This is a genomic window from Pseudomonas sp. Yb2C2 (assembly GCF_052112325.1).
In the GTDB taxonomy this organism is placed as follows: Bacteria; Pseudomonadota; Gammaproteobacteria; order Pseudomonadales; family Pseudomonadaceae; genus Aquipseudomonas; species Aquipseudomonas marginalis.
This window is the reverse complement of sequence record NZ_JAVAJK010000004.1, coordinates 279,551-335,070: the sequence shown is the minus strand read 5'-3', so window position 1 is coordinate 335,070 and position 55,520 is coordinate 279,551. Positions and strand designations below refer to the sequence as shown.

The 55,520-nt window shown below is 56.9% G+C and carries 58 protein-coding genes and 2 tRNA genes (2 of these 60 running past the window's edge); 18 read left to right on the top strand and 42 right to left on the bottom strand.

The genetic code is table 11. From position 1 onward, the window contains the following. The 8 genes from Q8X51_RS07885 to Q8X51_RS07850 form a co-directional block, all read right to left on the bottom strand. Positions 1 to 603, bottom strand: the 5' portion of a protein-coding gene (locus Q8X51_RS07885; protein WP_065924012.1) for an energy-coupling factor ABC transporter permease. 75 nt of this gene lie to the left of the window's left edge; 603 of the gene's 678 nt are visible here — the first part of the coding sequence; its start codon is at positions 601 to 603; its stop codon lies beyond the left edge, outside the window. A gap of 68 nt (positions 604 to 671) precedes the next feature. After that, positions 672 to 1,112, bottom strand: coding sequence for a nitrile hydratase accessory protein (locus Q8X51_RS07880; protein ID WP_065924013.1), 441 nt, complete (start codon positions 1,110 to 1,112; stop codon positions 672 to 674). Beyond that, entirely contained in the window at positions 1,109 to 1,762 is a 654-nt protein-coding gene (gene nthB / locus Q8X51_RS07875; protein WP_407693080.1) for a nitrile hydratase subunit beta, read from the bottom strand. The genes Q8X51_RS07880 and nthB overlap by 4 nt, the downstream gene beginning before the upstream one ends. 20 nt (positions 1,763 to 1,782) lie before the next feature. Continuing rightward, positions 1,783 to 2,415, bottom strand: a complete 633-nt coding sequence (gene nthA, locus Q8X51_RS07870; RefSeq protein ID WP_027606924.1) for a nitrile hydratase subunit alpha — start codon at positions 2,413 to 2,415, stop codon at positions 1,783 to 1,785. Positions 2,416 to 2,506: 91 nt separating this feature from the next. After that, positions 2,507 to 2,995, bottom strand: coding sequence for a group I truncated hemoglobin (locus tag Q8X51_RS07865; protein ID WP_027606923.1), 489 nt, complete (start codon positions 2,993 to 2,995; stop codon positions 2,507 to 2,509). 979 nt (positions 2,996 to 3,974) lie between these two features. Continuing rightward, positions 3,975 to 5,018 (bottom strand): methyl-accepting chemotaxis protein, encoded by a 1,044-nt coding sequence (locus tag Q8X51_RS07860; RefSeq protein ID WP_407693081.1) that lies wholly within the window; start codon positions 5,016 to 5,018, stop codon positions 3,975 to 3,977. 773 nt (positions 5,019 to 5,791) lie between these two features. After that, positions 5,792 to 6,334, bottom strand: a complete 543-nt coding sequence (locus Q8X51_RS07855; RefSeq protein ID WP_407693082.1) for a hypothetical protein — start codon at positions 6,332 to 6,334, stop codon at positions 5,792 to 5,794. 596 nt (positions 6,335 to 6,930) lie between these two features. Beyond that, positions 6,931 to 10,362, bottom strand: coding sequence for an SIR2 family protein (locus Q8X51_RS07850; protein WP_407693083.1), 3,432 nt, complete (start codon positions 10,360 to 10,362; stop codon positions 6,931 to 6,933). 882 nt (positions 10,363 to 11,244) lie between these two features. Here Q8X51_RS07850 and Q8X51_RS07845 point away from each other — a divergent pair. Next, positions 11,245 to 11,760, top strand: a complete 516-nt coding sequence (locus Q8X51_RS07845; protein WP_407693084.1) for a GNAT family N-acetyltransferase — start codon at positions 11,245 to 11,247, stop codon at positions 11,758 to 11,760. A 716-nt stretch (positions 11,761 to 12,476) separates the two neighbouring features. On the opposite strand, the gene Q8X51_RS07840 is transcribed toward Q8X51_RS07845, so the two are convergent. From Q8X51_RS07840 to Q8X51_RS07790, 11 genes are all read right to left on the bottom strand, one after another. Beyond that, the gene (locus tag Q8X51_RS07840; RefSeq protein WP_407693085.1) at positions 12,477 to 13,112 is read right to left on the bottom strand and encodes a hypothetical protein; all 636 of its coding nucleotides are present in this window, start codon (positions 13,110 to 13,112) and stop codon (positions 12,477 to 12,479) included. A 71-nt stretch (positions 13,113 to 13,183) separates the two neighbouring features. Then, a complete protein-coding gene (locus Q8X51_RS07835) occupies positions 13,184 to 16,090 on the bottom strand; it encodes a DUF927 domain-containing protein (protein WP_407693086.1) in 2,907 nt (968 codons plus the stop codon). After that, a complete protein-coding gene (locus Q8X51_RS07830) occupies positions 16,087 to 16,368 on the bottom strand; it encodes a DUF3077 domain-containing protein (protein WP_407693087.1) in 282 nt (93 codons plus the stop codon). The genes Q8X51_RS07835 and Q8X51_RS07830 overlap by 4 nt, the downstream gene beginning before the upstream one ends. Continuing rightward, complete coding sequence (locus Q8X51_RS07825) at positions 16,365 to 16,646, bottom strand: hypothetical protein (protein ID WP_407693088.1); 282 nt, start codon at positions 16,644 to 16,646, stop codon at positions 16,365 to 16,367. Before Q8X51_RS07825 ends, Q8X51_RS07830 begins: the two co-directional genes overlap by 4 nt. 530 nt (positions 16,647 to 17,176) lie before the next feature. Beyond that, positions 17,177 to 17,482: a hypothetical protein gene (locus tag Q8X51_RS07820; protein WP_407693089.1), complete on the bottom strand. Its 306-nt coding sequence runs from the start codon at positions 17,480 to 17,482 to the stop codon at positions 17,177 to 17,179. Further along, positions 17,479 to 17,733 carry a helix-turn-helix transcriptional regulator gene (locus Q8X51_RS07815; protein WP_407693090.1) on the bottom strand — a complete coding sequence of 85 codons (255 nt, stop codon included), beginning with the start codon at positions 17,731 to 17,733 and terminating at the stop codon, positions 17,479 to 17,481. The genes Q8X51_RS07820 and Q8X51_RS07815 overlap by 4 nt, the downstream gene beginning before the upstream one ends. Next, positions 17,726 to 18,229, bottom strand: a complete 504-nt coding sequence (locus tag Q8X51_RS07810; RefSeq protein WP_141537447.1) for a helix-turn-helix domain-containing protein — start codon at positions 18,227 to 18,229, stop codon at positions 17,726 to 17,728. Before Q8X51_RS07810 ends, Q8X51_RS07815 begins: the two co-directional genes overlap by 8 nt. Positions 18,230 to 18,296: 67 nt before the next feature. After that, positions 18,297 to 18,803 carry a hypothetical protein gene (locus Q8X51_RS07805; protein WP_407693091.1) on the bottom strand — a complete coding sequence of 169 codons (507 nt, stop codon included), beginning with the start codon at positions 18,801 to 18,803 and terminating at the stop codon, positions 18,297 to 18,299. Positions 18,804 to 19,520: 717 nt separating this feature from the next. Beyond that, on the bottom strand, positions 19,521 to 20,762 hold the full coding sequence (locus Q8X51_RS07800; protein ID WP_407693092.1) for a tyrosine-type recombinase/integrase: 1,242 nt from the start codon (positions 20,760 to 20,762) through the stop codon (positions 19,521 to 19,523). A 168-nt stretch (positions 20,763 to 20,930) separates the two neighbouring features. After that, positions 20,931 to 21,007 (bottom strand) — tRNA-Met (locus tag Q8X51_RS07795). Between the two features lie 360 nt (positions 21,008 to 21,367). Then, positions 21,368 to 21,919, bottom strand: a complete 552-nt coding sequence (locus Q8X51_RS07790; RefSeq protein WP_065924015.1) for an RNA polymerase sigma factor — start codon at positions 21,917 to 21,919, stop codon at positions 21,368 to 21,370. A 262-nt stretch (positions 21,920 to 22,181) separates the two neighbouring features. On the opposite strand from Q8X51_RS07790, the gene sctW reads away from it, so the two are divergent. Genes sctW through sctU form a run of 11 tightly spaced genes read left to right on the top strand, consistent with a single transcriptional unit; the run spans position 22,182 to position 32,355 of the window. Next, positions 22,182 to 23,273 carry a type III secretion system gatekeeper subunit SctW gene (gene sctW, locus Q8X51_RS07785; RefSeq protein ID WP_162844253.1) on the top strand — a complete coding sequence of 364 codons (1,092 nt, stop codon included), beginning with the start codon at positions 22,182 to 22,184 and terminating at the stop codon, positions 23,271 to 23,273. Beyond that, positions 23,270 to 25,363: a type III secretion system export apparatus subunit SctV gene (sctV, locus tag Q8X51_RS07780; RefSeq protein WP_027606910.1), complete on the top strand. Its 2,094-nt coding sequence runs from the start codon at positions 23,270 to 23,272 to the stop codon at positions 25,361 to 25,363. Before sctW ends, sctV begins: the two co-directional genes overlap by 4 nt. Positions 25,364 to 25,397: 34 nt before the next feature. Then, complete coding sequence (locus Q8X51_RS07775) at positions 25,398 to 26,306, top strand: FHA domain-containing protein (protein WP_065924106.1); 909 nt, start codon at positions 25,398 to 25,400, stop codon at positions 26,304 to 26,306. Then, positions 26,303 to 27,661: a FliI/YscN family ATPase gene (locus Q8X51_RS07770; protein ID WP_027606908.1), complete on the top strand. Its 1,359-nt coding sequence runs from the start codon at positions 26,303 to 26,305 to the stop codon at positions 27,659 to 27,661. Before Q8X51_RS07775 ends, Q8X51_RS07770 begins: the two co-directional genes overlap by 4 nt. Next, the gene (sctO, locus tag Q8X51_RS07765) at positions 27,648 to 28,076 is read left to right on the top strand and encodes a type III secretion system stalk subunit SctO (RefSeq protein ID WP_065924016.1); all 429 of its coding nucleotides are present in this window, start codon (positions 27,648 to 27,650) and stop codon (positions 28,074 to 28,076) included. Before Q8X51_RS07770 ends, sctO begins: the two co-directional genes overlap by 14 nt. Next, complete coding sequence (locus Q8X51_RS07760; protein ID WP_065924017.1) at positions 28,073 to 28,534, top strand: type III secretion system HrpP C-terminal domain-containing protein; 462 nt, start codon at positions 28,073 to 28,075, stop codon at positions 28,532 to 28,534. The genes sctO and Q8X51_RS07760 overlap by 4 nt, the downstream gene beginning before the upstream one ends. Then, a complete protein-coding gene (locus tag Q8X51_RS07755) occupies positions 28,528 to 29,541 on the top strand; it encodes a FliM/FliN family flagellar motor switch protein (RefSeq protein WP_407693093.1) in 1,014 nt (337 codons plus the stop codon). The genes Q8X51_RS07760 and Q8X51_RS07755 overlap by 7 nt, the downstream gene beginning before the upstream one ends. Then, entirely contained in the window at positions 29,538 to 30,191 is a 654-nt protein-coding gene (gene sctR, locus Q8X51_RS07750) for a type III secretion system export apparatus subunit SctR (protein WP_065924019.1), read from the top strand. The genes Q8X51_RS07755 and sctR overlap by 4 nt, the downstream gene beginning before the upstream one ends. A gap of 7 nt (positions 30,192 to 30,198) precedes the next feature. Next, the gene (gene sctS / locus Q8X51_RS07745; protein ID WP_027606903.1) at positions 30,199 to 30,462 is read left to right on the top strand and encodes a type III secretion system export apparatus subunit SctS; all 264 of its coding nucleotides are present in this window, start codon (positions 30,199 to 30,201) and stop codon (positions 30,460 to 30,462) included. A gap of 10 nt (positions 30,463 to 30,472) precedes the next feature. Continuing rightward, the gene (sctT, locus tag Q8X51_RS07740) at positions 30,473 to 31,261 is read left to right on the top strand and encodes a type III secretion system export apparatus subunit SctT (RefSeq protein ID WP_074843638.1); all 789 of its coding nucleotides are present in this window, start codon (positions 30,473 to 30,475) and stop codon (positions 31,259 to 31,261) included. Then, positions 31,258 to 32,355 (top strand): type III secretion system export apparatus subunit SctU, encoded by a 1,098-nt coding sequence (sctU, locus tag Q8X51_RS07735; protein ID WP_065924021.1) that lies wholly within the window; start codon positions 31,258 to 31,260, stop codon positions 32,353 to 32,355. The genes sctT and sctU overlap by 4 nt, the downstream gene beginning before the upstream one ends. Here the strand turns inward: sctU and Q8X51_RS07730 are convergent, their stop codons facing one another. The 18 genes from Q8X51_RS07730 to Q8X51_RS07645 form a co-directional block, all read right to left on the bottom strand. After that, the gene (locus tag Q8X51_RS07730) at positions 32,356 to 32,706 is read right to left on the bottom strand and encodes a transcriptional regulator (RefSeq protein WP_074845112.1); all 351 of its coding nucleotides are present in this window, start codon (positions 32,704 to 32,706) and stop codon (positions 32,356 to 32,358) included. It abuts the gene before it with no gap. Between the two features lie 11 nt (positions 32,707 to 32,717). Then, entirely contained in the window at positions 32,718 to 32,921 is a 204-nt protein-coding gene (hrpT, locus tag Q8X51_RS07725) for an HrpT family type III secretion system protein (RefSeq protein WP_065924022.1), read from the bottom strand. Beyond that, on the bottom strand, positions 32,918 to 35,041 hold the full coding sequence (gene sctC / locus Q8X51_RS07720) for a type III secretion system outer membrane ring subunit SctC (protein WP_407693095.1): 2,124 nt from the start codon (positions 35,039 to 35,041) through the stop codon (positions 32,918 to 32,920). The genes hrpT and sctC overlap by 4 nt, the downstream gene beginning before the upstream one ends. Positions 35,042 to 35,055: 14 nt before the next feature. Then, a complete protein-coding gene (locus Q8X51_RS07715) occupies positions 35,056 to 35,448 on the bottom strand; it encodes a type III secretion protein (protein WP_407693096.1) in 393 nt (130 codons plus the stop codon). A 1-nt stretch (position 35,449) separates the two neighbouring features. Beyond that, a complete protein-coding gene (locus Q8X51_RS07710; RefSeq protein ID WP_065924025.1) occupies positions 35,450 to 35,668 on the bottom strand; it encodes a hypothetical protein in 219 nt (72 codons plus the stop codon). An 84-nt stretch (positions 35,669 to 35,752) separates the two neighbouring features. After that, positions 35,753 to 36,346, bottom strand: coding sequence for a type III secretion system stator protein SctL (gene sctL, locus Q8X51_RS07705; protein WP_065924026.1), 594 nt, complete (start codon positions 36,344 to 36,346; stop codon positions 35,753 to 35,755). A gap of 11 nt (positions 36,347 to 36,357) precedes the next feature. Beyond that, the gene (locus Q8X51_RS07700) at positions 36,358 to 36,906 is read right to left on the bottom strand and encodes a type III secretion protein (RefSeq protein ID WP_065948507.1); all 549 of its coding nucleotides are present in this window, start codon (positions 36,904 to 36,906) and stop codon (positions 36,358 to 36,360) included. A 13-nt stretch (positions 36,907 to 36,919) separates the two neighbouring features. Continuing rightward, positions 36,920 to 37,720: a type III secretion system inner membrane ring lipoprotein SctJ gene (sctJ, locus tag Q8X51_RS07695; RefSeq protein WP_065924027.1), complete on the bottom strand. Its 801-nt coding sequence runs from the start codon at positions 37,718 to 37,720 to the stop codon at positions 36,920 to 36,922. A 5-nt stretch (positions 37,721 to 37,725) separates the two neighbouring features. Next, positions 37,726 to 38,094 (bottom strand): EscI/YscI/HrpB family type III secretion system inner rod protein, encoded by a 369-nt coding sequence (locus Q8X51_RS07690; protein WP_323145762.1) that lies wholly within the window; start codon positions 38,092 to 38,094, stop codon positions 37,726 to 37,728. Between the two features lie 542 nt (positions 38,095 to 38,636). Beyond that, the gene (locus Q8X51_RS07685; protein ID WP_323145761.1) at positions 38,637 to 39,560 is read right to left on the bottom strand and encodes a sigma 54-interacting transcriptional regulator; all 924 of its coding nucleotides are present in this window, start codon (positions 39,558 to 39,560) and stop codon (positions 38,637 to 38,639) included. 312 nt (positions 39,561 to 39,872) lie between these two features. Then, positions 39,873 to 40,973 (bottom strand): redox-regulated ATPase YchF, encoded by a 1,101-nt coding sequence (ychF, locus tag Q8X51_RS07680; protein ID WP_065924046.1) that lies wholly within the window; start codon positions 40,971 to 40,973, stop codon positions 39,873 to 39,875. A 22-nt stretch (positions 40,974 to 40,995) separates the two neighbouring features. Beyond that, the gene (gene pth / locus Q8X51_RS07675) at positions 40,996 to 41,580 is read right to left on the bottom strand and encodes an aminoacyl-tRNA hydrolase (protein ID WP_010213318.1); all 585 of its coding nucleotides are present in this window, start codon (positions 41,578 to 41,580) and stop codon (positions 40,996 to 40,998) included. 167 nt (positions 41,581 to 41,747) lie between these two features. After that, the gene (locus Q8X51_RS07670) at positions 41,748 to 42,347 is read right to left on the bottom strand and encodes a 50S ribosomal protein L25/general stress protein Ctc (RefSeq protein WP_027606889.1); all 600 of its coding nucleotides are present in this window, start codon (positions 42,345 to 42,347) and stop codon (positions 41,748 to 41,750) included. A gap of 138 nt (positions 42,348 to 42,485) precedes the next feature. Next, entirely contained in the window at positions 42,486 to 43,427 is a 942-nt protein-coding gene (locus tag Q8X51_RS07665; protein ID WP_003171603.1) for a ribose-phosphate pyrophosphokinase, read from the bottom strand. A 46-nt stretch (positions 43,428 to 43,473) separates the two neighbouring features. Continuing rightward, positions 43,474 to 43,548: transfer RNA gene (locus Q8X51_RS07660), tRNA-Gln, on the bottom strand. Positions 43,549 to 43,585: 37 nt separating this feature from the next. Then, positions 43,586 to 44,389, bottom strand: coding sequence for a 4-(cytidine 5'-diphospho)-2-C-methyl-D-erythritol kinase (gene ispE / locus Q8X51_RS07655; RefSeq protein WP_205885421.1), 804 nt, complete (start codon positions 44,387 to 44,389; stop codon positions 43,586 to 43,588). Between the two features lie 49 nt (positions 44,390 to 44,438). Then, positions 44,439 to 45,056, bottom strand: coding sequence for a lipoprotein insertase outer membrane protein LolB (gene lolB, locus Q8X51_RS07650; RefSeq protein WP_027606887.1), 618 nt, complete (start codon positions 45,054 to 45,056; stop codon positions 44,439 to 44,441). Positions 45,057 to 45,060: 4 nt separating this feature from the next. Further along, positions 45,061 to 46,785, bottom strand: a complete 1,725-nt coding sequence (locus Q8X51_RS07645; protein WP_407693097.1) for a tetratricopeptide repeat protein — start codon at positions 46,783 to 46,785, stop codon at positions 45,061 to 45,063. 182 nt (positions 46,786 to 46,967) lie between these two features. Between Q8X51_RS07645 and hemA the strand changes: the two genes are divergently transcribed. The 6 genes from hemA to Q8X51_RS07615 all read left to right on the top strand — a co-directional run bounded on the left by hemA (position 46,968) and on the right by Q8X51_RS07615 (position 52,321). Continuing rightward, positions 46,968 to 48,254 carry a glutamyl-tRNA reductase gene (gene hemA / locus Q8X51_RS07640; RefSeq protein WP_053131843.1) on the top strand — a complete coding sequence of 429 codons (1,287 nt, stop codon included), beginning with the start codon at positions 46,968 to 46,970 and terminating at the stop codon, positions 48,252 to 48,254. Beyond that, positions 48,251 to 49,333: a peptide chain release factor 1 gene (prfA, locus tag Q8X51_RS07635; RefSeq protein ID WP_027606884.1), complete on the top strand. Its 1,083-nt coding sequence runs from the start codon at positions 48,251 to 48,253 to the stop codon at positions 49,331 to 49,333. The genes hemA and prfA overlap by 4 nt, the downstream gene beginning before the upstream one ends. Further along, a complete protein-coding gene (gene prmC / locus Q8X51_RS07630) occupies positions 49,334 to 50,164 on the top strand; it encodes a peptide chain release factor N(5)-glutamine methyltransferase (protein WP_137212623.1) in 831 nt (276 codons plus the stop codon). Beyond that, the gene (locus Q8X51_RS07625) at positions 50,158 to 50,913 is read left to right on the top strand and encodes a molybdopterin-synthase adenylyltransferase MoeB (RefSeq protein WP_407693098.1); all 756 of its coding nucleotides are present in this window, start codon (positions 50,158 to 50,160) and stop codon (positions 50,911 to 50,913) included. The genes prmC and Q8X51_RS07625 overlap by 7 nt, the downstream gene beginning before the upstream one ends. Then, positions 50,906 to 51,700 carry a glutamate racemase gene (murI, locus tag Q8X51_RS07620; protein WP_407693099.1) on the top strand — a complete coding sequence of 265 codons (795 nt, stop codon included), beginning with the start codon at positions 50,906 to 50,908 and terminating at the stop codon, positions 51,698 to 51,700. The genes Q8X51_RS07625 and murI overlap by 8 nt, the downstream gene beginning before the upstream one ends. A 102-nt stretch (positions 51,701 to 51,802) precedes the next feature. Further along, the gene (locus tag Q8X51_RS07615; protein WP_027606880.1) at positions 51,803 to 52,321 is read left to right on the top strand and encodes an acyloxyacyl hydrolase; all 519 of its coding nucleotides are present in this window, start codon (positions 51,803 to 51,805) and stop codon (positions 52,319 to 52,321) included. Positions 52,322 to 52,396: 75 nt separating this feature from the next. Here the strand turns inward: Q8X51_RS07615 and Q8X51_RS07610 are convergent, their stop codons facing one another. The 5 genes in view from Q8X51_RS07610 to Q8X51_RS07590 are tightly spaced (at most 54 nt apart) and all read right to left on the bottom strand, a layout consistent with a single transcriptional unit that may run on beyond the window. Continuing rightward, the gene (locus tag Q8X51_RS07610) at positions 52,397 to 52,702 is read right to left on the bottom strand and encodes a YkgJ family cysteine cluster protein (RefSeq protein ID WP_027606879.1); all 306 of its coding nucleotides are present in this window, start codon (positions 52,700 to 52,702) and stop codon (positions 52,397 to 52,399) included. 54 nt (positions 52,703 to 52,756) lie between these two features. After that, positions 52,757 to 53,245: a DUF2878 domain-containing protein gene (locus Q8X51_RS07605; RefSeq protein WP_065924051.1), complete on the bottom strand. Its 489-nt coding sequence runs from the start codon at positions 53,243 to 53,245 to the stop codon at positions 52,757 to 52,759. Then, the gene (locus tag Q8X51_RS07600; protein ID WP_407693100.1) at positions 53,238 to 54,509 is read right to left on the bottom strand and encodes a class I SAM-dependent methyltransferase; all 1,272 of its coding nucleotides are present in this window, start codon (positions 54,507 to 54,509) and stop codon (positions 53,238 to 53,240) included. The genes Q8X51_RS07605 and Q8X51_RS07600 overlap by 8 nt, the downstream gene beginning before the upstream one ends. After that, entirely contained in the window at positions 54,496 to 55,305 is an 810-nt protein-coding gene (locus Q8X51_RS07595; RefSeq protein WP_065924053.1) for a DUF1365 domain-containing protein, read from the bottom strand. Before Q8X51_RS07595 ends, Q8X51_RS07600 begins: the two co-directional genes overlap by 14 nt. After that, on the bottom strand, positions 55,302 to 55,520 hold the 3' end of the coding sequence (locus Q8X51_RS07590) for an NAD(P)/FAD-dependent oxidoreductase (protein WP_065948470.1). Its footprint extends 1,029 nt past the window's final position; 219 of the gene's 1,248 nt are visible here — the last part of the coding sequence; the start codon falls outside the window, past its right edge — the gene reads right to left on this strand; it ends in the stop codon at positions 55,302 to 55,304. The genes Q8X51_RS07595 and Q8X51_RS07590 overlap by 4 nt, the downstream gene beginning before the upstream one ends.

Sequence of the window (55,520 nt, the reverse complement as noted above, 5' to 3'; positions counted from 1 at the left end):
CACGGCCAGGTCCAACAGCGGTTCGAGGATGACGACGGTCATGTAGGCACTGCCGAAGGTCAGGACTGACAGTGCGTTCTCTGCCGTGAAGCCCTTCCCGTAGAAGGCCCAGAAGGCAACCCAGGCGACGATGCCTGACTGGAATGCCGTCGACAGGCCCAGTGCCTGGCGATAGCCCAGATCAACATAGGGCGTGTTTGGCGCGATGATACGCCGCGCCAGGGCAGCAACTGCCAACAGCGGTACCAAAAGGGTGGTGACGTTCATGCCGTACTGCGGCAGGTCGAATGGGGCGAAGAACAGACCCTGGATTAACAGCCCCAAAGCGAGACCTACTGCTGCAGGTGCTGCACCGAACAACAGGAACAGCGTCGAGCCGAGGATGAGATGCACCTCCGAGACGCCAACCGGATGATGCGGTAGCAGTTCAAAGAAGCCAAACACCAGCGCCGTGGCGGCGGCGGCGCGAACTACCAGCGAGACGGCACCTCGTTCGCCAATGGCGTCCGCAACGAGTTTGACGGTGTAGGTGCCGACGCTTGCGGCGGTAACATAGCTCAGCCAGAGTTTTCCGGCTTCCACGAGGCCAGGTTCGATATGCATGACGATGACTCCTTGGCCGCCTCTGCGGCTTGCTAGGTAAAAAAGGACAACAAAAAACTGCTCCGCCCTCAGTTAGAGGCTCGGCTGATCGCCACGGGCTCGCGATGCGGCAGATGCTCACCGGTGTGCCCGTGGGCCGGTGGACAACTTGCATTGAGCAAAACCACCGGTTGTCCATGGGGAGTATTCAGGTAGGCCTGCCTCCATTCCTCGCCCCGCTGGACGATGTCCTCCATCCCGGTCAGGCCAAGGGTGGTGACCATTCTTTCCATGGCCGTGATCCATTGCCGGTAATAGGCGTCATTGACGCCTTCTCCGGGTTGCGCCGGGGCGGCCTTGATCTCTTCGCTGAATACCTGCACCCAGTCCTTCCAGGGGAACACGCCGGCTTGGTGCAAGTGCACCAGCAGGGAAAAAGCCTGAGCCTGCCAAGGCTTGTCGAACACCGGGCCTTCATCGTCGAGAGGGAGGCCGACGGCCTTGTAGTCGTGGCGCATGCTCGTGTTCATACGGCCTCCAGGTAGTTGTCCCATAGGTCGATGCACACACTGTCCGGTCGCCGTACTCCCCACAATTCTTCGGCACTGAAGCGTACGGCATAGACCTGCTTCGGCTGTTCGCCCAAACCATGGGCCATCGTGTCCGGGGTAGCGAACGCGCCATGTGCAATCACGATTGTGCCGACCTTACCGCGCGCGTAGCGTGGCAGCCGGGTGTGATTGGTTGGGTTGAGGCACTTCGTTCGCACCCGGTCACCGACTCGGAATTGGCCGGGGACATCTTCTTTTGCCCGCGACGAGGCGCCGCCGAGCACTACGGCGTCGACGATGTCCGGTGTTAACACCGTGACGGGCTGTGTCGGTGGGGTTGGTTTGGCCGTACCCTGCAGTTCGGCGGCGCTGATGACGCCCTTTTCTGTCAGCAGGGTCTCGAAGGCGTGCAGCCAGTGCTCGTAGTAGCTCGACTGCAGGTATTCGGCCGGCTTCATGCGTTCGATGGCGTGGCGGAATTCGTCCACGTTGAAGTACCCGCCGACGAAGAGCGAGGCGAAGAGCGGAAAAACCCTGCGCTCCCAATCATGATGGAAGATGGGTTCGTGCTCTTCCATGAGCACTGGGCCGAAGCCATGCATGCCGCCCAGGTCGTGTATACCATTCATGGGTTTTCTCCTTCTCAGGTTCAGGCTACTTGATCCGGATTCTTAGGCAGTCCGGTGCCGATCATGGCGTCGCGAGTCACGAGTTCGACCAGTTGTTCCTCGTTCCAGCCATCAGTACCCGCCGGACGTTCCGGCAATACCAGATAGCGCAGCTCAGCGCTGCTGTCCCAGACGCGAACTTCCTTGTCATCAGGAATCGTCAGACCGAACTCCGCCAGCACGCCGCGCGGGTCAATGACTATCCTCGAGCGATAAGGTGCGGACTTGTACCAGACCGGTGGCAGGCCCAGGGTCGGCCATGGGTAGCAGGAGCACAGTGTGCATACCGTCACGTTGTGCACGGTCTGGCTGTTCTCCACGACCACCATGTCTTCACCCTGAACACCAGAAAAGCCCAACTCGGCGATGGCTGCGGTGCCATCTTCCAGCAGCCTGTGTTTGTACAGAGGGTCGAACCAGGCTTTCGCTATGACCTGGGCGCCGTTTCTCGGGCCGACCTTGTGTTGGTAGGTGTCCACCAAAGCATCCATGGCTACGGGATCGACCAGGCCCTTTTCCGTCAGCAGGGACTCGAGCGCTTTGACGCGTAGCGCTATGGCCTCCGGTGGCTCAGTGTGGTCGTGATCGTGATGATGTTCGTGCGTATGACTCATGTCTTTGCCCCCTCTGAAGTTGGTGAAATCGCTCCCTGCATTACTCGACGAATGCAGCAATACCAATATCCGGCGCCAGCTTTTTCACAGGTTACTTCCCTCGTTTCGGCCAAATTACCCCAACGCTTTTCATTCCTTTGGCGGGGTCCATTTCGGGGTGTGCGAGTACTACGTCGCGGTAGGAGGGGCTACCAATCACGGCGGGTTTAAACTTGATCAGAAAGTCATTGACCTCTTTGCGCAGATCCGGTGCCAGATCGTAGTCGTTGTAGCATTCCTCAAGACAATCGAGCACGGCTTGCCAGTGCACCTCGGTAAGACCCATTCCGCGATGCGCGGTGACCATGTCCCTACCTCGGTATTTGGCGCTGCCACCCCAATGTTCAGAAAGGAAATCGACAAAGTTGATGTGTTCCTTCTGGAATGTTGATTCGGACATGTGGGCCCAGATATGGCCGATAGCGGGATGTCCCATGGTCTTCCTCAAAACTGCCCCTGCGAACTGATAAATGACGTCGTAGCCCCCAAGACGCGCATAGAGGGAGGGCTGTTGTTCCACGGATGGTTGCTGGTCGGTCATGATGCGGTTTCTCCGTTTCGGCTGGGGACGATCTCATTCGCTCAATGTCGCGTTCCGCACGGTTGATAAAGGGTGCGAGAACTTGCGACGAATCCAAATTAGAGCTGCTGTCGAGCGCACGCTTTGCTGGCAAGGACAATCGTTTGGTCTAGACGGACAACGGCTTAGGAAAACCGTGCTTGCAGCAGACGCAAAATGCTGACATCGGAACTGGTCCTGCGGCCATGGGGGTAGATATGGTCCGTGACTGGGGTTCCTCTATTTCTGCCTTGACCGGACGGTTCGCTGTTCTAGATCGCCGTGGACGTTGGTGTTTTACGATTGGTCCCATTCCATCGGCGTTGCAGCACCAAGGTCCCGAGTTGCAGCAGGTAAGTGGCAAACTCTTCGGGTGCCATGTCCCATCTCTGTAAAAACCAGGATGAATCGGATAGTCGCTGCTGTTCTCGTAGATGCATGAGACACCTCGTCATTTGTGTTTTTAGGGACACGGCGTGGAGTAAACATTATCTAGGGGAGATGAAGTGTGCTTGGCTCGAATGGACAACCGTTTGGTTAAAAAGGACAGGTATAGATGTCCGGCATGCCAGTGGGCAGCGATGGTGCAGGGTGGGGAGGGATAGACAGGGATAAACGGCCAGACACAAGAAAGCCCGCACGAGGCGGGCTTCTTGAGGTGATTCATAGACTGCTGTAGACATCTATGGATCGGTACTTGGTGGTACACAGTCATTTGAATTGGAGTTTCAAGCATATGATTTTTATATATTATATTTTTTGTTATGAAGGAGGGGATACACGTGGGGATACACGCGGCACCTTGTTGAACCCGATACGGAAGTCTTAATGAGAAAGAGCGTGAGGTGTGCCCAACCAGTGTTGGCAATTTTCTAATGTCTGCGGAGAGTAGTGCTAAGCGAGCAAGCAGTACTCTCCCAACGTTTTCGATGTGGCTCAAACGCTATACGGTGTAGATGGGTTAAGCGTCAATTGTGGGCAATTGCTGTTCGATGACGCCTAGCCATCCCATACCGGCATAGGTTTCAAACCCAGGCGTTATCGAGTAACCCTGGATGAGGTTTTTACTCAGGATGCTGTAACCGCTCGATTGGGCCGCTTTAGTCTGCAATTCAATGCGCTCGCCCAACTGATTCTGTGTATCAGAGCTGGCAATTATCCTGTGATTGTCGTCGATGATCATCAATCGACTTCGCGAGCGTTCATCCTCGCTCAATCGCACGCCTTTGAGCACGGAGTCAGCTTGATTTTTCCAGTCGAAAAAAATTCCGATTACGCCAATCACCGGGGTCTGTTTACCTGCCTTGCTGCGCACTGCGGCACTGAATGTGCAGGTTTGCGAGTCGTTCAAAAGCGGTTCGGCTGTTACTTCTCCAGCGAAATACTGATCACCTGAAGCGTGCTGCATTGCTTTCTTGAACCAAGGCTCCTTTGCAACATTGGCTCCGATCACCCTGCCAAAGGTTCCCGGTCGGCCTGATGCCAAGATTCGCCCACTGTTGTCAGCGACCCAGATGTCCAGGTACACGGTGTAACTGTCGAGAATGATCCCAAGACGCTCGCTGGCGTGGGCGCAATCTTCCGGGGAGTGACTCGTCAGCGCGTCTACCAGGGATGCATCCGTTGCCCACCAGCGCACGTCGCATGTGCGCTCGTAAAGGTTTCGATCGATGATCTCGATCATGTTAAGCGACAGATCAGCCAATCGCTGTCCGCGCACGTCAAAGCACATGCCACGACCGAGTGCCGTCAGTTCATTGACCGAAACCTGCAAGTCCTCGGTCAGCCCGCTGGCAATTTTCGAAATACGTTCGGAGATATTTTTGACTTCTTCGGCCACAACCGAGAACCCCATCCCGGCCTTGCCTGCATGCGCGGCTTCAATGAGTGCATTGATTGCCAGCAATCGAGTTTGGCGAGTGATCGCATGTATATCACTGACACCACGATTCGCCAGAGACTCTACTTCCCGGGAAAGGGAGACGATCCGTTCGGGTTCGATCATTTTCTTTCTGCTTCTACGAGTTATTGATGGCGGCAGTGGGTTGCTGATCAATGAACGAAGAAAATACAAAACTGGGCTATAGCTGCCCTCTAACGAATGAAGGTTAGGACCCCTCTAACAATAAGATCGGCTGATTTCACTTGGCCATTAGGTGAATCCGAAAAATTAATTCAAATGTCCGAGGCCCGGACCCCTCTTGGCTTGGGTCGTAAGGAATGGGACACCAATGAGCGCTGGCAAGAGAGCCTAGAGACTCAGCAGTTTGATGCGGCTCATTGACAATACGGCATTCATGACGTGGTCAGGCTTAGGAGGGCAGGGCGGTCGTAGTGGTTGTCATTGCCGCACAGGGTCAACCCTGTACGCATCAAGGCGCCGAACCTAGACGGTTTCATTCAGAAAACTCAGCGCAGTGATGGGTGTCGCTTCGGTTGGGGCAATCACGGTGAGCATCATTCAGATCGGATAGATAGCTCTGGTTCTGGTTGTCAGTTGGATTGCCACCCTGAAATCCACGAAGGGCCGGTTTGGTTAGATTTCAGCCTCTAGCGATAGGCTGCTATCCGCCGATTCTGTTGAAAAAGTCGGTTTTCCTAAAACGCTCGAATATTGATGGATGAGAGCACCTCTGTTGCACGCTGCTAAGTGAAATCCGAGCCCTGAACCGTCTGCCCAAATTCAGATTTCAATCTCAGGCGCGTACTTTTCTGCCGTGGAATTCGATGTCGACTTTTTCAACAGAATCCGCCAGAAGCCGACGCTGAATACAGTTCTTAGCTCGATGACCTGCGCAAGGTTTCCACCCTAGCGTGTTCAAGCGCATTCAATAGCGCATCAGAAAGCTCGCGACGAGAGACGATGACCTCTTCATTTACCTGCCAAGCGATGCCAATGTCAAAAGCAAACCCAGGATAGGCTATATGACTGTCTGTCTTTTTATGGATTGATGCTGGCTCAAACTTCGCCAGAGGAACTCTTACACGAGCAAATCTTGCTTTGACCTGCTTAAAAGTCTCAAAAATCTGGGGTGGATCGTTGCACTGATTTTCTGACAATCGCTGAGTCAACGTTCGAACGACTTCATAGGCGCCAAGTACCCATAGGTATGACTGGGTCACATGTCCTTGAATATCTTCGTATGTGGGTGAGATATTTTTTTGGAAGTAGTCATCCACAAGCTTTTCATCAGTTCCACATAACTCAACATCCATGTCCCCGAGGCTCTGAACTAGCCCCATAAGATGGGGCTCGAACCTCATCAACCCAATAGAAACCTTTATCCATCGCTCAAAGCGATCGTCCTCGTCAAAAATCATATTCCCTCCCTAAAATCTCACAATAACTGTGCTGGCCAACACAATTTCCTCGTGCGTTCCCTACCATTGCACCTCGGTCAGGTCCGCCAATACCCAAGTTCATCGTCTACCCTGATCCTGAAGGTATCTCAAGAACGGGCCGGTGCTACTGGGTCGATTTCTGCCTGTAGCTACCGTCAACTTCGGGCCGAAAGCACCCTGTGATGGATGGTTGCTTTGGGTCGTTTTCTGTCTATTACGACCGGCTCAAAACGGCCATTTCCGGACATTCATGGCAGGCATAAAATCGCCAGTGTGACAGGCTTCGGTTGCTGATCCCTGCCCTGGGAACTGGCGAGCCTATCGGAGTCGCACCCAATCCGTCGCAGAGCCACAGCTATCGCATTTCATGTCGCAGAAAATGGAGCACCTGCGACAGGCTCACGCGACACCGCAAAACTTCACCCCGCGGCGCGAGCGAATCGTCGCATAACTTAGGAGTAAGGCGACAAATCAGCTTGTGCGAATAGCCGCTATTTGTCAGTAGCGTGTACTAGCTCAAGCAAAACTGCCGCACAGCACAATCGTGTTCTGCACTAGCGGTTAAATGATACCGCTTAAGATATCGTCGCTGGGCTCTCAGAAAGATCCTCAAACTCTTCTTCATCGATAACATCAAATTCTGTGAGCTCTTCTTTTGCCTCCTGCTCCTCGAGAAGTTTCAAGTAGTTAATTCCGAATGGATTTATCTTAGATAGCATTTTGTCTAGCCGCGCACAGTCTCGTCTGCCACCATGATTAATTGTAAAGTCACGATACTCAGCAATTTTAACCACGAGTTCAACATCGTCCCAAACATCGCCGGCGTGATAAGCAATAGTTAGCGCTGCGCTTGCGTTTTTATTGTGGATGTCGGTGAGTATACCTAGAGGGACAGTTTTTATGATCGCTATTTGTTCAGTGGACAATGTTGGTCTCCAGCTATCGCGTTGAAGACCCATGCAACTATATAGAGCAAACGAAAATAAACTAGATTTATCATCGAAGCTCTGCTGGAAGAAGTTGGCTGTGAAGAAGTTGAGAAGGTGCTCGCTCACAATGTCAACTGTATCTGTATGATGTAGGTTGAGGCTCCATGTCCACAATGCAACATGTGCGATGGCCGGATGATTGTCAAATAACAGCGATTCGATTTTGTGCGATAATTTTGGTCCTACTACGGCACTATTTTTAATCCTGTGGATTGAGTCGTTCCATAAAACACCGACAACTGTCATAAGGCCTAAGCAAACCTTTTCACTATCGGTATCGTTCAATAAGTTATGAATTTCGTCCTGTCCCTCGTCACCAAGCCAGTGACTTGTCGGACGCCTATAGGACGCAAAACAAGCATAGCTATTCCGAACCCAAGTATCTTTGGGGGCATCAAGGTTTTTGTACAGTAACCATGCTTGGTGCATAAGTTCACCCGCATATGGCCCACGGCATAATGCTCTCCAATCTAATCTTGATTTACATCCTCTAGCGAAATACGTAATCAGACTTAGTGCTTCAGTTAGAGTATCGGGTCCAGCCTCGGCTTCCTCAATAAGGCTTTGTACCAATCTTGCTACTGCGCCTGGCGGTACATTTGGATGGCTTAGCCACTCCTGTTTCCCTGAAAACCCTTTCCCAGCATCCATTCTGCGCTTCAGCAGATTTGCCTTGTGCACCAAAGCTTTGATAATTGAATCAGCTCGTTTACCTGCCAATACAGCAGTCATTGGTATAACTTCTTTCCACTCGTCAGAAATCAGTCGACTGGTTAGAGGTTTTATCAGTGGCGATTTAGAGTCGTAGCCGTCGTAATGCCCATCTACAATTGCCAGGGCTGTTAGATACTCCTGAAAGGTTAGATGTCTGAATTGATAAAACGGCACTGCACGGCCATTTTCAACCTGTCGCCCAGCTTCCAGCAATAAGCTTGAGCGCAGTTCTACTCTTTTCAAAAACTGGTAGGGAGTATCTTTGGCATAGCGCTTAATTTGAGGGACATTCTCGCGTGCCTTTTCGAGCAGTTGAAGAAGCTCTTGTTCAGTTGCTGTTTGTTTTCCTGCTCGCATGAGTTCAAATGCTATATAGGAAAGCTGGGGAATTGCCTCCTTAGTGTCAAGCGCGTCATGCCCCTTTATATTCCACGTATCAAGAAGGACCTCTACTGCACGACTATACAGACGGACCCTGTCAGGTGGGAGCCTGCCAGCACCATGTTTGACCACAAGAAGCATTGTCAGTAAAAGTGGGTTTTCAGCGAGTCTTCTCAATCCCATGTTTGATGTAAGTATCTTGCCTAGGGAGTTTGCTTCTGCGAGCGCCTCAGGTGAATTACCAACCATTAGTTTGTGCCAGTGACTACATAGCAACATTATTGCATCGGAGCTGAGGGGGGCCACCCTCCACTGTTCGCAATACGTGGCCAGATATGGCGCAACTAGGCTGAAACCTGCCTCTCGACTAGTTACTACCAGCTTTGTTTCTGAAAACTGGTCTAAAAAAGATCGTAGGTTTTCAACGAATACGGTTCTATCACCATCGTCATGGATCTCATCCAATCCATCGACTAAAAGTAAAATCTTTCCCTGCTTAAATAAAGGAGTTAGGGCCGAGTGTAATCCGTCAAGATCTGGTTGGCCTGTAATGTCCGAAAGGCTTTTTAATAGGGTCGCAATTGGAAGTTTTATGTGGTCTCGCCATTCGCGACACTTGATTAATATGGGAGTCAGCTCAGCGTCAGGTAAGCTGTCATCGCTTTTCAGTCTTCTGTCTGGACTTGCATATGCGACTGCAAGCCTCTTTAGTAGTAGGCTTTTCCCTCCGCCAGGTAGTGCCAAAAGAGCCACCCCTTTGGTTTTATTAAAAACATCGCCGAATGACTGCGGCTCTTTGTTTTTTCTCTTCCAACTAGTAAGTTTGCTTTGGCGTAAAGGATCATCCAAAGAAATGTCTGGTGGGCAGGGTAGTAGCTCAAGCGGTACAAATAATTTTTCAAGGTCAAATCGTCGTTGCGCTGTGTCCATATCAGCGCTTACACCTTCAATGGTCATTTGACCACAGTCTCTTATCAGGAATTCTTTGTAGCTATCAAGAAGCATGCGGTCCTTTTCGGTCTTACCTGTTCTTCTTATTTTTGGTGTCGAGCTGGCAAGGGTTTTTATTTTGTTGTGGAATAAGCTAGTTAAAAATAACGGTAGTTTTGAATGCTTATCGCCGTAACTTAGCGGGTCAACAAAGCCATGCCAAGTAGGATCTGCATGCCTGTCTGAATACTGCTGCTCGCTAACCAGCGCATAATGCTGGAGAGTAGAGGCGCCGAACTGAATCTTTAGCCAATCTATCAGTGCGCTGAAATTCGGGTCGGAAAAAGTCTCTCCGCATCCGATAAATAATAGTCGTTTGAAAGCGCCTAAATGCCTCTGGAAAAGATCTCGAGTCTCGCTATTCAATGTCCTTTCGTAGTCTCTAATTCCAAGTATGCAGGACTCCGGCTGCTGCCATTTGCCATGTAGATGCAAAATCCCCTGCTCTTCCTTTCTCATCCATGCGGTGGTTTGGCGTATGTCGGAAGGAACTATTGCCGGGAGTCCTGTGACCTTCTCTAGTAAAGAATCATAATTTAAAGTGCATATTGGAATGCCTAGTTTTGATATCGCTTTGATGGCCTGCGCCATGTCATCGTTTTTTGGGACTATATGTTCAAACGACTCATTTAGCCATCGAGCATAAAGCTCCCCACTTGGTGCGCCCAACTTCCGACTAACAAATTCTGCCGCACTTAGAACGTCATCTATATCATTGGAGTGTAGTTGGTCACTCCATGACTCTATTTGAGTCTCGGTGATTTTCCCCTTTATACCGCCGAATGTAAATCCGCTTTCAATAAGTCCCGTCCATGAAAGCTGTTTGTATTCGTTGTTTGTTAAGGAAATACTAACGCCAGTTCCTATGATGACGATGAGTTCTTCTTTGGCTATTGATTCATGAATATTTTTAACGGCAATACCATTTGTCATTATTTTTTCTTCAGGTTAGGCAATTTCTAAAAATCCATTTAAAGAGATCACAGAGCCAAACGCTCCGCATAGTCGCTAGACCAGTTTGATCAAGCGTCCTCCCTAAAATAGGCACTCAAAAAATACAGTTTTTTCTTATCACTGGAACCATCATCGTACGCGATCGTCGTACGATAATACTTGTTATGGCCTGTGGCCACTGCTGAAGTGGCAGATGTGCTGATACCCTGAGCTCGACGGGACGAGTCTAGGAGTTGTCATGTTCCACTCTCCTGCAACACGCTTAGCTGCTGGAACACGAGGTGTTCCGACTATTTCTATTCGGTGTAAAGCCCATGAAGGCCATGTGTTCCGTGGCCTTCAGCGTTTATGGTACACCGGGAGCATGTGGGGCACCGGATTTAGACGGGGTGAGTTGTTCATTCATCCCGCTGCCCTTTATCTGGGACACCCACAGCGGGTAATGGTGGTGGTCACAGGGGCACCTCTTTCCCTGACACCTCAACAGCATCACTGATAGGTGGGCAAGGGCTGGGGGCTTGGCCCTTTACTGACCTAATACCCAACCGGAGACGGAACCCCCTATAGCCACTTGAATCTGCAAAAACATCGGGGTTCGAATTACCCCAATCCGAATCACCTCCCAAAGGACCCATGAGCGAAGCGGAGGTGCCGTGTTTTGGCTGCTGGGTAATTGCACGGACTTGCTCACCCTTTTCATTCGACCTGACCAGTCACTGCGTCAGATTTGACCGGCACGAGTTGTGGGCATGACCGGCAGCAGTCGACCCAAAGAGGACGTCCGATTCGCTGAAGAAATGGCCAGCATGTTACTTTTCCTGGACACACACGGAGTACTGCACCTCTTGTAAGGAAATTACGATGCTCGTCGATACCCGCGAAATCTGCATTCAGTCGCCACGCCTTAGTATTCAGCCATTCTGCGCGCAGGACGCCGTTGAATCCTTCGCTTGTATAACTGCCTCGTTGACTCGTTACATGTCGTGGGAACCACCTGCTTCTCTTGAGGACTACGCAAACGTCTGGCGGCACTGGCTGCCTTCAATCGCAGATGGCAGCGACTTTGTGTTCGCAATTAGACAACTCGACGATGCTCGTTTTACTGGCCTTGTCGGCTTGCACGATACCCACGGTGAAACGTCGGAGCTGGGTATCTGGATTCGTGAAGATAAACACGGGCTAGGCTTTGGAGGTGAAGCGGTCCAAGCGGTTGTTCAGTGGGCCAGCCAGCGAGTGGTAGCAAAAAGTTTCATCTACCCCGTTGCGACGGACAACCATGCGAGTCGACGTATTGCCGAGGCTCTTGGTGGGATCATCCTCGAGATGCGCACATCAGCCAAGTACGACTCGGTTGTTTACCAAATACCAACTGTTTAATCATCTTTATCAAACCCGTCGACTGACTGCTTCTGGCCGTTCTCTGCCGATCTTGGTTTCAACGCGTGTTGGTCAAATTCGATGCAATTGCTGGTCAGAACGAATGCAAACGGATGGTCAGGTGGAGCGCAATTTCGCAGGCTGCTGTCTGGGCATCTGGGAGATGTGTAGGAATGCGTGGGCGAACCCCTCTGCTGCTCGCTGAAGGCGCCTAATGCGACGGGGTGATGGGGGTTAAAACCGATACCCCTCAAAAAACGGTGTTCCAGGTGTTCCAGGTGTTCCACCAAGGCTGAAAGCTGCGGATTACGTGGCTTGTAGAGTGGAACACCTTTTTATTTGAGCTGGAACACCAGGTGTTCCAGCGGCAAAAGGTGTTCCACGTTGAAGCCTGTTGATTTGGTCCCAGAGTCACGTCCTCAACGTTCGGCGCAGGTTGCGCCAGGAACGATTTGTGTGAGGACAGACGTAGTCGGTTCGGTCTGGTAAGTGTGTGGCAGCCCCTGCTGCTGCTCGCTGAAGACGCCCAATGCGACGGGATGATGGAGGTAAAAAACCGATACCCCTCAAAAAACGGTGTTCCAGGTGTTCCAGGTGTTCCACTAAAGCTGAAAGCCACGGAGTACGTGGCTTTCAGGCTGGAACACCTTTTTATTTGAGGTGGAACACCGCGTGTTCCAGGGGAAAAAGGTGTTCCACGTTGATGGTGTGTCGATTCAGTCCAACAGCAGTTCCTCAACCGGCGGTCTCTCTGGGCCTGTCCTAATTGTATGAGGGCCGACGTAGTCAAACCGGTCCTCCCGGTGAGTGGGAGGTAAGGGAATCCGAATGTCCTGCAAAGAGCCTTGCAGACCCATGAGATACGCGACCTGCTGGTATCGTTTGGCTACTGCCACCAACTCATTAGCGCTGCTTCTTATTTGTTCCGCTCGTTTGTACAGGATTGCCCTCAAGAGCTCTTTGTGTGAGGTCTCCAGCGCTTGGTTACCCTGTTCAAGTCGTTGGTCGATCTCAGTGACTTCCTGTTCAAGTTTAGCGATGGCAGCGGTTCGAGCCAGGTGCTTGCCACGGCTTCTGTCCGACTCGCTAAGGATTGATTGCAAGGCGGTGTCTGCTTCGGCTTCAGCGGCAGTATCACCAGCAGCAATAGCCGCACTGTAGGCTTTGAGCGCCTTGTCATGCGCCGATGCTTTGGCTTCCTTGTCGAGAGTGGCCTCAGTGACCAAGGCCGTTAATTTGTGGGCTAGCTGCTTCTTGGTTCTCTCCAGTTCTTGGAGCGTTTCACGTTGAGCTGCGTATTTGTTTTGAGCCGCTTTAATTTCGGGGGTTGAAATCGAGTTTCTGTTAGACATGCGGGTATCTCCATTTACATATGGTGCTGCGAAAGGCTTGCCGGAATGGCAGGCCAAAATGGATAACTAATTTATGCGGCCTCGAAGGAGTGCCCGCTGTCATCCGCCATGAGTGCGGAGGAGTTAAAAACGTAGGCACGGGCTTTAGGCATGCCCGGTAGCCTTACCGATTGAGCCGCTTTGCCATCGCTGCCGGGCTCTAAAATGGCGCGGTTCAATAGCTCTTTGTTAACGGCATTCAGGTTCATGCCTTTGAAGACTTCGGAACACCAAGCCTCGGGCAGTACGTAGTAGGTAGTGGTGGTGTGCAACGCATCACCCAGGCCATGCTCCAGCGTTTTGCGAAAGCCCAGCCGGTCAATGGTGCGAGGGCCGTGCTCATCGATCTTGGCGGCGGCGGATTCCCAGCGAGTGAAACGGCTCTCCCCAAAACGCTCGATCACTTGGCGAAGCCGCGCCACGATGGCATCACTCTCGAAGTTTCCGGCGCCGCCTCGCTCATTCAGCCAGGCATTGAGACAAACCTTTGCTGCCGTGGTCGCTCCACCCTCAGGCCAACCTGTTATCCCCAGGGCGGTGGCCAACTCTCCAGCGGCAGCGGCCAGTCCAAAACGAGTGGCAGCACGTTGGGCTTGTCCGCTCGCTGATTTGGGTAGTGAAGTCGAGACAAACCGCTCAATGGTGTGGCGCAAAATGGTTGACCACCCCAGCATCTTTCCGGGCTCACATAGGGCCGACAGGAAGGCGGTTAGCGGGGTGCCGTAGTACTTGGTCACCCGCGCTTTTAGAGCGTCTGAAAGCGCAGCTGCATCCTCAAATCCATTGAGGGCGTCGAACATTCCAAGCCCTTTGCTGGCATCGGCAGGTACTGCGAGCATGCGTACTTCCATGCCCGCTTTAAGATCCTTGTTTGCCTCTGCCATGTGCTGCGCTAACGTCTTTTCCCCGGTCGAGAGAAACAACAAACGCCATTCCTGCACGTGACGACCGGCCTGGCCTCGATCATTGGCGCGTGCTTTGCCACTGCCATTGCCCAGCATGTAAACCGTTTCGCCAATGATGCGCGGATCGCACATTCCAATTTCATCGAGAACCAATAAGCCGTCTGAGTGCGCGGCGGCGATGGACTCCAGGGCGTTGTCAGTCGAACGCCAGGAGCGCACGCAACGCGGACTCCCGTAGACCGATGCGGCCACTTGCAAATGTGTGGTCTTCCCACCGGAGCTATCGCCGTAAAGGTGAAAGCCTCCTGACTCATGGCCCAGCATGTGCAGTAATGGCCCAGCAAAAGCGGCACACACGACGAACGTTAGTCGGTGGTTGCCAATGCATAGGGAGCCAATATGGCGTTGCCATTGTGCGAGTGTTCCGGCCTGACTGATGGGCGGAAGTTGAGCACCCGCATCGTAGAAATGCAGCTGCTCTTTGCTGACACCAATCTGCTGCTCCGGGAGTAGGTAGGCATCGTCATGCCAACCGAGTCGGTTAACGACTCGAGCGCGTTTGTCACTGTCATAGCTTTGCAGGTAGCCCTGTAAATCGTTGCGAGCATTACGCCCTGAGCGACTTCCCGCCAACCGCAAGCCCATGTCCACCAGCGGCCCCAACACTTCCTTGCCGAAGTCACCGGCCATGTTGCGAGCGGGGATGTTCCAGCGTTTTTTATCTCCATCGGGATCATCCAGCTCAACCAGTAAGCCCCAGTTGTTGCCCTTTTCGTCTCGGGTGCGGGCAAGGATTTCCAGGCGAGAACACACTGGCCGGGATTCACCGTCATCGCCGGCATAGAACACGCCTTCGGATGTGAGCCGAAAGCCACCTGGCAGCGTATTGGTTTTGGATTTCCTAGCGGGTTTTTTGCTCGTGGTCTGCTTGGCTTTGGACGGCTTGTCGCCGGGCGCCGTGAGCGGCAGAGAGAAAAGCTCTCCTGTGCGCTCCAGCTCGGCAAAGTGAGCGGTCGTCCAACCCTTTACCAGTGCATCGGCAGCATCATCGCCGTCCGCCCACACACCGCCCTTGGCAAAGGTCGGTGCCTCTCCATCAAGGCCGGGGCGCTGACTGAACACCGCGAGCGCCAGAGCGCGCACAGAGGCCGCTCCCAGCGTTCGCAGGTGCTCGGCCAGCTCATCCATGCACTTGAGCCCTGGCGCATCATTATCAGGCCACAGCAGCACATCGCGCCCAATCAACGGACTAAAGTCCGACTTGCGCCAAGAGTTCGTTCCGTTGAGCCAGCAGGTGGCGACGTACCCCGGCATAAGCAGTGCGGCGGCGTCGGCAGATTTCTCCCCCTCAGTCACCACGACTGGCGCCTCGGCGCGTTGCTTGAGGTGATCGAGGTGCAATAGCGGACGCGGTTCCGGCAGACCCTGCCAGCGCCATTGGAGAACACCATTTTTGCCTTTGCACCAGGTCAGAGGTGCAAACACTTTGCGCGGATTGCCGCTGTCATCTGGGGGCAGGTCAAAGCGGTAGAGCACCGTCAAAGGTTGGGCGTCAGCGTCTCGATAGATCCAAACTTTTGAGGGTGTTCCGTGCTGGCGATGCTTGACCAAAATTTTCGCCATGGCCTCATCAGGAATGGGGCGGATCGCCACCCAATCCGGTGTTTTGCTTTGCGCCGATTTCGCAGCTGTTGAGACGCCATTTGAGTCGTTGGTTACACCCAAAAAATCGGCGAGTTTGTTGCACGCTTCGACCTCTGTTCCGCCGTCCAGATAACGGACCAAATCAATCAGGTCGCCGCCCTTGTCGCCGGTGGCAAAGTCCGCCCAGGTGCCCTTGGCTAAGTTCACCTTGAACGATCCGGCGTGCTTGTCGGCGCGAGTTGGATTCGGCGCTGAATATTCCTTGCCGCCGTCTTCGCGTTTCCCGTTGGGAAGCCAGTGAGCCAATACTCGGTCAATAGCCTTAAGAGAGGCCGCTTTCACCTGGGCGAAGCTGGGGCGTTTGCCTGTTTTAGCGGGGCGCTCGGTCATTGGTCAGGCCTCGCAAGAAAGAGCCCGTCCGTGACGTCATCGATGAGTGCTTTTGCCATCTCGCCCAGGTAATAAGACGCCCAACTTAACCGCTCGCAGTTATCAGTCATGGCGGCGTCGAGCGCGAATTGATTGGCGAAAAATTGCAGGTGTGATGCGACCTCTAAAGCCTCATCGATTGATATGCCTGGGTTGACGCGAAACAGCATCCGGCCTTCTTTATTCACCTTGGTGAACTGGGTATGGCCCGGTGTTCTTTTTCCGGCTGGCGAGGTCATAGGGCACCTCCATCGCGTGGCATTTTGCGAGTGGAGTCATGGCCGTGTTCGGGTAGTGTTTTTATGAGAGCGAGTGCGCCGCGTACATCCCAAAGAGTGCCCGCCACTATCGCTGTTGGGAGCGGCGGTCTGCCCTCGATGAAGTGGTCTTCAAGCAAGGCCAAGACCGAGTCGGCACGAATGATGATGCAGTTGATTGCATCGATTGGTATGCCTGCTTCGACGTCGCCGGAGACGGTCAAAAGCTCTTCTGGCAGAGCGAGGCATTTCGATTTCATTGCACACCCCCTGTGGCTTCCAGGGCGCGTGCTTTTTCCATGTGAGAGTTGTAGCGGGCGAGTCGGGAACGGAGGCTGGAGTTAGCGTGTAGAGCGGCGCGAGCCATTGCCCGGTGGGCAGCAGCACGGATTTTGGACGGATTGAGGGCGTGCATGGTGGAGCTCCTTCTTAAGTGGAAGCTGCCACTGAACGTCGCCAAACGAATAAAGGTGGCAGCTGTGCGCAGGTTGGCGAACCGGGTAAGAAGGAACCCGGCAGACCCGAAGGTCTCCCGCGCACAGCCGCCATAAAGCAGGAATGCGGGCACAAAAAAAGCGCCTGCAATCGATATGGTGGCGCCTGTGCGCCTTCTTAAACTCGGGTCGCCAAACCCGGTCGCTGAATTTGCAGCGACGACCAGAGCATAGCGCTCAGTTTTCCGACGTGCAACCACAAGCGAAGCTTGAAGATTTGCTGGGGGCGAAATACATTGATTGGGCATCTAGATTTACCTCCAACGCCCCCGGTTGCCGCCGGGGGCGTTTTCATTTCAGGCATGAAATTCCCAGCGCAGGTGAAGCAGCGGCAGATAGCCGCCCTCAATCATCGAGCGTGCATCGTGGTATGCAGCTGCTTTTTGGTCGTCCTCGATAGCGACGAGGCTGAGTTTTTCTGTATGCATCGCGAGTACGCACCAGTTGCCGTCAGGCCAGGTCATGACGACGACAGCCCGGTCCAGGCTTTCATGCTTATTTCTAAACCGGATGAGGCGCTGCATGGCTGCTTTAGACAGGCCGATTTCCTGGAGGAGGGAGAATGGGTGTAATGCCGCCTCATGGGCTACAGACGCTCTCATGCGGCCTCCTTGGAGCGCAGCGCGATGCGGGCACGGACCCAGCTCTGAACCTCACTCAAGACCCAAGCTACCGGCGCTCCACGGGCGGTGCTTTCGCTGAGTTTTACGGGGAGAGGAAAACCGCTTTCGGGCTGGCACATCAGCTTGTAAATCGTGGATCTGGCAAGGCCGACGATGGCTGAGACTTCACCTATACGGATCAGCGTAGTGGCTGGATCAAGTTGAAAGGGGGGAGGGTTCCGGTCAGTCATGATCGTCCCCCTCTGGCCCAAATGAGGTCGCATCCAAAGACAGAATTTCATTCCTGGATTGGAATATCCACTGGACGACCTCGACAAGGCGATAACGGTATTGTCCTGCGATCCCTGTCGATGTGAGCGGCTTACCCCGGCGGCGCCAATCCGCAAGAGTTCCGTAGCCTATGCGCAGCGAATAACCGACCTGTCCCTCAGACAAAAAACCGTGCGGGACACTCGCGAGCGGTTCTAAATCTCCGATGTTTTTGCTGCAACGGTACAACCAGCGCAATACCTCGGACCTTCGATATTTGGGCCTGCCGTCGACGTTCGTCCAGTTGAGAGGTCTACCTTTGCGGCGCCATTCCGCAAGGGTTTCGGGGCAGATGCGCAGTGCGTAAGCGACTTGCCCGCCAGTCAAAAAGTCATGCGAGCCGTGGGTGACGTTTGTCCGCGCCTGGGTGGGAGCAGCGGTGTTTAGCGATTCTGATGGAGCGGCGTTTGCGTACATATCAATCTCCTGCGTATCCGTGATCGACAGGAGCGACTTTATTTACCCAGTTGGAACTGTGCTTAGCTCATTCCCATATATTTCTCATCCGCTCAAGAATCTCCCGATAGGCTTCACTCGCCTGCTCATCATCTGCGCTTGAACGCTTTTTCTTGGGGGCCCATACCTTGCCCTGAACCAGGATGTTTTTTATTTGTTTCTGGCTGAGGGAGTGTTTTTTCGAAAGGGAAGCCACTACCTCGGCGTGGATCTTTCCTGATCCCGTATCGCGCTCGTAGGCATCGCAAATATTTTTGTCTCGCGGGGCATTACCTAAACGTCTGACTTTCGCCGATTTATCGGAGCCTTTGCGTGAGACGGCTTTGCGATATTCTTGAGCTGTCTGTTGTTGAGTTGCTGCATTTTTTTTATCCGCTTCGGCTTTTACGGCATAGGTCTCGGCCTCTGCAATGTAACTCCGAGCATCCCCTAAATAGGTCGCGAAAGACTCCCCAGTTTCACTTTCCTCGACCTTGAACTGTTCACGATGTTTGTTGACCATCTCGAGATAAGAGTCAGGGAAGACGCGCGCCATTTTTATAGCTCGTTCATGGTCACCACGATTTGCATCACCCTCGACTAGGTCTATCCATCTCCAAAGCGTGAAGATTGCTCGACACGCACGATCCATCGCTAGGGTCGCCACTAGCTGAGCATCAGATACTCCAGAGCTATCAAGACGGCTAGTGCGTGTTGCAAACGCTAGCCCTAATGCAGGAAACCTGTTGAACGATTGTCGAATGTTGTACGACAGATGACATACCGCAGAAACGACCTTACGGGCATGAGGATCCCAGAGCTCGTCGCAAACGTAGAATTCTTTCCAGCACGATTGCCCTTTGCAGATCACATCAAATGCCTCCGCGAAGCGATCCTCAAATTCAGGGTACAAAGCGCGGGTCGTAAGCGTTGTGGGTGGGTCATAAGTATCGACATCCAGCGGGTGCCCAAGAAGATCCCTATAAGGCATCGGCCACCCCCACACCCCTGAGATAATTCAGTGAACGCGCGATCCATAAATTCCTCAGGAACCGCAGTGCACGGGGCCTACAGCCGGGTATGGCTGGTTTGAGGTGTTCCATTTGAGGCGCTTTATGGGTGGAACACCTTTTTTGTGTGGAACACCAGGTGTTCCAGCTAAAACAAAAAGGTGTTCCACCGCTGAAAGCCACGTAATACGAGGCTTTCAGCGTTTGTGGAACACCTGGAACACCTGGAACACCGTTTTTTGAGGGGGTACGGAAACGCATCATTATTCGACCCTGCCAAGAGTTCCTTCGATCACGTTACCTTTCTCTAGTCCATCGAGGTAATCGGCGTACCACTGCATCATCGTTGTACGCGGCGCCAGGTACTGGGCCTTGTTGTAAATTCCGCGCACACCTGGTGCCTTGTGACTGAGTTGGGCCTCAATATGGTCAGCATCAAATCGGTGTTCATTCAGGGCGGTGCTAGCGATGTGCCGAAACCCATGGCCTGTCTGTCGACCTTCATACCCGAGACGGCGTAGAGCCATTAGAAATACCGTGTCGCTTCGAGGTTTGGTGCGGTCGCTTCTGCCAGGAAAGAGTAACGGGTAAGCGCCGGTCAGGACGTACAGCTCTTTGAGGGCTTCAACGGCCTGACGGCTGAGTGGTACTAAGTGCTCGAGGCCTTTCTTACGGCCTTTGCGTTCCACCGGGATTGTCCAAAGTTTTTTATCAAGGTCGAACTCGTACCAGCACGCTTCACGTAGCTCACTGGGGCGAACAGCGAGGAGTGTCAGCAAGCGCAAGCCCAGTTGCACATCTTTGGCGTGAGGGTAGGAGCGAATGGCGCGGAGGAGGGCGGGCAGTTCTTCAATGCTGACGTGGGCATAGTTTTCGGGCTTACCTGCCGAAAGGAATTTATGCACGCCATCAAGTGGGTTGTTTATCGCTCGGCCGGTTACCCGAGCCAGGTCATAGATGTCTTTGCAGTAGGCTCTGACTCGGCTCATCTGCTCAAGGATGCCTTGTCGTTCCATTCCGCGTAGCAGTTCCATCCACTCCATCGACAGAATGCCTGTGTATGGGCGATTGCCGAAGGTGGGGAACACATGGCGCTCCAACGCACCTAAGACCCGTTTAGCGGTACCGGTATCCCAGGCGTTGAGCCGCGAGCTATGCCACTCCCGTGCGAGTGGCTCGAACGTATTGTTACTTGCCGCTAGCTCAGCAGCTCGGCGAGCCTGTTTAGTCGCCATTGGGTTCTTGCCGTCGGCTGCGTCGCTGCGCAGTACGGAAGCCTTCTGCCTTGCAAATGCGCCACTGACCTCTGGATAACCCCCGAGACCTAACCAGCTCCATTTGCCGGCTGGCGTTTTGTAGCGCAGTTGCCAGGACTTTTGACCGTCGGGTTTTACGCGGAAGTACAGACCGTTGCCGTCCTGCTCCCGGTATTCCTTGATGTCGGGCTCCAGGCTTGCCAGGACGGTGTCAGACAAGGGGCGGCGCTTGATTTCAGAACGCTTCATGGGCATGTATCCCCTGAGTTCTATTTTTCACCAAGGATACACAGGGGGATACACGGTGGGAAGGTATAGGGGTAGACAGAGGTGTACAGCCAGAAACAAGAAAGCCCGCACTAGGCGGGCTTCTTGGGGTTGTTTATAGACTGCTGTAGACATCTATAAACAGGTACTTGGTGGCTACACAGGGACTTGAACCCCGGACCCCAGCATTATGAATGCTATGCTCTAACCAACTGAGCTATGTAGCCAAGTGGCGCGCATTATTCGCGTAGAACGGGAATGCGTCAAGCATTTATTTTGAATTTTTATCTACGCTTTCAATTGTTTATCGGAAATGAGCGAGTTGGGCGACGAGTGGTTGCTGATTCGCTTCTCCCGTGAAGAGACACCCATGGCGCCGAGCAATTCTCGACCGCCGCGCAAACCTGCCCGCCGCTCCTGCTGGCAGCTGGACTGATCGCCCGAGAGCCGTGGGGCTGATGTTCGGTGTTGGTGGGATCGGTGCGGTACTGTCAGGAGGCTGGGCGATCTGCCTGGCACGTATGAAAGAGGTCTGGTTCGGTTGGGCAGATATCCTTGTCGCCCAACGCTTTGCCAGTCAGCCGGATTTACGATTGAAACGGATTCTGGGTGGCGCGCTTGAGTTGTTCGCGTGCGCGCGACAGTCGCGAGCGAACGGTGCCGATGGGGATGTCCAATACGTCGGCTGTGTCCTGATAGCTGCCGTCGGTTTCCAGGGAGGCGTACATCGTCTTGCGCATTTCCGCCGGCAGGTGGTCAATGGCGCTCAGGGTATTCTCCAGGCGGCGGTTGATCTCAAACTCCCAATCCAGGTTGTTGTTTTCTTCCTGTCCATGCCACAACGATTCATCAAATTCGCAATGCACGGGTTTGGCATACATGCGCCTGAAGTGGTTGCGAATCAGGTTTTGCGCGATGCCGCACATCCAGGTGCTGAGCGAGGCGTTACCGCAGAAGCGCTCGCGGTTGCGCCAGGCCTCCAAGTACGTCAGTTGCAGAAGATCATCCGCATCTTCGGGGTTGAGTACGCGCTTGTGAATGAAGCGCCTGAGTTTTTTCTGCTGGTCGTCTGTCAGGTGATGCATGAATTGAGGCGAGCTGCCAACGAGGTGAGCTAAAGCTTCAATGGGGAGATTCATGTTTTTTTTCCTTAGGGTAGACGCAGTCGAGCGGGTGTCGACAGGTCCCCTTAGCACTCCCTGTGCCAATCGAAAAAAATACATAACTGTATGATTTACATATATAAATATTTTTGGCTGGTGGGTTTTTATGCAGTGATTTGCATGCGGCGCCGAAGGCTTTTGCAAGTTTTTTCAAATTCCCAGTGAGCACGGATTTTGATGGAACTGCATGGGGAGACGTTGCCACACAGGGAAACACTCTTCCTGTACTGGCGTGTCCATGGAACAAGTATCCCGTAAAACAACTGACCCTCGTAACGATGTGCGCACCCACCCCTCTGAGGGTGAAGCGGTTGTCAGCCATGCCTCAGCGCAAGTGCACACATCCGCGAAGGGCATCGATGAGCTTGCACATCTGTTTGGTCAGGAGGTGGAGCTCAACAGCCGGGCGCTGAGCGAACGGAAGATGGCGGTACGCGTGCTTCCGGCCGAGCAGCTTGCGCAACTTTATGATCAGTTGGGCCATCCGGCCAAGAAAACGCTGGCTTTCCTTTCACTGCTCTTCAGGCAGCAATTGCAGGACAGACCTACTGTCGAAAAATTGCTGAAGCTTGCGGACGGGGACCCGGCGCGCGCGTTCGTGGTGCTCAAGCATGTGGTGGCCAAGGCAGACAGCGAGGGCCGCCCGTCCGACACTACGTTGTTGGCGCGCGATGCAATTGCCAATCTTGAAGCTCGTTTCAAAGGGGAGATCCAGGCCGGCCTGAACATTGCCTTGGCATTGCAGTCAGCCGGGGTCGACCCGCAGGAGCGCCAGGCACTGCGTGTGCTCTACTATGCCAGTGTGGTCACGCGCCAGTCCCTGCCGACGATGATGCAGGCTTTGCTGGGTGTATACGGTGGTGAGCAGTTCCACGTCGGGCTCAAGGTGATGCGTAAGGCTTTGGCGGATGACATTGCGGCCGCGGTGTCGTCAATGCCCACACCCCTGTTGCGCACTTTGCTGATGGGCCTGCGGGACTGCGGGCAACTGAGCAGCGTATTGGGCGGTTGTCACACGCTGATCCAGCGCTTGAGTATTGAGCATAACGCCGTGAGCTTGTTGCAACGCCTGCTGGGGTACGCCGGTACCGGTATCGCGGTCGATGAATTGCTGCGCTTGGGGGACGAACTGGGAGGCGGTCCGCTTGACCGTCAACTGATGTCCCTCAATGCCCTTTACCCTCTGTTTCAGCAATTTCCCCTGGCATTGTGGTCCGAAAAGCGAATACGTCTGGAAACCCTGCAGATCCTGCTGACGGTGATCGATGAACTGGACCGCGCCTTGCGTGGACCCACACGGTATGCCGGTGAGCCGAGGCTGATGACGTGACCGCACTGTCGGCCATCAACCGTGGGTTGCTCAAAGTGGCACAACGCGCCGAGGTGCTGGGCGCTGTGGTGGTCATGGCCATCGTATTCATCTTTATCGTGCCGTTGCCCACCTGGCTGGTGGATATTCTGATCGCCCTCAATATCTGCATTTCGTGCCTGTTGATCGTGCTTGCGCTTTACCTGCCGGGCCCCCTGGCGTTTTCTTCGTTCCCCTCGATCCTGCTGTTGACCACCATGTTTCGACTGGCCCTGTCGATTGCAACCACGCGTCTGATCCTGCTGGAGCAAGACGCCGGCGATATCGTCGAGGCCTTCGGTAATTTCGTGGTGGGGGGCAACCTGGCGGTGGGGATGGTGATTTTCCTGATCCTGACCCTGGTTAACTTCCTGGTGATCACCAAGGGCTCCGAACGGGTTGCCGAGGTCGCGGCGCGGTTCAGCCTGGACGCCATGCCGGGCAAGCAGATGTCCATCGACAGCGACTTGCGTGCCGGCCTGATCGACGGCACGCAAGCGCGGGACAAGCGCGAGCAGTTGTCCCGTGAGAGCCAATTGTTCGGCGCGATGGATGGGGCGATGAAGTTCGTCAAGGGCGACGCTATCGCGGGGTTGATCATCGTCGTGGTCAACCTGTTGGGCGGCTTCTCTACGGGCATGTTCCAGCACGGCTTGAGCGCCGCTGATTCAATGGCGTTGTATTCGGTGCTGACTATCGGTGATGGCCTGATTGCACAGATTCCGGCGCTGCTGATCTCCCTGACCGCCGGCATGATCATCACCCGGGTGGCGCCGGAGGGGCGCAAGGGCATCAGTAACATGGGGGCCGAAATTGCCCGGCAAATGACCAGCGAGCCCAAGAGCTGGATAATCGCTTCGGTGGGCATGCTCGCCTTTGCGATAGTGCCCGGTATGCCGACCGGGGTATTTATCCTTATTTCGCTGATAACCGGCACATTGGGGTATTACCTGATGCGCCAGCGTCAGCGAGAGGCAGCGCCCGCGGCCGAAGCCTCCGAAGCCGTGCGTCCCGAAGAGAACGGAAAAGAGGACTTGCGCGGGTTCGATCCGTCGCGCCCCTACCTGTTGCAGTTTCCCCCGGTGTTGCGTGGGACGCCTGAGGTGACGGAGCTTATTCATGGGATTCGCCAGTCCCGAAATGCACTGGTTGCCAATATTGGCCTGACCCTGCCGCCCTTCGAAGTCGAACTCGATGACTCGCTGGCCGCCGACGAAATGCGTTTCTGTGTGCATGAAGTGCCGATGGTCAAGGCCTCGGTTGTCAACTATCTGGCCGTTGAGCGTAACGCCTTGACGGTCGAGCCCGAGCATGGAATACCCGGCCTGGCTGAGCGTGATGAACAGGACTGGGTCTGGCTGGCACCGGATGATCCACTGCTCGACGATCCGCAACTGGAGCGCTTCACCGCGACCAGTCTGATCATCGAACGCATGAAGCAGGCCATGATGCTCAGCGGCCCGCAGTTCCTGGGGATCCAGGAGAGCAAGTCGATCCTCAGCTGGCTGGAGCACAACCAGCCGGAACTGGTGCAGGAACTGCAGCGAATCATGCCGCTGTCGCGCTTTTCGTCGGTGTTGCAACGCCTGGCCAGCGAAGGGGTGCCGCTGCGGGCCGTACGGCTGATTGTCGAATCGCTGATCGAGTATGGCCAGCATGAGCGTGAACCGGAAGCATTGGCCGACTACGCGCGTATTGCGCTCAAGGCGCAGATTTTCCACCAGTACAGCGAGGCCGACGGCCTGCATGCCTGGCTGCTTTCACCGCATACGGAAAACATCCTGCGCGAGGCATTGCGACAGACCCAGACCGGGGTGTTTTTCGCGCTTGACGATGAGCACAGCGCTGCGTTGATCAGCCTGCTCAACCAGGCCTTTACCTTAAGGGCCAAGAGTAAAAGTGTGCTGTTGGTGGCGCAGGACCTGCGAAGTCCCTTGCGTACCTTGCTGCTGGAAGAGTTCAACCATGTCCCGGTGCTGTCGTTTGCCGAGTTGGGGAGCTCCTCCAAGGTCAAGGTGCTGGGGCGCATTGACCTGGGCCAGGACGAGCTGATGCGTGGTGCGGTGGCATGAGTATTCGGCCATGGCCAGCGTGGAGGTTGCGATGATGTTTGAGTTAAGGGTGCTTGATGGGCTGCGCCAGGGCGCTGCGTTGCCGTTATTTGGGGAGCGATGGAGTATTGGTGCGCACGCGGACGCTGACCTGATGTTGAACGATCCGGGAGTCGTCGAGCAGCATGCGTGCCTGCGGTTTATCGACGCCAACTGGTTGGTGCAGGCCGAAGCCGGACTGTTGCGAGACCCCGAAGGCCAGGTACTGGCGCAGATCGCCAAACTGGAACTGAACGTGCCGTTTACAGTGGGGGGGGTGCGGCTGTGCGTGACCTTGGCCGAGCAACCCTGGCCTCAACCCGCAGCCCCTGCGCCGGTAGTGCCGGTAGTGCCGCTAGCGGCCAATGTGCCTGCGCAGGCGATGACGTTATCGTCAATTTCGCCCTCCCAGCAAAGGCGCCTGATCAGCCTGGTGCTGGTGGTGACGGTAATCATTGTGGCAGTGGGCATGGTTTCCACTGGGGAGCGTGAGGCGCAGGCTTCGCTGATGCCGCCCGCGGTGCAGAAACAGGAATTGGCTTCGTCTTTTGAAGTCCGTCAGCAGTTGTTGAAGATGCTCAGCGAGCGTGAGTTGAGTCAGCGGGTCACCTTGCAAGTGATCAATGACCAGGTGGCGCTCAACGGAGAAGTCTCACAGGACGAGGTGGAGCTGGTAGCGCGCATGCTCAGCCGTTTTGGCGAGCAATTCGACAGCTCGGTGCCGGTGATCAGCCGTGTGCGTGTGCGCGACGGCACACTGCCATTCAGGATTGTGCAAATCGTTGGCGGGCCGAATGGTCACGTGGTCCTGGAAGAAGGCAGCCGACTGTTTGTGGGCGACGAAGTGGAAGGGCTGCGGCTGGTGCTGATCGACAACGGCAAAGTGGTTTTTGATGGTGCGCAGCGTTACGAGGTGCGCTGGTGAGTGCGGAACTGCAAGCTCGTCTGGACGCCTGGCAACAGCGTCAGGCCCAGTCACTGAGCACCTTTGCACCGGTGACGATGCGTGGCCGAATCCAGCGCGTCAACGGCATGCTGCTGCAGTGCCGGCTACCCCAGGCGCGTATCGGCGACTTGTGCCAGGTGGAAAAAAGTCCGGGCGACTACATGCTCGCCGAGATCATCGGCTTCGATCAGCAGGATGCGGTGCTCAGCGCCTTGGGTAATTTGGAAGGCGTGCGGGTAGGTGCTGGAGTGGAGCGCCTTGGGGTATCGCATCGAGTCCAGGTCAGCGAGGCCCTGTTGGGCCAGGTGCTGGATGGTTTCGGCCGGCCGATTACGGGGCAGGGCGTGAGTGCGTTTGTCGAGGCCGACTTACCGGATACCAGTGCGGTGTTGTGTGAAGCGCCGTTGCCCACCGAACGGCCGAGGATTAACCGTGCGCTGGCCACCGGCGTGCGTTCGATCGATGGCCTGATGACGATTGGCGAGGGGCAGCGTGTAGGCCTGTTCGCCGGGGCCGGTTGTGGCAAGACCACCCTGCTGGCCGAGATCGCGCGTAACGTCGAGTGCGATGTCATCGTGTTCGGCCTGATCGGCGAGCGGGGGCGGGAGCTGCGTGAATTTCTCGACCATGAGCTCGATGACCAGCTGCGCGCCAAGGCGGTACTGGTGTGCGCCACCTCCGATCGCTCCAGCATGGAGCGCGCCCGCGCCGCGTTCACGGCCACGGCATTGGCCGAAGGTTTTCGGCGCAAGGGGCAGCGGGTATTGCTGCTGATTGACTCCTTGACCCGTTTCGCCCGGGCCCAGCGTGAGATCGGCCTGGCTGCCGGCGAACCCTTGGGGCGCGGAGGTTTGCCTCCTTCGGTATACAGCCTGCTGCCACGGCTGGTGGAGCGTGCCGGGTTGACGCGTGACGGTGTGATCACCGCGATCTATACGGTGCTGATTGAGCAGGACTCCATGAACGATCCGGTGGCCGACGAAGTTCGCTCGCTGCTTGATGGGCATATCGTGCTGTCCCGCAAGCTTGCCGAGCGTGGGCACTACCCGGCGGTGGATGTGTTGGCAAGCCTTTCACGGATCTTGAGCAACGTCGCGGAGCCGGAGGACATCCAGGCGGGTACGGCATTGCGACGGTTGTTGTCGGCGTACCAACAGATCGAGCTGATGCTCAAGCTGGGAGAGTATCAACCCGGCAGCGATGCCCTGACCGATCTGGCGGTGGACAGCCGTCAGGCGGTCGACGGGTTCCTGCGCCAGGACTTGCGTGTGCCTACGCCGATGGTGGCGACGCTGGAGCAACTTAAGGATCTGACCGCCCATGTCCCATTCTGATGTGCTTCTCGGTGAAGTGGAGACGTTGCGGCGCCTGCGCAGGCACAGGGCTGACCGCGCTGAGCGCGCCCTGCGTGAGGCCAGGCGCGCCCAGCAGGCCCTGCTCGCACATATCCAGCAGGCTAAGGATGCGCTTGAGCAGACTCGGCAGGAGGAGGCCCGGCAAAGTGCTGAATTGCTCAGTCAGCATCAGGGTCAGGTGTTGAGCCTCAAGGCCTTGAAATCCTGGGGCGCGCAGGAGCGCTCCCTATCTGCCAGTACTCAGCGGGAGATAGGCCAGTTGGAGGCATTGCGGGGCCAGCAGGGGGAAAGCGAAAGTCGGGTTGGCAGCGCCCAGAAACACGTCACGGAGTGCCTGCGGCAGGTGGAAAAACTTCAGGAGTTATCCCTCTTACTGGCTCGGGAGCCGACATGACCCAGGTTTCAAATAAACCCACTGAGCGTCCGCGCCAGCGCGAGCCGCGGGAGGAGCGTGAGCCGGGGGCCACGACAGCCGTGTCCATGGAACTCGGGCGATTATTCACTCAATTTTTTACTGGAGACGATGGCGGCGCTGGTGCGGGGACTGCCTTATCGGGCAAACAGGCGTCCGCCGGTATAGCCCTGATCGAGGCGCTTGCCGAGCAACTGGCGCCTCGTGTGCAGGCTGCGTCGCAGTGGCCGTTGCAGGCGGTGCTGTACTTGCCTCGCCTGGGGCGGATCAACGCCAGCGTGCGCCGCGAGCAGGGCGCCTGGACGATTGAGCTGGAGGCAGAGCAGGACGCTACGGCGCGCTGGCTTTGCGGTGTACGCCAACAGTGCGAGGGTCGATTCGCGGGAGCGCTGGGGCTGCCGGTGAACTTGCTTATGCCCAGCGTCGGTTGCGCATGCTGATGCCGGCGCTGACCTTTCCCTTGATTAATAGCGATACGGTTGCCGCGCGCCGTCGATTGGGGCGCGGCCTGCGCCTGCGGTTCACGGTGGCCGGGCAGGCCGGCGAGTTGCTGATTGAGCCCGGGCGTGCCCCAGCTGGCGGCAAGGCTTTGTGCTTTGAGACGGTGTGTGGCGTGCTGGCGCTTGTAGAAGCAGGGCCGTTGCTCAGTCTGCTGGGTGAGTGCCCGGTGACCCTGTCCCAGGTTGGCAACGATCCGGACTCCTGGTTCTGGGCCTTGTACCAGTACCACATGAGTCCCCAGGTGCGGGCGCTGCTGGGTTATGTGCGCTTGCTGGAAACGGATCGACCCAAGGGGTTTGGCTGCCGGCTCAGTGTGACCCAGGGGGCGTCCCGGGTTGAAGGCTACCTATGGTTGACCCCCCAAAGTTTCCTGGCCTTGTGTGAGGCAGGGCCTTGGCGCGCCACTGCGGCAGCTTTGCCGACGCCGTTTCAACTGGCAATCGCCGTGACCCTGGGCCGCGTGCAGTTACCGATTGCGCAGGTGCGCGGCCTGCGTACCGGTGATGTGCTGGTGCTCGGCCCGTATTTTTTTTCCGCCCAAGGCAGCGGCTACGTGCAGGTTGGCAGGCAACGTTTGCATGGCCGCATTGACGATGACACCGGGCCGTTGTGCCTGACGCTTACTTCTATCGAGGACTCGTCTGTGGACGAAAATTTTGCAGCGCCCCATTACTCGGAGCATGAGGATGATGAACCGGTCGTGGATGTATTTGGCCACGAACCATTCGATGAGTTGAGCATGGCGCTGAATGTGCGTTGTGGAACGCTGAACCTTACCTTGGGCGAACTGCGTAACCTCGCGCCCGGTTCGGTGTTGGGCATTAGCGGTTACGCTCCCGGCATGGCCGGCCTGTATTACGGCGATCGGCCGATTGGCCAGGGGCAGTTGGTGGAAGTCGATGGGCGCCTGGGGTTGCAGTTGTCTCGCGTGATGTTCGGCCGATGAGTTTGCAGGGGATAGACCCCCTCATTCTGGCGGTATTCCTGGGGGCATTATCGCTGATGCCCATGCTGCTGATCGTCTGCACATCGTTCTTGAAGATCGTCATCGTGCTGATGATCACCCGCAACGCCATCGGTGTGCAGCAGGTACCGCCCAGCATGGCCATCAATGGCATCGCGTTGGCGGCCACGCTGTTCATCATGGCACCAGTGGGTTATGAGATCGCCGAGAGCGTCAAGGCATCGCCCCTGGACATGAGTAACGTGCAAACGTTTCTGCAGACGGGCAATGAGGCCATCACACCGTTACGCGCATTCATGCTGCGCAATGTGGACCCGGATATATTGACGCACCTGCTGGAAAACACCACGCGCCTCTGGCCTCCACAAATGGCGCAGGAGGTGCAACGCGAAGATCTGATCCTGGTGATTCCGGCTTTCGTGTTGTCCCAGCTGCAGGCAGGGTTCGAGATCGGCTTCTTGATCTATATCCCCTTCATCGTGATCGACCTGATTGTTTCCAACCTGCTGCTGGCGCTGGGCATGCAGATGGTCTCGCCGATGACCATTTCCCTGCCGCTCAAATTGCTGTTGTTCGTGTTGGTGTCGGGTTGGTCACGGTTGCTCGACAGCTTGTTCCTTTCCTATCTCTGAGTGGCGTATGGACCCGATTGTGCTGTTCAAGCAGGGCATGTTGCTGGTGGTGGTGCTGTCGGCACCGCCATTGATTGTAGCGGTGGTGGTGGGGGTGCTGGTGTCTCTGGTGCAAGCATTGATGCAGATACAGGACCAGACGCTGCCTTTTGGCATCAAGCTGGTGGCGGTAGGGGTTACGTTGATCCTGACGGGGCGCTGGATTGGCGTGGAGTTGATCCAACTGATCAACTTGACCTTCGAAATGATTGGCCGCTCGGCCCGGAACTGAGGCCTCACCCGTGTTGGCTTATCTTGATTTCCTTCCCAGTCTGATTATCGGCATGGCGCGAATCTACCCGTGCGGAATACTCGTGGCGGCGTTCTGTTTCCAGCATATACGCGGCATGCTCCGGCACATCCTTGTAATGGTCATGGCGCTGATGCCCGCGCCGGGTATTCATGCTGCGTTGACGGAGCATGATTACTCAGCGTTTGTGCTCGCTGCATTGGCGCTCAAGGAGTTGGCGCTGGGGGTGCTGCTGGGGATGTTGCTTGCGATGCCGTTCTGGCTGTTCGAGTCGGTGGGGGCTTTGCTCGATAACCAGCGCGGAGCCCTGGCCGGTGGTCAGCTCAATCCTTCACTGGGGCCGGATGCGACGCCGATAGGGCATTTGTTCAAGCAATTGGCGATTTTTCTATTGATGGTCACCCTGGGGTTAGGCGCGTTGACTCAGGTGATCTGGGACAGTTACCTGATTTGGCCACCCACCGTATGGTTCCCACTCCCGGCGCCTGATGGCATGAGCGTATTTGTCAGCCTGCTGGGCGACACGTTCACCCATATGATGCTCTACGCTGCTCCCTTTATCGCGGTGCTGCTGTTGCTGGAGTTCGGCATCGCACTGCTGGGGGTCTACAGTCAGCAGCTACAGGTGAGTACGCTGGCGCCACCGGTCAAGTGCCTGGCGGGGATCGGTATTCTGCTGTTGTATTTTGCGCTGCTGCAGGACTTGATCGTGGGGAGTATGAGCCAGCTGAGTGACCTGAAGCACTCGCTGGGCCTTTTATTCAAGGCTCCGATGCCATGAGTGACTCGGGGGAAAAAAAGCACCCGGCGTCAGCCAAGAAGCTGCGTGACCAGCGCCAGAAAGGCCAGGTCGCTCAAAGTCAGGATGTGGCCAAGTTGATGGTGCTGGCGGCCATCAGCGAGATCGCCTTGTTCACCGCCGATACCAGCTTGCAACGTTTCCAGCAATTGATGGTGTTGCCGATCTCACGCCTGGACCAGCCCTTTGTACGGGCGTTGGAAGAAGTGCTGATTGAAGGCCTGGTGGTGTTCTTCTCATTCGGCCTGCTGATGGCCGGTGTGGCGATTGCTATGAAGCTGATCGCCAGTTGGATGCAGTTCGGATTGCTGTTTGCACCCGAGGCTCTGAAGCTCGATTTCAATCGCCTCAACCCGATCAGCCAATTTAAACAATTCTTTTCTGCCCAGTCGCTGATGAATCTGTTGATGAGCATCGCCAAGGCGTTTCTTTTGGGGCTGATCGTATTCCTGGTGGTCTGGCCCTCTCTTGGGACGTTGATCAACCTGGCCAACAGCGATCTGCAAAGTTACCTCCTGGCATTGATCGCCCTGTTCCGCTATCTGCTGCATGCCTGTCTTGCATTGTTACTGGTACTGGCGGTTATCGATTTCACCTTGCAGAAGCACTTCTTCGCCAAGCGCATGCGCATGACCCAGGTCGAGGTCGTCAAAGAGTACAAGGATATGGAAGGCGACCCGCATGTGAAGGGCCAGCGCCGTGCGCTGGCGCAGCAATTGGCCCAGGAGGAACCGAAGGTCAAGCTGCCAAAGCTGGAGGAAGCCGACATGCTGGTGGTCAACCCGACCCACTTTGCTGTCGCCCTGTATTACCGCCCGGGCAAGACGCCGCTTCCGCTGCTGGTCAGCAAAGGTACGGATGCCGTCGCCCGCCAGTTGATTGCGCAGGCGAAGGCCGCCGAGGTGCCGGTCATCCAATGCGTATGGCTGGCGCGCTTGCTCTATACCAAAGCGTTGGGAGCAAGCATTCCCCGCGAATCCTTGCAGGCTGTGGCACTGATCTATCGCACCTTGCGTGAGCTTGATGATGAAGCCAAGCGCGAAACGCTGGAATTGCCTGAGTTGGAACGTCGCTGATCAGCAGGTGGAGCGTGTGTCCAGGGCTTGGAGATTGGCCAGGGAAAGCACCCGGCTGAGGATTCCGTCGAGCGCATCGTTTGCAGCCGGCAGCGCGTGCCAGATTACCAAGGCATCCTGCGCGTCCAGGTAGATAAAACAACCATCGAACACCACGGCAAGCTCAAAGCGCCGCTCCAATACCTGCTGCAACTGCCCTGCCTGTAATGCTGAACGAGCGACGTGCAAGGCCATGCCCGGGCGTTTGCCGGCGTGCAGTGCACATGCTTTGATACCGGGAGCGAGCATCAGGTGAGCGGCAGCGCCACTCACCAGATTGTCCAGAAATACCTGGCGTTGATTGTCGGGCATTTCCTGGCGGCTCATCGTTCCAGCGAGATAGTCTGGTAATCCGCACGTTCCCCGGCGGGACCAGGCTCGGCACGCATCTGCGGTGGCCACCAGATCACCATCTTGTCCTTGCTCGATTGTGGGCGTGAGCAGGAGTCGCCCTTGCAGGTGGGCGTGCAGCCGGCGACAAGCAGTGCCGTTGCGATCAGGGTGACGCACAATAAGCGGTGTTTCATGGCGTGGCCTTCTGAGCAGGAGTAATCAAGGAGGGGCGGGGCACGCTGAGGTGTTCGTCCTTCACCACCGGGCGCATGGCGATAAACACCTCGGCTTCTTCACCCGGCTTGAGCCAGGCGCGCGGCCACACGCTGACGGCCAGGGTCTGCGAGTTGCTGCATTCCTTTTCGTCGATACGCACGTGGCGTTTGACCTGGTTGCGCAGGACCACTACCGCCACGTTGTAGTCCGGTCCCGCATACCATTGGCTGCGTTCGGTGTTCAGCGCGAGCAAGTCGCGGGTGCTGCACAAACTGTCCAGCCCCAGGGGCATTGGTGCCGCCTTGAAGGCCTTGGGCACTTTCCCGCTGACCATGTGCGCCAGGGTACTGATGATGTCGCTGCGCTTGATTACCGGCTGGTGAGGGCTGTAGCGCCGCGCCAACGGTGCGAGGGCTGCCTGCAATTCGACCTGGTCGGCCTGGGGCAGGTAGCGCGACGGATCGGCCTGGTCACCGATGACGCGCGGGGTGAGGATGAACAGGCGTTCACGTCGATTGTTCTGCCGTTCTGTCGAGGAAAACAGCGCCTTGCCCAGTAGCGGGATATCACCCAATAGGGGGACTTTGTTGCGCTTGTCGCTGCTTTCGGTGACGTGGAAACCACCGACCACCAGTGAGCGTTTTTCCGCCATGACGGCCTGGGTGCTGACCTTGCCTCGGCGTACATCGAGGTTGCCGGGAGTGGGGTTGGTTTCGTTGAAATTGCCATCTTCGATATCCACCGCCAAATGGATCTGGTGGCTGCCACGGCTGGTGATGACACGGGGGACCACCTGGAAGCTGGTGCCCACGGTGACCGGTAAAATGGTTGCATTCTCCCGGCCGGGGGTCAGGTACTGGGTGCGGTTGAAGTCGATGACCGCCGGTTGGTTTTCCAGGGTGAGCACCGAGGGGTTGGAGACCATGCTTGCCAGCCCCTTGGCTTCCAGCGCGCGTATATCTGCGTAGAAGCGCTCACGGTTCTCAATCGACACCTGCGAAGAGGTGCCCGGTGCCATATTGACGCCGCCACGGAATCGGCTGTTCTGAAACCCCCAGTTCACCCCGAACTCTCGCAATTGCGTGCGCTCGATATCGAGAATGATCGCGTCGATTTCCACCAGTTTGCGCGCGACATCGAGTTGAGTGATCAACTCTCGATACATGCCCTGCCGCTCAGGCAGGTCATAGATCAGCACAGCGTTATTGCGTACATCGGCTTCGACGCGAACCCTGCTGGGTGAGACCGGGGCTCGCGAGGTGAGTGTCGGGAGCGGATCCAACGGCCCGGTGTTGACGTTTGTACCCAGCATCTGCCCCAGTAAGGGGTTGCTCAATCGGGGAATGTTCGGTACGAGCGGCGCAGGCTGTGACGGGGAGGGTTGGTTCAGACTGTTGAGGGTCGAATTGGAACGCGGCTCCAGCAATCCACGCAGAATGCTGGCCACCCCCGGAATAGTGAGCTTCTCGCCGCGGTAATCCACTTGACGATCCGTCGCATTGGCGAATTTAAGCGGGAAACTCAGCACGCTCTGCTTTTCATCCGGAGAGCGGCGCTGGGTACTGAACTGTTTGATCTGCTCGATATAGCGTCGAGGGCCCGAAACCAGTACCACGCCGTCTTCGGGCAACTCGCCCCAACCGAAACGGCTATCGAGCAGGCCAATATCGGTGAGCGCTTGCTTAAGGTCGGCAATGGTCTCGGAAGAAACCTCCAGGCGCGCCGAGTCTTGCTGGTCCAGCGTGCTGATATAGAGGGTGTTGTTGTACAGGTACCACTGGAAACGGTGTTCTACCCCCGGACGGTCGAGCATCGACTGCGGGGTATTGGCGCGAATCTTGCCATTTACGTTGCCTTCCAGCAGGCCCTCGACATGTAGTTGTGTCCCAAAGGTCTGGGCGAAATCCTCCAGCACTTCCCGGAGGGGCTTATGTTCAGCTTCATAAGCGTAGGCGGTGTTTTTCCACTCGGGGGGGATGGCCGCCAGTGTGTTCCCTGCTGGGATCAGCAGCCAGGAAAGCAGGATAGCGTTACGCCAGGGAAATCCCTTGGGCGAAGCACGGCGTAAGCGACTGTGCTCGTGGTTCTTGTTATGCATTGCCGGTTCTCTGGTTAGTACGACAGTGAGCGTAGTGAGGTGGGTTTGAGGTTTTGGGGGTGGCGAGCAAGGCGCGCGACTGTGGCGCGCCAGGTGTCGCGTTGGTTCAGCAGGGCTTCAAGGTAGCCGAGTACGTATGCCTCTCCCTGCCCACCTGGCAGTTTCTGGATCAGCCACAGCTCACCGCTGTCCGCTTTTTGAGCCAGTGCGCCATGGAAGTGATTCAGGCTGGCAGCGCCCAGGCGCATCCAGCGCTGCGAGGTGGCGGTGTCTGGGCGAGTCAAGGTCAGTTGAACACTCAGCACCAAAGCGCCTCCCTGACGATTCAGCATGATTTCGTCATCGCCCTCAAACAAACGGAGTTGTTCTTTGCCGCTGATTAACCAATCACGGACTAACGCTTGCATATTATTGGAAACTTTCAAAAGTGCTTTTGAGCAACATATGCGAAACACGCGTATGTTCCAGATATGCCATCTGGGACAGGGTGCTCTTTACTGCAAGCTCATAAAATAACTTTGCATCAGCCTGCTCTTGAGATGTGAGGGTATGGAGCTTTTTATAAAGTCTATGGGCATTTTTGGCGTTTTTAGAAAGCTCCTCTGGAAGGTTGTTGAAAATACTCATTAGTTACCCTCTTTATTATGTGGAGGTGCATGGATTAATAAGGTTTTGTCAAGGCTCGTTGTCGGCGATGCAAAGCGGATGCAATTAAATGTCTATCCGGTAGTCTCTCCCATGATTGAAAAAGGCATCGAGCATTGAATTCCAGCTGATACGGAAATCACCCTCGTCGGTTTTCAATACAAGTGTCTGAGCAGGGATTGTTTCGTCGTGGTGAAGCTTCCAGAGCGTGGCTTTGTGATGGGCGAGATACTGTTTTACCTCCTCAAAGTCCTGGGGGTGACAGAGAAGCGCCGCGTCGATCTCCTGAATCTGGTCCGCCAGCAATTGCTTCAGCAGGGCTGACAGCCGCTGAGGGGCTACCGTTTCGCCAAGCAGGCGTCTAATTGCTTGGTTGGTGATCGATGTTGCGTACTCCTCCAGGTTGTCACACATCGCTTGACGGTCACGTTCCCAGCGTTTGAATTGGGCGTCTGCGCGTTGCCAGACATCCAGGGACGCCTTTTCCAGCAGAAGTTCGCACTGTCTCTCTGTCTGGTTTATCAGTTCATCGGCCTGTGCCTTGGCGTGGCTGATGAGCTGGTTGGCGTGCTCCCAGTTTGCAAGTTCCTCCCGGGGGATCAGGCAACGTGACAATCCCGCAGCATCCTTGGGCAATTCAACGGTGTATCGACATAACATCTCTGTCTTCCTTACGCGTTCGAGTCAAGGGACAGAGGGGCGTTCGCCGATGTCGTCACGCGCCAGACTACGGCTTGCCAGAGCGTGTTCAGTCGGCTGCTTGAGTTTTCGAGTGAGATATTACTTTTCTCAACCGCACATACGCGGTTACGGGGGAACCGCAATCGAAGGCGCTGCCACGTATCGGGTTCTATCCAGCTGGAAAGCAATTGCAGCGGATCAGCATCGGGCGACAGCATGGTAGGGGGCAACGCCTTGGACAAACGCATGCACCACAGATGCTGACTTTCGCTCAACGGCGGTGCGGCCTCGGGATTGAACGTGCCGTGAACCAGTGTCAGCGCCAGGTTGAGTTGCTCCGTTGATGCGAGGGCCAGGCGAAGTACGGTGGGGTGGGGGGCCGGAGGCAAGCACGCGGCAATGCTTGTGAGACCATCCGGGGCGGAACGTCTGCTGTGATAAAGCACGCTAATTGAAGTGTACTTGTCACCTCTCCAGTCCTCGTGAGCGTGCTCCCAGGGAAACGCCCACCATTCAGCCCAGGCCAGGCGTTCACTCATTGAATGATCGAATCTAGGCGTCATGAGCTGGGCCAATTGGTTCCTGCGCTACTTGCGGCCCTCGCAGAAGAGGCTGACGTCGATTGAGCAGGAACAGTGTACCGGCCACGGATGACAACACGCCGAGAAGTGCCGCGATAACGCTGCCTCGCCAAAAACCGAGATCATCGCTGGGCACCAGGAACGGGCCGAAATACACCAGCCGTTGCTGCTCCTGATAAGTGGCAGCAGGCACAAAGATCACGCTGAGTTTCTGCAGGTTATCCACGGCTGTGGTCATGCCTGGAATGCTGCTCGCTACCATCCTGCGAACGCGTGCGCGGATATTATCGGGGTCCAGGCGTGGGTCATGCTTAATGAAGACTGATGCGGATGCGGGCTGGACCGGTTCCCCTGGCGCGATGCGTTCCGGCAATACCACGTGTACCCGGGCAATAATCACCCCGTCAATGTTGGACAAGGTGGCTTCTAGCTCTTGGGACAAGGCATAGATGTAGCGTGCCCGTTCTTCCAGTGGGGTAGAAATAACCCCTTCCTTGCGAAAGGTATCGCCCAGCGTCGTCCGCGCCATTCTAGGTAGCCCTGCGGCTTCCAATGTACGTACGGCGCGTCCAATATCGGTGGCGTTGACCGCCACGACGACACCGTCTTTGGCCGGGATTTTTTGGGCGCGAATATGTTTATCTGCCAATTCCGCGACCACCTCATTGGCTTCTTGCTCAGAAAGTTGCCGATGAAGTTCAACGCGGTCGCTGCAACCGTTTAACGTGCATACAAGAATAAAAAGCAGGGCGGCGGGCAGGGATTTAATCATGTTCACTATTGCATGTTACAGATTTTGTCGATGCATTGGCTTGTCTTGCCAAGGCTCTTTACTAACAGTTGGGTAGTGAGCGCCACATTAGAGAGTTCGCGCGGGTACTCTCTGAATTTTTCAGAGTCCATGCCTTTACTTGATGATTTCAGCGCCCGCGCGAGGCGGTTTTTTTTATTTTCGATATAACTTGAATGCTCCGCCAGCATGGCTAATACAGCAGGGGGGGCGACGGCAGGCGTGCTGGCTTTCGAGCCTTCGAGCATTGACGCGAAGAAACTTACATCCGTGCTGGATATTGAGTTTTTCTGTGTAACATCAGTGCCTCCGCGACGCTTATTCAGCGTTGAAAAATCAAATGCTTCTATCTGCATATAGGGCCTGCGGTATGGGGGGCTGAAGCAGGTTGGTGATAATGGCGGATGCCGCATTTGCGATTTAAGCTCATATGACACCTCCCCGGCTAATGAGCCAGGGAGGTGGTCCTGTTACGAGCGGATTTCTTTAGCAGCGGCGTACAAGCCAGTGATCATCTTTGCCTTCAAGCTCTCTTGGAAAGTCGCCTCTGCGACGGCGGCTGCGCGATCAGACGCGGAACCTGCACCACCTCCACCACCAGCTACCCCATCGGCATCACCGAGCATCGAGGCGTTGTTGTATGCGTTTGAACCGTATGAATTACTACCGGATATACCAGCCATAATAAGACTCCGAGTTTTATGTTTTGAACGTTGATTCACTTGTCGTGAGTCAAGCTTCGTGGATGTCTGGAACTTTTTGTAACTTGAACCAGGCTGTGAGTAGGTGGTTCATGGGGCTAAACCGTTCCAAATAGGTTTGTGGCTATTTGTTTCTATATATGTGGTTTTTGAGTTGGATGGATGGGGGGCTGGGTATTTAATAGTTCCCTTTTTCTTCAGGACAGTGGGATGTCCAATTTCTTCATCCTGTAGTACAGCGTGCGTTTTGCCATACCCAATTCAATCGCCACGGTATCCACGCAATACAGGTGGCGGTGCAGCGACTCTTCAATCAAGGATTTTTCAATGTGCTGCAGGCGTGTCTTAAGGTTCACCTGGGCATCCTGCAGCTCGCTCACTGAGGTTGAAAACGGTGGCAGGCCCAGCACGAACCTTTTGGCCGTAGAGCGTAACTCCCGAACATTACCCTGCCAGGTGTGGCACAGCAGTTGTTGCAGCAGCCCGTCGGAGGGCGGCGGGGCAGTGCGTTTGAACCGGTGGGCTTCCTGCTGAATCATCTCCAGGAACAACGGGATGATGTGCTCTCGCCGATCACGCAAGGCTGGAAGCTGGATGTTGACGACATTCAGACGGAAGTACAGGTCGCGCCTGAAGGTTCCGAGTTCGACCATCTGGTGGAGCGATTGTTGGGCAGACGCGATCACACGCATGTCCACCGGGATGAAGCGGGTTGAGCCCAGGCGCTCTACCCCCCGCGACTCCAGCGCGCGCAGCAGTTTGGCTTGCAGGTTCAACGGCATGCTATCGATCTCATCGAGGTACAGGGTGCCGAGATGGGCTGCCTCGATAAAACCGGCACGGGACTGGATGGCGCCGGTATAGGCACCGCTGTTGACGCCGAACAATTGGCTTTCGGCGAGGCTATCAGGAATAGCCGCACAATTGACCGCGACAAAATTGCCCCGCCGGGTCGATAGGCGGTGAACCCGCTGCGCCAGGGTATCTTTGCCAGTGCCGGTTTCTCCCAGCAACAGTATGTCTATATTGAGGGGGGCCGTGCTGCTCAGTGTGTTTTCAATATCCGTGTCTTCGAAGAGTGAAGTATCTTTTTCATTTTCTCCAAGGGTGGAGACCGACATCGAAGAGTTCTCCATTATCGCTCGACTTCAGTGTTGAGAGGACAGTCTATGCTCGTCAATCAGGAATGAGGGTATAGAACTTATACTGGGATATTGACGTAAGTGTGGGCCGGAATAATGTAGGAAAACCCCGGCATTATTGAGGTTAAATTGTGCAACTGCCTGGCTGCATTAAAGGCGGAGGGGGGTAAGTAGGGGAAGTCTGGTAGTGAAGTGTGAACGATGCTTGTCCTATGTTAGGAAGTTTCACCTACAAAAAAGCCGATGCAGTGCATCGGCTTTTTTATTTGTCGTAGACTTCGCAGGTAGCGTTTACACGTTAAAGCGGAAGTGCATCACATCGCCATCTTTAACAATGTATTCCTTACCTTCCAAACGCCATTTACCCGCTTCCTTGGCACCGGCCTCACCCTTGAACTGGATAAAGTCGTTGTAGGCGATCACTTCCGCGCGGATAAAGCCTTTTTCAAAGTCGGTGTGGATCACACCGGCAGCCTGTGGCGCAGTGGCGCCGACTTTTACGGTCCAGGCGCGGACTTCTTCGACACCGGCGGTGAAGTAGGTCTGCAGGTTGAGCATTTCGTAGCCGGCGCGGATCACACGGTTCAGGCCAGGCTCTTCCAGGCCCAGGGCCTCAAGGAACATGTCTTTTTCTTCGCCGTCATCCAGCTCGGCGATTTCCGCTTCAATCTTGTTGCACACCGGCACCACGATGGCGCCTTCTTCGTCGGCGATGGCCTTGACCACGTCGAGCAGAGGGTTGTTCTCGAAGCCGTCTTCAGCGACGTTGGCGATGTACATCACTGGCTTGGTGGTCAGCAGGTGGAAACCCTTGACCACGGCCTTCTCGTCAGCGCCCATGGTCTTCATCAGGCTGCGTGCCGGCTTGCCCAGGGTGAAGTGCGCGATCAACTGTTCCAGCAGGCCTTTCTGGACCACTGCGTCCTTGTCGCCGCCTTTGGCGTTGCGTGCGACTTTCTGCAGTTGCTTCTCGCAGCTGTCGAGGTCGGCGAAGATCAGTTCCAGGTCGATGATCTCGATGTCGCGTTTCGGGTCGACGCTGTTGGAGACGTGAATCACGTTCTCGTCTTCAAAGCAGCGGACCACGTGGGCGATGGCATCGGTTTCACGGATGTTGGCCAGGAACTTGTTGCCCAGGCCTTCACCTTTCGACGCGCCGGCTACCAGGCCTGCGATGTCGACGAACTCCATGGTGGTCGGCAGGATGCGCTTGGGATTGACGATGGCCGCCAGTGCTTCCAGGCGCGGATCGGGCATCGGCACGATGCCGCTGTTGGGTTCGATGGTGCAGAAGGGGAAGTTCTCCGCCGCAATACCGGACTTGGTCAAAGCGTTGAACAAGGTGGATTTGCCGACGTTGGGCAGGCCGACGATGCCGCAATTGAATCCCATGGTGTTTCCCCTCGGAAAAAAGTCAGGCCTTCTGGCTGTGCAGGTTTTTCATCGCGCGGTTCCATTCACCGGCGAAGATATCCGGCAGCACGCCGAGGGCAAAGTCGATGCTGGCATCGAGTTTTTCCTGTTCGGCGCGTGGCGCACGACCCAGGACGAAATTTGAAACCATACTGGCGACGCCTGGGTGGCCAATGCCGAGCCGCAGGCGGTAAAAATTATTCTGATTGCCCAACTGCGCGATGATGTCGCGCAGGCCATTGTGCCCGCCGTGCCCGCCGCCGAGCTTGAGCTTGGCAACGCCGGGTGGCAGGTCCAGTTCGTCATGGGCCACCAGGATTTCTTCGGGTTTGATCCTGAAGAAGCCCGCAAGCGCCGCTACAGCCTGGCCGCTGCGGTTCATGTAGGTGGTGGGAATCAACAGACGAACATCCTGACCCTGATGCGAGAAGCGTCCGGTCAGGCCAAAATATTTGCGATCGGCCACCAGGTTTACACCTTGGGCGTGGGCGATGCGCTCAACAAAAAGGGCCCCCGCGTTATGCCGGGTCTGTTCGTATTCGGCGCCTGGATTTCCCAGGCCAACGATCAGTTTAATGGCAGTCACGACAGGGGCCCTTCCTTTGGAGTTGTGGATAACATCGCTACACCCGCGTGCGGCGAAAGTGGACGACAAGAGATCATTTACTCAAGAGTAAACGCCGCGTTATCGCCCGCTTTCTCGCTACGTTTCGGTCCGCGATGTTTCCTCAAGCTCCGGCAATACAGAGTGAATTACTCTGCAGCGCCTTCTTCAGCTTCTGGAGCAACGCGTGGAGCGTGTACGTTTGCAACAGCTTTGTCATCACCGTGAGCCAGTGCGACAAACTCAACGCCTTTAGGAGCCTTGAGGTCGGACAGGTGGATGATTGCGCCGATTTCCAGAGCCGACAGGTCGACTTCGATGAACTCAGGCAGATCTTTCGGCAGGCAAGTCACTTCGATTTCGTTCAGGACGTGAGAGATCTCGCCGCCTTTCTTGACCGGAGCTTCTTCACCAACAAAGTGCACAGGCACGATAGCGGTCAGTTTCTGGCCGGCTACGACTCGTACGAAGTCAGCGTGCAGAACGTGACCCTTGGATGGGTGACGTTGCAGGGCTTTGATGATGACGTTTTGCTTTTTGCCGCCAACGTTCAGTTCGATAACGTGGCTGTAGGCCGCATCGTTTTCGAGCAGTTTGGCAACTTCTTTAGCCAGCATGCTGATGGATTCAGGGGCTTTGTCGCCACCGTAAACTACAGCTGGAACCAGGCTTGCGAGACGACGCAGGCGGCGGCTCGCACCTTTCCCCAGGTCGGAACGCACTTCAGCATTCAGAGTAAAATCGTTCATGTTGTATCTCCAAAATAACCACATTCGCCCCAGCGTTTGCGACCAGCGCTAAAGGCGATATGGGCAAAAAAGCCCCGCCCCAACAGTATGCTGGGGCGGGGCGCTTTTCGTCAGTGAGGTGTTCCGAAGGTTTGACCCTTAGCGGAACATCGCGCTGATCGATTCTTCGTTGCTGATGCGGCGAACCGCTTCGGCAACTACCGGTGCAATATCCAGTTGACGGATACGCGCACAGGCTTGAGCGGCGGCGGACAACGGGATGGTGTTGGTCACCACCAGTTCGTCCAGCACAGAGTTCTCGATGTTCTCGATCGCTCGGCCCGACAGCACAGGGTGTGTGCAGTAGGCGAAGACTTTTGCAGCACCGTGCTCTTTCAAGGCTTTTGCCGCGTGGCACAGGGTGCCGGCGGTGTCGACCATGTCATCAACCAGAATACAGGTACGCCCTTCGACATCACCGATGATATGCATCACTTCAGAGTGATTGGCTTTCTCGCGGCGTTTGTCGATGATCCCAAGATCAACGCCCAGGGATTTGGCAACGGCCCGTGCACGCACGACGCCACCAATGTCCGGGGACACGATCATCAGGTTTTCAAAGCGCTGGTCTTCAATATCGTCCACCAATACTGGCGAACCGTAGATGTTATCTACCGGAATATCGAAGAACCCCTGGATTTGGTCAGCGTGCAGGTCAACCGTGAGCACACGGTCGATACCTACCACGGTCAGCATGTCAGCAACGACTTTCGCGCTGATAGCCACACGTGCGGAACGCGGACGGCGATCCTGGCGGGCATAACCAAAGTAAGGGATTACAGCTGTGATTCGAGTCGCTGAGGAGCGGCGGAAGGCATCAGCCATCACGACGAGTTCCATCAGGTTATCGTTGGTCGGAGCGCAGGTCGGCTGGATAATGAAGACGTCTTTACCGCGGACGTTTTCATTGATCTCGGCTGTAATTTCGCCGTCGGAGAATTTACCGACAGAGATGTCACCGAGAGGGATATGCAGCTGACGTACGACACGTCGAGCCAGATCGGGGTTGGCGTTCCCCGTAAAGACCATCATCTTGGACACGCGCAGTACCTAGAGGCTGAGGGTAACCTGGATGAGTATTAGAAAATGGCAGGGGCGGCTGGATTCGAACCAACGCATGGCAGGATCAAAACCTGCTGCCTTACCGCTTGGCGACGCCCCTGTATCTGTTGCAACGAGTACCCAGTACTCGATTCCTTTTAAAGCAGACTTTGCAGCTTGCGATGCAACATCGAAACGTTGCTTCCTTTTGCTACAAACCCTGTAAGGGTCTCTGTAAGAAGGGCCGAGACTTTATCAGCTTCAGCTTTGCTTGGGAAGCCCCCAAACACACAACTTCCAGTTCCGGTTAATTTTGCTTCGGTAAATTTACCTAACAAATTCAAAGCGTTACGTACTTCTGGATAACGCCTTGCTACAACCGGTAAGCAGTCATTTCGACTGTTTCCCTTGGGAACGGGGCGCACTTTAATGGGAGGAGAGTTACGTGTCAACAGCGGATCTGAAAAAATTTCTGCTGTACTTACAGATACTTGCGGGACAAGCACGACATACCACGGCTCTTCGGGGTATTCCGGGGTGAGTTTTTCCCCCACGCCCTCAGCAAAAGCGGCGTGTCCACGCACGAAAACCGGGACGTCGGCGCCCAGCGTGAGGCCCAGCGCAGCCAGGCGATCATGGTCCCAGCCCAGTTGCCACAAATGGTTCAGACCCAGCAGTGTGGTCGCTGCATTCGAGCTGCCACCACCGATTCCGCCACCCATGGGCAGAATTTTATCGATCCATATATCGATGCCCTGGGAACAGCCGGACTGCTCCTGGAGTTTTTTCGCGGCCCTCACGATCAGGTTGCTGTCGTGGGGCACGCCTTCGAATTCAGTGTGCAGCTGGATCACGCCATCGTCGCGCAGGGCGAAGGTGAGCTCATCGCCGTAGTCGAGAAATTGAAACAGTGTCTGCAGCTCGTGGTAGCCGTCTTCACGGCGACCGAGAATGTGCAGCATCAGATTGAGTTTGGCAGGAGAGGGCAGGGTCAGTTTTTGTACGGCCACGTTATTGCCCCAGCTTGCGCGGTTGCCAGTCCTTGATCACCAGCGTGACGTCAAGGTCGGTGCCATGCAGCTTGATGCGCTCTGGCAGCCAATAACCGCCCTGTTCCACGTAGCTGAGGTACTCGACCTGCCAGCCATCCTGTTCCAGGGTGGCCAGGCGGCTGTCACCGTTGAGGCTCAGGCGGCTCTTGCTGTCCGGCGCGGGCAAGCCGCGGACCCACCACACCAGGTGCGAGACAGGCAGTTTCCAGCCAATCTGCTCTTCCAGCAGCGCTTCGGGCGAGGTGGCCTCGTAGCGACCCTGGTTGGCGACTTCGAGGCTGACTTGTCCCGGGCGGCCGGTCAGGCGCGCGGCGCCGCGCCCCAAGGGGCCGGACAAGCGAATGTCGTAGTAATCCTGGCGTTGCAGCCAGAACAAGGTGCCGCTGCCGGAATCTTTCGGTGCGCGAACCCCGACTTTGCCTTCGATCTGCCAGCCGTCGATGCTGCCGAGCTGATCCTTGTGCTGCTTCCATTGCGCCGGGTTGCCCTGGCCCTCAACGGATTCGCGGGCACCGAAGCCCGCGCAACCGGCGAGCAGGGCGATGAAGCTGAAAACGATAACGTGGCGCAAGAACATAAGCTTAAAGGGTCTCGGATCCGGTCAGGCGCTTGATGGTGCCGCGCAGGATGGGGCTTTCGGGTTGTTCCTTGAGGAATTTTTCCCAGATTTGGCGGGCTTCGCGCTGCTTGCCATTGGCCCACAGCACCTCGCCCAGGTGTGCAGCGACTTCCTGGTCGGGGAAGCGCTCCAGGGCCTGGCGCAGCAAGCGTTCGGCTTCGTCGAGGTTGCCCAGGCGATAGTTCACCCAGCCCAGGCTGTCGAGTACGGCCGGGTCTTCCGGGTTGAGCTTGTGCGCCTGTTCGATCAACGCCTTGGCTTCGTCATAGCGCGTGGTGCGGTCGGACAAGGTGTAGCCCAAGGCATTCAGGGCCATGGCGTTGTCCGGGTCGCGCTTGATGATCAGGCGCAGGTCTTTTTCCATCTGCGCCAGGTCATTGCGTTTTTCCGCCTGCATGGCGCGGGTATACAGCAGGTTCAAATCGTCGGGGAATTGCAGCAAGGCCTGTTGCAGCACCTTCCAGGCGCGATCGCCCTGATTATTGGCTGACAAGGTCTCGGCCTGGATCAGGTAAAGCTGGATCCCGTAGTCCGGTTCGGCATCCCGTGCAGCGGCCAGGCGTTTTTCTGCCTCATCGGTACGCCCGTTGCTCATCAGGATGTCGGCCTGGCGCAGTTGGGCCGGCAGGTAGTCGTTGCCTGGGCCGACCTGTGCGTATTCGAGCAGGGCGGCCTGTGGGTCGCTGCGCTCTTCAGCGATGCGACCCAGGTTCAGGTGCGCCGAGTCGACATGGCTTTCGCGCTCGATCAGCTCTTCCAGGTAACCCTTGGCCTCGTCCCAGGCCTTGGCTTCCAGGCACACCAGCGCCAGGGAGTAACGCAGTTCATCGTCATCGGGGTATTGCTGGAGCAGGTTGGCGAACTGCACTTTGGCGTCCTCCATGCGGTCCTGCTCCACCAGGGTGCGTGCGTAAGTCAGGCGCAGGCGCTTGTCGTCCGGGTATTTCTTGATGCTTTTTTCCAGCAGTGGAATCGCTTCCTTGCCGCGGTTGAGGTTCTGCAGCAGGCGCGCGCGCAGCAGAATCGGCGCGATCTCGCCGTCTTCCGGTGGGTTCTGTTCCAGCAGTTTCAGTGCGGCTTCGGCTTCATCATCCTGTTGCAGCAGCAGGGCCTTGCCGAATATCAGTTGGCTGTTCTTCGGGTGTTTTTGCAGCAGGCGGTCGAAACTCTTCATCAGGCCATTGCGGGTGTCCTGGTCGGTGTCGGCAGCCGACAGCGCAAGGAAGTCGAAATGGGTGTCGCCCTTGCCTTGCAGGACTTTCTCCATATAGACCATGGAGTCGTCATAGCGCCCGGCCCGCGCCAATTGAATGGCGGCTGCGCGCTGGGCTTCCAGATCGTCCGGCGCGTTCTTTGCCCAGATCAGCGAAGTATCCAGCGCGGCCTGATCGGCCCCGAGGTACTCGGCAATGCGGAACGCCCGCTCGGAAACTCCCGGATCCTGGGTGTTGATGGCCTGGGTCACGTAGTTATCCAGCGCAATATCGAAGCGATTGCGCTGGCCGGCCAGTTCCGCACTGAGCAGGCTGAACACCGTTTCTTCACTGAACGAGGAATAAACCTTGGGCTTTTCAGGGGCGGGTGTGCTGTCTTCCACCGGCGGTGTACCGTCCGGCGACACGGGTGCCATGGCCTGGCAGCCGCTGAGGAAGACAAAAGCAAGGAGCAACGCGGAAGATCTATTCATATAGGAAGAGGACGACTAACCTGCGGTCGGATCATCATGACACAAGCCTTCGGCCAAACATAACCGAGTCTCAATTGATGCGTTTATAGGCACAAGGCATTAGGACAATAGACGACGGTGGTTGTTCTGAATCTTTCGAAGTAGGACAATTGTCGGCTTCCCGACATCATCAGCGATATTGAATGGCCTTCCTCGCACTCGGTATTAACCACAAGACTGCTTCCGTAGACGTGCGCGAGCGCGTGGCGTTTACGCCAGAGCAGTTGGTTGAGGCCTTGCAGCAGCTCTGCCGTCTCACCGACAGCCGCGAAGCTGCGATCCTTTCGACCTGCAATCGCAGTGAGCTTTATATAGAGCAGGAACATCTTTCAGCGGATGTGGTACTGCGCTGGCTGGCCGATTATCACCATTTGAGCCTCGAAGACCTGCGCGCGAGCGCCTATGTGCACGAAGACGATGCGGCAGTTCGTCACATGATGCGCGTGGCATCCGGCCTCGATTCGCTGGTGTTGGGCGAGCCGCAGATCCTGGGCCAGATGAAATCCGCCTACGCCGTGGCGCGCGAGGCCGGCACCGTCGGTCCGCTGCTGGGCCGTCTGTTCCAGGCCACCTTCAATTCCGCCAAGCAGGTGCGCACCGACACCGCCATCGGTGAAAACCCGGTGTCCGTGGCGTTTGCCGCCGTCAGCCTGGCCAAGCAGATTTTCAGCGACCTGCAGCGTAGCCAGGCGCTGTTGATCGGCGCCGGCGAGACCATCACCCTGGTTGCCCGCCACCTGCATGACCTGGGCGTAAAGCGCATCGTGGTCGCCAACCGTACCCTGGAGCGCGCCAGCATCCTCGCCGAACAGTTCGGCGCCCATGCGGTGCTGCTGTCGGACATCCCCGCCGAACTGGTGCGCAGCGATATCGTCATTAGCTCCACCGCCAGCCAACTGCCGATCCTCGGCAAGGGCGCGGTGGAAAGCGCGCTGAAACTGCGCAAGCACAAGCCGATCTTCATGGTCGACATTGCCGTTCCCCGGGATATCGAGCCCGAAGTCGGCGAGTTGGACGACGTTTACCTCTACAGCGTCGACGATCTCCATGAAGTGGTCGCCGAAAACCTCAAGAGTCGCCAGGGCGCTGCCCAGGCGGCTGAAGAGATGGTCAGCGTCGGCGCCGAAGAGTTCATGGTGCGCCTGCGTGAGCTGGCGGCGGTGGATGTGCTCAAGGCGTATCGTCAGCAGGGCGAACGCCTGCGTGATGAAGAGTTGATCAAGGCCCAGCGCCTGCTCGCCAACGGCAGCAGCGCCGAGGAGGTGCTGATGCAACTGGCCCGCGGCCTGACCAACAAGTTGCTGCATGCGCCCAGCGTACAATTGAAAAAACTGACTGCCGAAGGCCGCCTCGATGCGCTGGCCATGGCCCAGGAACTCTTTGCCCTCGGTGAGGGCGCGCCCAGCTCTTCGGATAAAAAATCGCAATGAAAGCGTCACTGCTCAATAAACTGGACGTGCTCCAGGACCGTTTCGAAGAACTGACCGCCTTGCTCGGCGACGGCGAAGTCATTTCCGATCAAACCAAGTTCCGCGCCTATTCCAAGGAATACGCCGAAGTTGAGCCCATTGTGGCCACGTACAAAAATCTCACCAAAGTGCAGGCCGACCTCGAAGGCGCCCAGGCGCTGCTCAAGGACAGCGACCCGGACATGCGTGAAATGGCCGTGGAAGAAGTCCGCGAGGCCAAGGAAAAGTTGGCCGAGCTGGAAGGTGACCTGCAGCGCATGCTGCTGCCCAAGGACCCCAACGACGGGCGCAATGTGTTCCTTGAAATCCGTGCCGGCACCGGCGGTGATGAAGCGGCGATTTTCTCCGGCGACCTGTTCCGCATGTATTCACGTTATGCCGAGCGTCGCGGTTGGCGGGTCGAGATCCTGTCCGAGAACGAAGGTGAGCATGGCGGCTATAAAGAAGTCATCGCGCGGGTCGAAGGCGACAACGTCTATGGCAAGCTGAAGTTCGAGTCCGGTGCCCACCGTGTGCAGCGGGTTCCCGCGACGGAATCCCAAGGTCGCATCCACACCTCGGCCTGCACGGTGGCCGTGTTGCCCGAGCCGGACGAGCAGGAAGCCATCGAGATCAACCCGGCCGACCTGCGGGTCGACACCTACCGCTCGTCGGGCGCCGGTGGCCAGCACGTCAACAAGACGGACTCGGCGATTCGTATCACTCACTTGCCGTCGGGCATCGTGGTGGAGTGCCAGGAAGAACGTTCCCAGCACAAGAACCGTGCACGGGCCATGTCCTGGCTCTCGGCCAAGCTCAATGACCAGCAGACCAGCGCCGCCGCCAACGCGATTGCCAGCGAGCGCAAATTGCTGGTGGGCTCGGGCGACCGCTCCGAGCGCATCCGTACCTACAACTTTGCCCAGGGCCGGGTCACCGACCACCGGGTCAACCTCACCCTTTACTCCCTGGACGAGATTCTCGCTGGTGGCGTGGATGCGGTGATCGAGCCATTGCTCGCCGAATACCAGGCCGATCAGCTGGCGGCGATAGGTGAATAAATGACCATTATCGCCAGCCTGCTGCGCGCCGCCGACCTGCCCGACTCGCCCACGGCGCGCCTGGATGCCGAGTTATTGCTGGCAGCGGCCTTGGGCAAGTCCCGTAGCTACCTGCACACCTGGCCGGAAAAAATCGTCAGCAGCGAACACGCCCTGGTGTTTGCCGGCTACCTGCAACGCCGCCGCGCCGGCGAGCCGGTGGCCTATATCCTCGGTCAGCAAGGTTTCTGGAAGCTGGACCTGGAGGTCGCGCCCCACACGCTGATCCCGCGTCCGGACACCGAGCTGCTGGTGGAAGCGGCCCTGGAGTTGTTACCGGCCACACCGGTCAAGGTCCTCGATCTCGGTACTGGCAGCGGCGCCATCGCCCTGGCCCTGGCCAGCGAGCGTCCGGCCTGGCACGTCACGGCCGTCGACCGCGTGCTGGAAGCCGTGGCGCTGGCCGAACGCAATCGCCAGCGCCTGCACCTCCATAACGCCACGGTGCTCAACAGCCATTGGTTCAGCGCCCTGGCAGGCCACGCCTACGACCTGATCATCAGCAACCCGCCCTACATCGCCGCCAACGATCCGCACCTGGTGGCGGGCGATGTGCGTTTCGAGCCGGCCAGCGCCCTGGTGGCGGGCCATGATGGCCTGGACGACCTGCGGTTGATCATCGCCCAGGCCCCGGCCCACCTGAACGTCGCGGGTTGGCTGCTGCTGGAGCACGGTTACGACCAGGCTGGCGCGGTGCGCGACCTGTTGCTGAGCCAAGGCTTCGAGCAGGTGCACAGCCGCATCGACCTTGGCGGTCACGAACGCATCTCCCTGGGACGCTGGCCGTGCTGACCGATCAGGAGCTGTTGCGCTACAGCCGACAGATTCTGTTGCAGCATGTCGACATCGACGGCCAATTGCGCCTGAAAAACGGCCGTGCGTTGATCGTCGGCCTCGGTGGCCTGGGTGCCCCGGTGGCGATGTACCTGGCTGCCGCGGGTGTCGGTGAATTGCACCTGGCGGATTTCGACACCGTCGACCTCACCAACCTGCAACGCCAGATCATCCATGACACCGACAGCGTCGGGCAGGCCAAGGTCAATTCGGCCATGCGCCGCCTGAGCGCCCTCAACCCCGAAATCACATTGGTCGCCCACCCCATCGCGCTGGATGCCGATACCTTGGCGGCGGCGGTGGCGGGTGTGGACGTAGTGCTCGATTGCAGCGACAACTTCTCCACCCGCGAGGCCGTCAATGCCGCCTGCGTGGCGGCGTCCAGGCCATTGATCAGCGGCGCGGCGATTCGGCTTGAAGGGCAACTGTCGGTGTTCGATCCACGTCGTGCCGAAAGCCCGTGCTATCACTGTTTATACGGGCACGGCAGCGACACTGAACTGACCTGCAGCGAAGCGGGTGTGGTCGGCCCACTGGTGGGCCTGGTCGGTAGCCTGCAAGCCCTGGAGGCCCTGAAACTGCTGGCGGGTTTCGGCGAGCCGTTGGTGGGACGCTTGCTGCTGATCGATGCGTTGACCACACGTTTTCGCGAATTGCGGATCAAGCGTGATCCCGCTTGCAGTGTCTGCGGGACGCAACATGGGTAAGGACGCGCCAATCGGTGTGTTCGATTCCGGTGTCGGCGGCTTGTCGGTGCTGGACGAGATTCAGCAATTGCTGCCCCATGAGTCCCTGTTGTACGTGGCCGATTGCGGGCATATCCCCTACGGCGAGAAAACCCCGGCGTTCATTCTTGAGCGTTCCCGGTCTGTCGCCGAATTTTTCCGCGAGCAGGGCGCCAAGGCTTTTGTGATCGCCTGCAACACCGCAACCGTGGCGGCCGTCGCGGATTTGCGCCAGGACTACCCCGATTGGCCCCTGGTGGGCATGGAGCCTGCGGTCAAACCCGCCGCGGCGGCCACGCGCAGTGGCGTGGTCGGGGTGCTCGCCACCACCGGCACCCTGCAAAGCGCCAAGTTCGCCGCGTTGCTCGATCGGTTTGCCACCGATGTGCGGGTGATCACCCAGCCGTGTCCGGGCCTGGTGGAGCTGATTGAAACCGGTGATCTGGACAGCCCGGCCCTGCGTCAGTTGTTGCAGGGCTATATCGACCCGCTGCTCAGCGCCGGCTGCGACACCGTCATCCTCGGCTGTACCCACTATCCCTTCCTCAAGCCGCTTCTGGCGCAGATGCTGCCTGCCAGCATCATCCTCATCGACACCGGCGCTGCCGTCGCACGTCAGCTCAAGCGTTTGCTGGGCGAACGCGACCTGCTGGCCCTCGGCGATCCTGAGCCTGCACAGTTCTGGACCAGTGGCGATGTGTATCACCTAAGAAATATCCTACCGACACTATGGAAACATTCTGCAGTTGTGCGAAGCTTCGGGTCGTGAAAATTTCGTGAAATGTCGCTGAACTTCTGAGTGTGCGTCAGCTTCTATAGCGAGATGGCCTGTAAAAAATCATACAACTTTGTTTTCAAAGGACTGTTTCTTATGAAGCGCTTGTTCTGTTTGGCCGCGATTGCGGCCGTAGTGGTGGGACACTCTGTTTCGGCCCAGGCCGCAGGCCTGGAGTTTGGGGTGGGCAGCACCAGCGATTCGACGTTGACCTATCGACTGGGCCTGACCTCGGATTGGGACAAAAGCTGGATGCAGAGCGACGTCGGTCGTCTGACCGGCTATTGGAGCGGCGCCTATACCTATTGGGAGGGGGATGACCGTGCAGGTGCCAGCAGCCTGTCGTTCTCGCCGGTATTTGTGTATGAATTCGCCGGCCAGTCGGTCAAGCCTTACATAGAAGCCGGGATTGGCGTGGCAGTGTTTTCCCGTACCAAGCTGGAAGACAACAACATCGGCCAGGCTTTCCAGTTCGAAGACCGCCTGGGCTTTGGCCTGCGCTTCACCGGTGGGCATGAAGTCGGCATTCGCGCCACGCACTACTCCAATGCCGGGATCAGCAGCAATAACGATGGTGTAGAAAGCTACTCGCTGCACTACACCATGCCGCTGTAATTCCCAGGAACGCTGCAAGACAGTGTGGGCGGGGGCAAGCCCTCCCACACTTTTTGATCGTCATCAGTCTTCAGATCAGCGGTAGGCCGTGGCGATGCCTTCGCGTTCGGTCAGGCACTCCGGTGCGCCCATCTCGAACTCCCGGCAGATCAGCGGCCTACGTTCGTAAATCGTGCACATCATCGTGTCCCGATCCAGCGCCGCGCACCAGCCGTCATCCAGGCGCAGCATCACCTCACCGCCCCAATCGTCAGTGTCGATATAGCGCTCCGGCACGCCGGTGTCGGTGATCAGCATCACTTCCAGCTGGCAGCAGCAGGCCGCGCAGGTCGAGCAGGTGACGGCGGGTTCGGTGATTTGAATGTGGGGGATGTTGGTCATAGAGCAGCAGCTTCAAGCTTTAAGCGCCAAGCTGCAAGTAGAAGCCGACCGGCTTCAACTTTTGCGCATTGCGGCAACTGTCAACAGGGTGAAAACCATGGCCCAGAGCACAGCAAGCCCAACCAGGGTCGGCGCCGCGCCGAATCCGAACTGCACCCCCGCCAAGTGGCTGCCGGCGTAATACGACATTGGTCCGCCCAGCGCACCCATTAACGCCGCACGCCACCAGGGCCGTGCACTCCAGGCCAGGCAATGGCGCAGGGTGGTTGCCAGCAGGGCCCACAACAACATCAGCCAGAACGGAATCAACGGTCCCGGCTCGTTGAACTTGAACACGCCCAAAGCGCGCAACACCGTGTCCAATAGCGTGCCGGCCAGCGTCACGCTTATGATCAGCGTCGCGTCCCCAGCCCCTTTACTTATCCACAACAGATGGATAACCAGCACCGCCAGCCCCACCAGCAACCAAGGGCTATCGCCACCGAGTACGCAGGCAAACCACCCGCACTGGAACAGCACGGCATTGGCCAGTGGTTTAAGCACTGAAGCGCCCGAGCAACGGAGGGTTGATGGCCGACGGTTTGGCCAATAGCAATTGCGCGGTGCCAATGGTGCGCTCCATAAAGCCGCCCTCGCAGTAGCACAGGTAGAACTCCCACAACCGCAGGAAATATTCGTCGTAGCCCAGCTCCGTCAGGCGGCCGTGGGCGTGGCGAAAGTTCTCGTGCCACAGGCGCAGGGTTCGCGCGTAGTGCAGGCCGAAGTCCTCCATGTGCAGCAGGTTCATATCGGTGTCGCGGCTGACGATGTGCAGCATGTTCTGCACACTGGGCAGGGCACCGCCGGGGAAGATATAGCGCTGGATAAAGTCGACGCTGTTTTTCGCCTGCTCGAAGCGTTGCTCACGGATGGTGATGGCTTGCAGCAACATCAGGCCATCACGCTTGAGCAGGTGCGCGCACTGCTTGAAGTAGGTCGGCAGGAAGCGATGGCCCACCGCTTCGATCATCTCGATGGACACCAATTTGTCGTACTCGCCGGTCAGGTCGCGGTAGTCCTGCAGCAATAACGTGACCTGGTCTTGCAAGCCCAGGGCTGCGATGCGTTTTTCGGTGTAGGCGAACTGCTCTTTGGACAAGGTCGTGGTGGTGACCTTGCAGCCGTACTGCTGCGCCGCATACAGCGCCATGCTGCCCCAGCCGGTGCCGATTTCCAGCAGATGATCGGTGGGCTTGAGCGCGAGCTTCTGGCAGATGCGTTGCAGTTTGTTCAGTTGCGCCTGTTCCAGGCTGTCGTCGGGCGTCAGGAACTGCGCGGCCGAATACATCATGGTCGGGTCGAGGAATTCCGCGAACAGCTCATTGCCGAGGTCGTAGTGGGCGGCGATGTTTTTTTGCGAGCCCTTGCGCGTGTTGCGGTTGAGCCAGTGCAGGCCTTGGGTGAACGGCCGTGCCAATCTCGCCAGGCCACCCTCCATCGCGTCGAGCACATCCAGGTTACTCACCATAACCCGCACCACCGCCGTCAGGTCCGGGCTGGTCCAATAGCCGTGGATAAAGGCCTCGCCCGCACCGATGGAACCGTTGGCCGCCACCAGGCCCCAGACCGCCGAATCGACAATCTGGATTTCCCCCAGCAGGTGCGCTTCCCGTGCGCCGAATACCTGGCGCTCGCCGTCCTCGATCACCACCAACTGGCCATGGCGCAGTTGGCTGAGTTGGCGCAGCACGCCCTTGCGCAGCAGCGCACTGGTCATGCCGTTGACGTTCAGGCGGTGGGTCTTGACCGATAAGCTAGGGGATTTCATGGCGGCGATCCTTGGTGTACCCGACAGCTGTGCGAGAGGCGCCGTCGGCGGCCTGATGGGAAAAAATCGGTGTGCGCTTGAGCAACAGGCGCAGGGCCTGCCAATAGATGGCCAGGCAGGTCTTGGCAGTCATCCACGGATAGCGCCACAGGTAACGGTGCAGGCTGGCGCGGTTCAGCGTTTCCCTGTGCAGGCTCAAGGTGGCGTCGAAGACTTTCACCTCGCCCTGCCAATCGGCCATGTGCACGCCGAGCCTGGCGGCGGGCGGGCTGAAGCTCATGCGGTATTCCAGGTCGCGCGGCAAAAACGGCGACACGTGAAACGCCTTGGCCACGGCGAAGTGTTGGTGCTGATCCGCGCTGAGGGCCTGGGCCGGCAGCACGTAGTGATAGCGTTCGCGCCATGGGGTGTTGGTCACTTCGCACAGGATCGCGGCCAGTTGCCCATCGGCCTCGAAGCAGTAGAAGAAACTCACCGGGTTAAAAGCCAGGCCCCAACTGCGGGCCTGGGTCAGCAGGCAGATAACGCCCAGGGGTGTATGCCCCAGGGCCTTGCCGACTTCCTGGCGCACAGCATCGGTCAAGCTCATGCCGTGGCGCGTGAATTCACGCAGGTAGTCCTGCTGGCGAAAACCGAAGGGCGCCAGGCGGCTTGCGCCGGCCAGGGGCGACAGCCCGAGCACTTGGTCTTGTTCGCTTAAGTCCAGGTACAGCAGGCCGATGCGGTAGCGAAAGGCATGGGCCTTGGGTGCAAACCGCCGATGGGCGATCCAGCCGCTGTACAGGGCGCTGTTCACAGGCTTTCCCCGAAGGCTTCGGCTACGCGCAGGGCGCTGACGACGCCGTCTTCATGGAAGCCGTTGGCCCAATAGGCGCCGCAGTACCAGGTATGGCGGGTGCCGTTCAGCTCCTCCCAACGCGCTTGTGCGGCTACGGCGGCCAGGCTGTATTGCGGGTGGGCGTAGGTATAGCGCGCGAGGATCTTCAGCGGGTTGATCATCGACGTCTGGTT

Bases quoted from the DNA above. Each gene is read 5' to 3' on its own strand.
- Q8X51_RS07880 (WP_065924013.1), bottom strand. From the start codon at position 1,112: ATGAACACGAGCATGCGCCACGACTACAAGGCCGTCGGCCTCCCTCTC.
- nthB (WP_407693080.1), bottom strand. From the start codon at position 1,762: ATGAATGGTATACACGACCTGGGCGGCATGCATGGCTTCGGCCCAGTG.
- nthA (WP_027606924.1), bottom strand. From the start codon at position 2,415: ATGAGTCATACGCACGAACATCATCACGATCACGACCACACTGAGCCA.
- Q8X51_RS07865 (WP_027606923.1), bottom strand. From the start codon at position 2,995: ATGACCGACCAGCAACCATCCGTGGAACAACAGCCCTCCCTCTATGCG.
- Q8X51_RS07860 (WP_407693081.1), bottom strand. From the start codon at position 5,018: ATGATCGAACCCGAACGGATCGTCTCCCTTTCCCGGGAAGTAGAGTCT.
- Q8X51_RS07855 (WP_407693082.1), bottom strand. From the start codon at position 6,334: ATGATTTTTGACGAGGACGATCGCTTTGAGCGATGGATAAAGGTTTCT.
- Q8X51_RS07850 (WP_407693083.1), bottom strand. From the start codon at position 10,362: ATGACAAATGGTATTGCCGTTAAAAATATTCATGAATCAATAGCCAAA.
- Q8X51_RS07845 (WP_407693084.1), top strand. From the start codon at position 11,245: ATGCTCGTCGATACCCGCGAAATCTGCATTCAGTCGCCACGCCTTAGT.
- Q8X51_RS07840 (WP_407693085.1), bottom strand. From the start codon at position 13,112: ATGTCTAACAGAAACTCGATTTCAACCCCCGAAATTAAAGCGGCTCAA.
- Q8X51_RS07835 (WP_407693086.1), bottom strand. From the start codon at position 16,090: ATGACCGAGCGCCCCGCTAAAACAGGCAAACGCCCCAGCTTCGCCCAG.
- Q8X51_RS07830 (WP_407693087.1), bottom strand. From the start codon at position 16,368: ATGACCTCGCCAGCCGGAAAAAGAACACCGGGCCATACCCAGTTCACC.
- Q8X51_RS07825 (WP_407693088.1), bottom strand. From the start codon at position 16,646: ATGAAATCGAAATGCCTCGCTCTGCCAGAAGAGCTTTTGACCGTCTCC.
- Q8X51_RS07820 (WP_407693089.1), bottom strand. From the start codon at position 17,482: ATGAGAGCGTCTGTAGCCCATGAGGCGGCATTACACCCATTCTCCCTC.
- Q8X51_RS07815 (WP_407693090.1), bottom strand. From the start codon at position 17,733: ATGACTGACCGGAACCCTCCCCCCTTTCAACTTGATCCAGCCACTACG.
- Q8X51_RS07810 (WP_141537447.1), bottom strand. From the start codon at position 18,229: ATGTACGCAAACGCCGCTCCATCAGAATCGCTAAACACCGCTGCTCCC.
- Q8X51_RS07805 (WP_407693091.1), bottom strand. From the start codon at position 18,803: ATGGCGCGCGTCTTCCCTGACTCTTATCTCGAGATGGTCAACAAACAT.
- Q8X51_RS07800 (WP_407693092.1), bottom strand. From the start codon at position 20,762: ATGAAGCGTTCTGAAATCAAGCGCCGCCCCTTGTCTGACACCGTCCTG.
- Q8X51_RS07790 (WP_065924015.1), bottom strand. From the start codon at position 21,919: ATGAATCTCCCCATTGAAGCTTTAGCTCACCTCGTTGGCAGCTCGCCT.
- sctW (WP_162844253.1), top strand. From the start codon at position 22,182: ATGGAACAAGTATCCCGTAAAACAACTGACCCTCGTAACGATGTGCGC.
- Q8X51_RS07775 (WP_065924106.1), top strand. From the start codon at position 25,398: ATGTTTGAGTTAAGGGTGCTTGATGGGCTGCGCCAGGGCGCTGCGTTG.
- sctO (WP_065924016.1), top strand. From the start codon at position 27,648: ATGTCCCATTCTGATGTGCTTCTCGGTGAAGTGGAGACGTTGCGGCGC.
- Q8X51_RS07760 (WP_065924017.1), top strand. From the start codon at position 28,073: ATGACCCAGGTTTCAAATAAACCCACTGAGCGTCCGCGCCAGCGCGAG.
- Q8X51_RS07755 (WP_407693093.1), top strand. From the start codon at position 28,528: ATGCTGATGCCGGCGCTGACCTTTCCCTTGATTAATAGCGATACGGTT.
- sctR (WP_065924019.1), top strand. From the start codon at position 29,538: ATGAGTTTGCAGGGGATAGACCCCCTCATTCTGGCGGTATTCCTGGGG.
- sctS (WP_027606903.1), top strand. From the start codon at position 30,199: ATGGACCCGATTGTGCTGTTCAAGCAGGGCATGTTGCTGGTGGTGGTG.
- sctU (WP_065924021.1), top strand. From the start codon at position 31,258: ATGAGTGACTCGGGGGAAAAAAAGCACCCGGCGTCAGCCAAGAAGCTG.
- Q8X51_RS07730 (WP_074845112.1), bottom strand. From the start codon at position 32,706: ATGCCCGACAATCAACGCCAGGTATTTCTGGACAATCTGGTGAGTGGC.
- hrpT (WP_065924022.1), bottom strand. From the start codon at position 32,921: ATGAAACACCGCTTATTGTGCGTCACCCTGATCGCAACGGCACTGCTT.
- sctC (WP_407693095.1), bottom strand. From the start codon at position 35,041: ATGCATAACAAGAACCACGAGCACAGTCGCTTACGCCGTGCTTCGCCC.
- Q8X51_RS07715 (WP_407693096.1), bottom strand. From the start codon at position 35,448: ATGCAAGCGTTAGTCCGTGATTGGTTAATCAGCGGCAAAGAACAACTC.
- Q8X51_RS07710 (WP_065924025.1), bottom strand. From the start codon at position 35,668: ATGAGTATTTTCAACAACCTTCCAGAGGAGCTTTCTAAAAACGCCAAA.
- sctL (WP_065924026.1), bottom strand. From the start codon at position 36,346: ATGTTATGTCGATACACCGTTGAATTGCCCAAGGATGCTGCGGGATTG.
- Q8X51_RS07700 (WP_065948507.1), bottom strand. From the start codon at position 36,906: ATGAGTGAACGCCTGGCCTGGGCTGAATGGTGGGCGTTTCCCTGGGAG.
- sctJ (WP_065924027.1), bottom strand. From the start codon at position 37,720: ATGATTAAATCCCTGCCCGCCGCCCTGCTTTTTATTCTTGTATGCACG.
- Q8X51_RS07690 (WP_323145762.1), bottom strand. From the start codon at position 38,094: ATGCAGATAGAAGCATTTGATTTTTCAACGCTGAATAAGCGTCGCGGA.
- Q8X51_RS07685 (WP_323145761.1), bottom strand. From the start codon at position 39,560: ATGTCGGTCTCCACCCTTGGAGAAAATGAAAAAGATACTTCACTCTTC.
- ychF (WP_065924046.1), bottom strand. From the start codon at position 40,973: ATGGGATTCAATTGCGGCATCGTCGGCCTGCCCAACGTCGGCAAATCC.
- Q8X51_RS07670 (WP_027606889.1), bottom strand. From the start codon at position 42,347: ATGAACGATTTTACTCTGAATGCTGAAGTGCGTTCCGACCTGGGGAAA.
- ispE (WP_205885421.1), bottom strand. From the start codon at position 44,389: ATGCTGCACATTCTCGGTCGCCGTGAAGACGGCTACCACGAGCTGCAG.
- lolB (WP_027606887.1), bottom strand. From the start codon at position 45,056: ATGTTCTTGCGCCACGTTATCGTTTTCAGCTTCATCGCCCTGCTCGCC.
- Q8X51_RS07645 (WP_407693097.1), bottom strand. From the start codon at position 46,785: ATGAATAGATCTTCCGCGTTGCTCCTTGCTTTTGTCTTCCTCAGCGGC.
- hemA (WP_053131843.1), top strand. From the start codon at position 46,968: ATGGCCTTCCTCGCACTCGGTATTAACCACAAGACTGCTTCCGTAGAC.
- prfA (WP_027606884.1), top strand. From the start codon at position 48,251: ATGAAAGCGTCACTGCTCAATAAACTGGACGTGCTCCAGGACCGTTTC.
- prmC (WP_137212623.1), top strand. From the start codon at position 49,334: ATGACCATTATCGCCAGCCTGCTGCGCGCCGCCGACCTGCCCGACTCG.
- murI (WP_407693099.1), top strand. From the start codon at position 50,906: ATGGGTAAGGACGCGCCAATCGGTGTGTTCGATTCCGGTGTCGGCGGC.
- Q8X51_RS07615 (WP_027606880.1), top strand. From the start codon at position 51,803: ATGAAGCGCTTGTTCTGTTTGGCCGCGATTGCGGCCGTAGTGGTGGGA.
- Q8X51_RS07610 (WP_027606879.1), bottom strand. From the start codon at position 52,702: ATGACCAACATCCCCCACATTCAAATCACCGAACCCGCCGTCACCTGC.
- Q8X51_RS07600 (WP_407693100.1), bottom strand. From the start codon at position 54,509: ATGAAATCCCCTAGCTTATCGGTCAAGACCCACCGCCTGAACGTCAAC.